Annotated in this window: 56 protein-coding genes (2 of these 56 running past the window's edge); 34 read left to right on the forward strand and 22 right to left on the reverse strand. The window is 66.7% G+C overall.

Annotated features, from left to right (window positions below; genetic code table 11):
* Positions 1 to 748, forward strand: the 3' portion of a protein-coding gene (locus ACSFBC_RS07125) for an AraC family transcriptional regulator (protein WP_435509609.1). Its footprint begins 233 nt before the window's first position; the window shows 748 of its 981 coding nt (coding positions 234-981); the start codon falls outside the window, past its left edge; its stop codon occupies positions 746 to 748.
* Positions 749 to 751: 3 nt separating this feature from the next.
* On the opposite strand, the gene ACSFBC_RS07130 is transcribed toward ACSFBC_RS07125, so the two are convergent.
* A complete protein-coding gene (locus tag ACSFBC_RS07130) occupies positions 752 to 1,078 on the reverse strand; it encodes a DUF3579 domain-containing protein (RefSeq protein ID WP_435509610.1) in 327 nt (108 codons plus the stop codon).
* A 158-nt stretch (positions 1,079 to 1,236) separates the two neighbouring features.
* Here ACSFBC_RS07130 and ACSFBC_RS07135 point away from each other — a divergent pair, with 158 nt between their 5' ends.
* Both ACSFBC_RS07135 and argF read left to right on the forward strand, forming a co-directional pair.
* Positions 1,237 to 2,442, forward strand: coding sequence for an aspartate aminotransferase family protein (locus ACSFBC_RS07135; RefSeq protein WP_435509611.1), 1,206 nt, complete (start codon positions 1,237 to 1,239; stop codon positions 2,440 to 2,442).
* Entirely contained in the window at positions 2,439 to 3,383 is a 945-nt protein-coding gene (gene argF, locus ACSFBC_RS07140) for an ornithine carbamoyltransferase (RefSeq protein ID WP_435509612.1), read from the forward strand. Before ACSFBC_RS07135 ends, argF begins: the two co-directional genes overlap by 4 nt.
* 21 nt (positions 3,384 to 3,404) lie before the next feature.
* Here argF and ACSFBC_RS07145 read toward each other — a convergent pair whose 3' ends face one another.
* The 11 genes from ACSFBC_RS07145 to ACSFBC_RS07195 form a co-directional block, all read right to left on the reverse strand.
* Positions 3,405 to 4,148, reverse strand: a complete 744-nt coding sequence (locus ACSFBC_RS07145; RefSeq protein WP_435509613.1) for an aspartate/glutamate racemase family protein — start codon at positions 4,146 to 4,148, stop codon at positions 3,405 to 3,407.
* A gap of 4 nt (positions 4,149 to 4,152) precedes the next feature.
* A complete protein-coding gene (gene hydA / locus ACSFBC_RS07150; protein WP_435509614.1) occupies positions 4,153 to 5,574 on the reverse strand; it encodes a dihydropyrimidinase in 1,422 nt (473 codons plus the stop codon).
* Between the two features lie 150 nt (positions 5,575 to 5,724).
* On the reverse strand, positions 5,725 to 6,516 hold the full coding sequence (locus ACSFBC_RS07155) for an SDR family NAD(P)-dependent oxidoreductase (protein ID WP_435509615.1): 792 nt from the start codon (positions 6,514 to 6,516) through the stop codon (positions 5,725 to 5,727).
* On the reverse strand, positions 6,509 to 7,525 hold the full coding sequence (locus ACSFBC_RS07160; protein WP_435509616.1) for an NAD-dependent epimerase/dehydratase family protein: 1,017 nt from the start codon (positions 7,523 to 7,525) through the stop codon (positions 6,509 to 6,511). The genes ACSFBC_RS07155 and ACSFBC_RS07160 overlap by 8 nt, the downstream gene beginning before the upstream one ends.
* Position 7,526: 1 nt before the next feature.
* Positions 7,527 to 8,297 carry an ABC transporter ATP-binding protein gene (locus ACSFBC_RS07165; RefSeq protein ID WP_435509617.1) on the reverse strand — a complete coding sequence of 257 codons (771 nt, stop codon included), beginning with the start codon at positions 8,295 to 8,297 and terminating at the stop codon, positions 7,527 to 7,529.
* Position 8,298: 1 nt separating this feature from the next.
* Positions 8,299 to 9,156 (reverse strand): ABC transporter permease, encoded by an 858-nt coding sequence (locus tag ACSFBC_RS07170; RefSeq protein ID WP_435509618.1) that lies wholly within the window; start codon positions 9,154 to 9,156, stop codon positions 8,299 to 8,301.
* 357 nt (positions 9,157 to 9,513) lie between these two features.
* Positions 9,514 to 10,509: an ABC transporter substrate-binding protein gene (locus ACSFBC_RS07175; protein ID WP_435509619.1), complete on the reverse strand. Its 996-nt coding sequence runs from the start codon at positions 10,507 to 10,509 to the stop codon at positions 9,514 to 9,516.
* Between the two features lie 208 nt (positions 10,510 to 10,717).
* Entirely contained in the window at positions 10,718 to 12,085 is a 1,368-nt protein-coding gene (locus tag ACSFBC_RS07180) for an amidohydrolase family protein (protein WP_435509620.1), read from the reverse strand.
* 67 nt (positions 12,086 to 12,152) lie between these two features.
* Complete coding sequence (locus tag ACSFBC_RS07185) at positions 12,153 to 12,875, reverse strand: GntR family transcriptional regulator (protein WP_435509621.1); 723 nt, start codon at positions 12,873 to 12,875, stop codon at positions 12,153 to 12,155.
* Positions 12,876 to 12,951: 76 nt separating this feature from the next.
* A complete protein-coding gene (locus ACSFBC_RS07190) occupies positions 12,952 to 13,686 on the reverse strand; it encodes a maleate cis-trans isomerase family protein (protein WP_435509622.1) in 735 nt (244 codons plus the stop codon).
* A 138-nt stretch (positions 13,687 to 13,824) separates the two neighbouring features.
* Positions 13,825 to 14,889 carry an ABC transporter substrate-binding protein gene (locus ACSFBC_RS07195; protein WP_435509623.1) on the reverse strand — a complete coding sequence of 355 codons (1,065 nt, stop codon included), beginning with the start codon at positions 14,887 to 14,889 and terminating at the stop codon, positions 13,825 to 13,827.
* Between the two features lie 318 nt (positions 14,890 to 15,207).
* On the opposite strand from ACSFBC_RS07195, the gene ACSFBC_RS07200 reads away from it, so the two are divergent.
* Genes ACSFBC_RS07200 through ACSFBC_RS07210 form a run of 3 tightly spaced genes read left to right on the forward strand, consistent with a single transcriptional unit; the run spans position 15,208 to position 18,032 of the window.
* The gene (locus ACSFBC_RS07200) at positions 15,208 to 16,299 is read left to right on the forward strand and encodes an ABC transporter ATP-binding protein (RefSeq protein ID WP_435509624.1); all 1,092 of its coding nucleotides are present in this window, start codon (positions 15,208 to 15,210) and stop codon (positions 16,297 to 16,299) included.
* 4 nt (positions 16,300 to 16,303) lie between these two features.
* Positions 16,304 to 17,167 carry an ABC transporter permease gene (locus ACSFBC_RS07205; RefSeq protein WP_435509625.1) on the forward strand — a complete coding sequence of 288 codons (864 nt, stop codon included), beginning with the start codon at positions 16,304 to 16,306 and terminating at the stop codon, positions 17,165 to 17,167.
* Positions 17,160 to 18,032 (forward strand): ABC transporter permease, encoded by an 873-nt coding sequence (locus ACSFBC_RS07210; protein ID WP_435509626.1) that lies wholly within the window; start codon positions 17,160 to 17,162, stop codon positions 18,030 to 18,032. Before ACSFBC_RS07205 ends, ACSFBC_RS07210 begins: the two co-directional genes overlap by 8 nt.
* Positions 18,033 to 18,043: 11 nt before the next feature.
* On the opposite strand, the gene ACSFBC_RS07215 is transcribed toward ACSFBC_RS07210, so the two are convergent.
* Positions 18,044 to 18,520 (reverse strand): nucleoside deaminase, encoded by a 477-nt coding sequence (locus ACSFBC_RS07215; RefSeq protein WP_435509627.1) that lies wholly within the window; start codon positions 18,518 to 18,520, stop codon positions 18,044 to 18,046.
* A 38-nt stretch (positions 18,521 to 18,558) separates the two neighbouring features.
* Here ACSFBC_RS07215 and ACSFBC_RS07220 point away from each other — a divergent pair, with 38 nt between their 5' ends.
* The 7 genes from ACSFBC_RS07220 (at position 18,559) to kynA (ending at position 26,092) form a co-directional block, all read left to right on the forward strand.
* Positions 18,559 to 20,067: an amidohydrolase family protein gene (locus ACSFBC_RS07220; RefSeq protein ID WP_435509628.1), complete on the forward strand. Its 1,509-nt coding sequence runs from the start codon at positions 18,559 to 18,561 to the stop codon at positions 20,065 to 20,067.
* On the forward strand, positions 20,064 to 20,969 hold the full coding sequence (locus tag ACSFBC_RS07225) for a polysaccharide deacetylase family protein (protein ID WP_435509629.1): 906 nt from the start codon (positions 20,064 to 20,066) through the stop codon (positions 20,967 to 20,969). Before ACSFBC_RS07220 ends, ACSFBC_RS07225 begins: the two co-directional genes overlap by 4 nt.
* Complete coding sequence (locus tag ACSFBC_RS07230; RefSeq protein ID WP_435509630.1) at positions 20,966 to 22,360, forward strand: amidase; 1,395 nt, start codon at positions 20,966 to 20,968, stop codon at positions 22,358 to 22,360. Before ACSFBC_RS07225 ends, ACSFBC_RS07230 begins: the two co-directional genes overlap by 4 nt.
* Positions 22,361 to 22,433: 73 nt before the next feature.
* The gene (locus tag ACSFBC_RS07235; protein ID WP_435509631.1) at positions 22,434 to 23,114 is read left to right on the forward strand and encodes a DUF899 domain-containing protein; all 681 of its coding nucleotides are present in this window, start codon (positions 22,434 to 22,436) and stop codon (positions 23,112 to 23,114) included.
* A 71-nt stretch (positions 23,115 to 23,185) separates the two neighbouring features.
* The gene (kynB, locus tag ACSFBC_RS07240) at positions 23,186 to 23,821 is read left to right on the forward strand and encodes an arylformamidase (protein ID WP_435509632.1); all 636 of its coding nucleotides are present in this window, start codon (positions 23,186 to 23,188) and stop codon (positions 23,819 to 23,821) included.
* A gap of 136 nt (positions 23,822 to 23,957) precedes the next feature.
* Positions 23,958 to 25,253: a kynureninase gene (kynU, locus tag ACSFBC_RS07245; RefSeq protein ID WP_435509633.1), complete on the forward strand. Its 1,296-nt coding sequence runs from the start codon at positions 23,958 to 23,960 to the stop codon at positions 25,251 to 25,253.
* A complete protein-coding gene (gene kynA, locus ACSFBC_RS07250) occupies positions 25,250 to 26,092 on the forward strand; it encodes a tryptophan 2,3-dioxygenase (protein ID WP_435509634.1) in 843 nt (280 codons plus the stop codon). The genes kynU and kynA overlap by 4 nt, the downstream gene beginning before the upstream one ends.
* 22 nt (positions 26,093 to 26,114) lie before the next feature.
* Here the strand turns inward: kynA and ACSFBC_RS07255 are convergent, their stop codons facing one another.
* Positions 26,115 to 27,173 carry a PDDEXK nuclease domain-containing protein gene (locus ACSFBC_RS07255; RefSeq protein ID WP_435509635.1) on the reverse strand — a complete coding sequence of 353 codons (1,059 nt, stop codon included), beginning with the start codon at positions 27,171 to 27,173 and terminating at the stop codon, positions 26,115 to 26,117.
* A gap of 226 nt (positions 27,174 to 27,399) precedes the next feature.
* On the opposite strand from ACSFBC_RS07255, the gene ACSFBC_RS07260 reads away from it, so the two are divergent.
* The gene (locus tag ACSFBC_RS07260; RefSeq protein ID WP_435509636.1) at positions 27,400 to 28,650 is read left to right on the forward strand and encodes an SMI1/KNR4 family protein; all 1,251 of its coding nucleotides are present in this window, start codon (positions 27,400 to 27,402) and stop codon (positions 28,648 to 28,650) included.
* A gap of 34 nt (positions 28,651 to 28,684) precedes the next feature.
* Here ACSFBC_RS07260 and ACSFBC_RS07265 read toward each other — a convergent pair whose 3' ends face one another.
* The 8 genes from ACSFBC_RS07265 to efeU all read right to left on the reverse strand — a co-directional run bounded on the left by ACSFBC_RS07265 (position 28,685) and on the right by efeU (position 36,917).
* Positions 28,685 to 29,863, reverse strand: coding sequence for an FAD-dependent monooxygenase (locus tag ACSFBC_RS07265; protein ID WP_435509637.1), 1,179 nt, complete (start codon positions 29,861 to 29,863; stop codon positions 28,685 to 28,687).
* 4 nt (positions 29,864 to 29,867) lie between these two features.
* Entirely contained in the window at positions 29,868 to 30,131 is a 264-nt protein-coding gene (locus ACSFBC_RS07270; RefSeq protein ID WP_435509638.1) for a DUF6587 family protein, read from the reverse strand.
* Positions 30,132 to 30,138: 7 nt separating this feature from the next.
* A complete protein-coding gene (gene feoB, locus ACSFBC_RS07275; RefSeq protein WP_435509639.1) occupies positions 30,139 to 32,043 on the reverse strand; it encodes a ferrous iron transporter B in 1,905 nt (634 codons plus the stop codon).
* Entirely contained in the window at positions 32,036 to 32,335 is a 300-nt protein-coding gene (locus ACSFBC_RS07280; protein WP_435509640.1) for a FeoA family protein, read from the reverse strand. Before ACSFBC_RS07280 ends, feoB begins: the two co-directional genes overlap by 8 nt.
* A gap of 305 nt (positions 32,336 to 32,640) precedes the next feature.
* The gene (gene efeO, locus ACSFBC_RS07285; RefSeq protein WP_435509641.1) at positions 32,641 to 33,471 is read right to left on the reverse strand and encodes an iron uptake system protein EfeO; all 831 of its coding nucleotides are present in this window, start codon (positions 33,469 to 33,471) and stop codon (positions 32,641 to 32,643) included.
* A gap of 58 nt (positions 33,472 to 33,529) precedes the next feature.
* Positions 33,530 to 34,870, reverse strand: a complete 1,341-nt coding sequence (gene efeB / locus ACSFBC_RS07290) for an iron uptake transporter deferrochelatase/peroxidase subunit (RefSeq protein ID WP_435509642.1) — start codon at positions 34,868 to 34,870, stop codon at positions 33,530 to 33,532.
* Between the two features lie 12 nt (positions 34,871 to 34,882).
* Positions 34,883 to 36,076, reverse strand: coding sequence for an iron uptake system protein EfeO (gene efeO, locus ACSFBC_RS07295; protein ID WP_435509643.1), 1,194 nt, complete (start codon positions 36,074 to 36,076; stop codon positions 34,883 to 34,885).
* 7 nt (positions 36,077 to 36,083) lie between these two features.
* The gene (efeU, locus tag ACSFBC_RS07300) at positions 36,084 to 36,917 is read right to left on the reverse strand and encodes an iron uptake transporter permease EfeU (RefSeq protein ID WP_435509644.1); all 834 of its coding nucleotides are present in this window, start codon (positions 36,915 to 36,917) and stop codon (positions 36,084 to 36,086) included.
* Between the two features lie 845 nt (positions 36,918 to 37,762).
* Between efeU and ACSFBC_RS07305 the strand changes: the two genes are divergently transcribed.
* From ACSFBC_RS07305 to ACSFBC_RS07400, 20 genes are all read left to right on the forward strand, one after another.
* Entirely contained in the window at positions 37,763 to 38,239 is a 477-nt protein-coding gene (locus ACSFBC_RS07305; RefSeq protein ID WP_435510045.1) for a TcpQ domain-containing protein, read from the forward strand.
* Positions 38,239 to 39,195: a VirB8 family type IV secretion system protein gene (locus tag ACSFBC_RS07310; RefSeq protein WP_435509645.1), complete on the forward strand. Its 957-nt coding sequence runs from the start codon at positions 38,239 to 38,241 to the stop codon at positions 39,193 to 39,195. Before ACSFBC_RS07305 ends, ACSFBC_RS07310 begins: the two co-directional genes overlap by 1 nt.
* Positions 39,192 to 39,965: a TrbG/VirB9 family P-type conjugative transfer protein gene (locus ACSFBC_RS07315; RefSeq protein WP_435509646.1), complete on the forward strand. Its 774-nt coding sequence runs from the start codon at positions 39,192 to 39,194 to the stop codon at positions 39,963 to 39,965. Before ACSFBC_RS07310 ends, ACSFBC_RS07315 begins: the two co-directional genes overlap by 4 nt.
* A gap of 32 nt (positions 39,966 to 39,997) precedes the next feature.
* Positions 39,998 to 41,215: a TraB/TrbI/VirB10 family type IV secretion system protein gene (locus tag ACSFBC_RS07320; protein ID WP_435509647.1), complete on the forward strand. Its 1,218-nt coding sequence runs from the start codon at positions 39,998 to 40,000 to the stop codon at positions 41,213 to 41,215.
* 14 nt (positions 41,216 to 41,229) lie between these two features.
* Positions 41,230 to 42,270, forward strand: a complete 1,041-nt coding sequence (virB11, locus tag ACSFBC_RS07325) for a P-type DNA transfer ATPase VirB11 (protein WP_435509648.1) — start codon at positions 41,230 to 41,232, stop codon at positions 42,268 to 42,270.
* Positions 42,271 to 42,327: 57 nt separating this feature from the next.
* Positions 42,328 to 43,119 (forward strand): lytic transglycosylase domain-containing protein, encoded by a 792-nt coding sequence (locus ACSFBC_RS07330; RefSeq protein WP_435509649.1) that lies wholly within the window; start codon positions 42,328 to 42,330, stop codon positions 43,117 to 43,119.
* A gap of 42 nt (positions 43,120 to 43,161) precedes the next feature.
* On the forward strand, positions 43,162 to 43,602 hold the full coding sequence (locus ACSFBC_RS07335; protein WP_435509650.1) for a TrbC/VirB2 family protein: 441 nt from the start codon (positions 43,162 to 43,164) through the stop codon (positions 43,600 to 43,602).
* 7 nt (positions 43,603 to 43,609) lie between these two features.
* Positions 43,610 to 43,903 (forward strand): VirB3 family type IV secretion system protein, encoded by a 294-nt coding sequence (locus ACSFBC_RS07340; RefSeq protein ID WP_435509651.1) that lies wholly within the window; start codon positions 43,610 to 43,612, stop codon positions 43,901 to 43,903.
* A gap of 17 nt (positions 43,904 to 43,920) precedes the next feature.
* Complete coding sequence (locus ACSFBC_RS07345) at positions 43,921 to 46,404, forward strand: VirB4 family type IV secretion/conjugal transfer ATPase (protein ID WP_435509652.1); 2,484 nt, start codon at positions 43,921 to 43,923, stop codon at positions 46,402 to 46,404.
* A 48-nt stretch (positions 46,405 to 46,452) separates the two neighbouring features.
* Positions 46,453 to 46,794 carry a hypothetical protein gene (locus tag ACSFBC_RS07350; protein WP_435509653.1) on the forward strand — a complete coding sequence of 114 codons (342 nt, stop codon included), beginning with the start codon at positions 46,453 to 46,455 and terminating at the stop codon, positions 46,792 to 46,794.
* Positions 46,795 to 46,829: 35 nt separating this feature from the next.
* The gene (locus ACSFBC_RS07355; protein ID WP_435509654.1) at positions 46,830 to 47,654 is read left to right on the forward strand and encodes a hypothetical protein; all 825 of its coding nucleotides are present in this window, start codon (positions 46,830 to 46,832) and stop codon (positions 47,652 to 47,654) included.
* 50 nt (positions 47,655 to 47,704) lie between these two features.
* The gene (locus tag ACSFBC_RS07360; RefSeq protein WP_435509655.1) at positions 47,705 to 48,787 is read left to right on the forward strand and encodes a TrbL/VirB6 family protein; all 1,083 of its coding nucleotides are present in this window, start codon (positions 47,705 to 47,707) and stop codon (positions 48,785 to 48,787) included.
* Between the two features lie 12 nt (positions 48,788 to 48,799).
* Complete coding sequence (locus ACSFBC_RS07365; RefSeq protein ID WP_435509656.1) at positions 48,800 to 49,300, forward strand: DUF4189 domain-containing protein; 501 nt, start codon at positions 48,800 to 48,802, stop codon at positions 49,298 to 49,300.
* A 200-nt stretch (positions 49,301 to 49,500) separates the two neighbouring features.
* Complete coding sequence (locus ACSFBC_RS07370) at positions 49,501 to 49,980, forward strand: hypothetical protein (RefSeq protein WP_435509657.1); 480 nt, start codon at positions 49,501 to 49,503, stop codon at positions 49,978 to 49,980.
* Positions 49,977 to 51,407, forward strand: coding sequence for an XVIPCD domain-containing protein (locus tag ACSFBC_RS07375; protein ID WP_435509658.1), 1,431 nt, complete (start codon positions 49,977 to 49,979; stop codon positions 51,405 to 51,407). Before ACSFBC_RS07370 ends, ACSFBC_RS07375 begins: the two co-directional genes overlap by 4 nt.
* 55 nt (positions 51,408 to 51,462) lie before the next feature.
* On the forward strand, positions 51,463 to 52,431 hold the full coding sequence (locus ACSFBC_RS07380) for a TrbL/VirB6 family protein (RefSeq protein WP_435509659.1): 969 nt from the start codon (positions 51,463 to 51,465) through the stop codon (positions 52,429 to 52,431).
* Between the two features lie 98 nt (positions 52,432 to 52,529).
* Entirely contained in the window at positions 52,530 to 52,946 is a 417-nt protein-coding gene (locus ACSFBC_RS07385) for a DUF4189 domain-containing protein (protein WP_435510046.1), read from the forward strand.
* 169 nt (positions 52,947 to 53,115) lie between these two features.
* Positions 53,116 to 53,658, forward strand: coding sequence for a hypothetical protein (locus ACSFBC_RS07390; RefSeq protein ID WP_435509660.1), 543 nt, complete (start codon positions 53,116 to 53,118; stop codon positions 53,656 to 53,658).
* A 36-nt stretch (positions 53,659 to 53,694) separates the two neighbouring features.
* Entirely contained in the window at positions 53,695 to 54,717 is a 1,023-nt protein-coding gene (locus ACSFBC_RS07395; protein WP_435509661.1) for an XVIPCD domain-containing protein, read from the forward strand.
* Between the two features lie 28 nt (positions 54,718 to 54,745).
* Positions 54,746 to 55,732, forward strand: partial view of a TrbL/VirB6 family protein gene (locus tag ACSFBC_RS07400; protein WP_435509662.1) — the 5' portion only. The gene runs 84 nt beyond the window's last position; the window shows 987 of its 1,071 coding nt (coding positions 1-987); the start codon lies at positions 54,746 to 54,748; the stop codon falls past the right edge of the window.

Genomic DNA, 55,732 nt, shown 5'->3' on the forward strand with positions numbered 1-55,732 from the left:
CGCCGCGGGCACGGTGAGCTTCGTGCTGCCCTTTCTGGTGCACTACATCCCGAACGCGGCCGACGGCGTGTTTCATGTGATCAACATCAGCAAGGACTACCTGCTGCCTGCGCTGGACCTCGATGTGCTGGAGCTGTCGGAGGTGCCGCTGTCGCGCGCGCCCGAGCTCGCGCCCTTCCGCTTCCAGCATTGCCTGGACTTCCGCTTCGACGCGGCCGAAACCCAGCAATTGCAAGATCTGTGCGAGCGCATGGCGCAGGAAGCGCAGCGGCCGCCGGGCGAGGACACCGCCAGCCACCTGCTGATCCGCAGCCATCTGCTGCACCTGATCGGCATGGTGTGGCGGCGCTACGGCGAGGATTTCCGCCACTGCGAGGCGCAGGGCATGGCGCTGCAGTCGTACCGCCCGGCCGTGCTGCGCTGCATCCGCTACATCAGCCAGAACCTCGCACAGGAACTCACGCTGGGTGACGCGGCGCAGGCCAGCCATGTGTCGGCCACGCACCTGGCCCACCTGCTCAAGAGCGAAACCGGCAAGACCTTCCTGGAACTGGTGACCGAGCGCCGCATCGAGCGCGCCAAGACGCTGCTGGTGTTCACGGCCGCCTCTGCCGCGGAGATCGGCGAGAGCACGGGCTTCGGCGAGCCCGCGCACTTCGCGCGCCGTTTCCGGCAGATGGTGGGATCGACGCCCTCGGCCTACCGGCGCAGCTTCCAGCAGGGCGGGACGCGCACCTGGGAGGAATAGGGCTTATTTGGCCGGCGGCGGCGGCGTGTCAGGCACGAGGCAGGCCTCGGCGATCTGCAGGCCGTTGTCGCGGGCGAAATTCATCACGAAGTCCCAGGCCATCACATCGTGGGCGCGCAGGTCGGTGTGGACGATCACGCACTTGACGCCGCCGATCGAGGTCGGCACGCACCAGGGCGAATAGCTCAGGTGGCTGCCCGGGGTCGCGCCGCCCGGTCGGAAGGGGCTCATCACCCCGGCCAGGCGCTCGGCCCAGTCGCTGGGGCGGAACGTCCGGCCATCGGCCGTGATGCCCTGGATGAAAACTTCTTTGGCGTTGGGAGAAATCATCTTGGGAGGAAAGCGCCTGACACGGTGCTGCAGCGCACAACGATTCTATCCGGCGGCCCGACCGGGGGGATGCCGGACGACATTGCTGCGATGCGGAATCAGCAACAACCCCGTCAACACCGCGGCCTAGAATCCCCTTCCCTTTCCCGGAGAACCGCATGAGCGCCCTTGCCGAACCCACCTCGCCCCACGTCATGAACACCTACGGCCGCCTGCCGATCGCGTTGTCGCACGGCCAGGGCTGCCGAGTCTGGGACACGAACGGCCGCGTCTACCTCGACGGGCTGGGCGGCATCGCCGTGAACACGCTGGGCCACAACCACCCCGAGCTGGTGCCCGCGCTGCAGGACCAGATCGCCAAGCTGATCCACAGCTCCAACTACTACCACGTGCCCGGCCAGGAGCAGCTCGCGGCCAAGCTGACCGAGCTGTCGGGCCTGACCAACGCCTTCTTCTGTTCCACCGGCCTGGAGGCCAACGAAGCGGCGCTCAAGCTGGCGCGCAAGTTCGGCCACGACAAGGGCATCGAACGCCCCGAGATCGTGGTCTACGAAGCGGCCTTCCACGGCCGCTCGATCGCCACGCTGTCGGCCACCGGCAATCCCAAGGTCCAGAAGGGCTTCGGCCCGCTGGTCGAGGGCTTCATCCGCGTGCCGCTCAACGACATCGAGGCGCTGAAGAAGGCCACCGAAGGCAACCCCAACGTGGTCGCCGTGTTCTTCGAGACCATCCAGGGCGAAGGCGGCATCCACCCGATGCGGGTCGAGTACCTGAAGCAGGTGCGCGCGCTGTGCGACGAGCGCGACTGGCTCATGATGGTCGACGAGGTGCAGTGCGGCATGGGCCGCACCGGCAAGTGGTTCGCGCACCAGTGGGCCGGCATCAAGCCCGACGTCATGCCGCTGGCCAAGGGCCTGGGCTCGGGCGTCCCGATCGGCGCGGTCGTGGCCGGCCCCAAGGCGGCCCACATCTTCGGCCCGGGCAACCACGGCACCACCTTCGGCGGCAACCCGCTGGCGATGCGCGCCGGTGTCGAGACCATCCGCATCATGGAAGAGCACAAGCTGCTCGAGAACGCGGCCACCGTCGGCAACCACCTCAAGGCCGCGCTGGAGCGCGAGTTCGAGGGCCTGGCCGGCGTAAAGGAAGTGCGCGGCCAGGGCCTGATGCTGGGCATCGAGCTCGACCGTCCCTGCGGCGTGATCCTGAACCGCGCCTGCGACGCGGGCCTGCTGCTCTCGGTCACGGCCGACAGCGTGATCCGCCTGGTGCCGCCGCTGATCCTGAGCATCGCCGAGGCCGACGAGATCGTCGCCATCCTGGCGCCGCTGGTGAAGGCCTTCCTTGCGGAGCCCAAGCCATGAGCATCTCGACCGTCGCCGCGCCGGCGATCCGGCACTACCTGCAGTTCTCCGACCTCTCGGCCGACGAGTACGGCTACCTGTTCGAGCGCGCCGCGCTGATCAAGAAGAAGTTCAAGGCCTACGAGCGGCACCAGCCGCTGGTCGACCGCACGCTGGCGATGATCTTCGAGAAGGCCTCGACGCGCACGCGCGTGAGCTTCGAGGCCGGCATGTACCAGCTGGGCGGCAGCGTGGTGAACCTCACCACCGGCGACAGCCAGCTGGGCCGCGCCGAGCCGATCGAGGACAGCGCCAGGGTCATCAGCCGCATGGTCGACATCGTGATGATCCGCACCTTCGGCCAGGACAAGATCGATGCCTTCGCCGCCCACTCGCGCGTGCCGGTCATCAACGGCCTGACCAACGAGTTCCATCCCTGCCAGATCCTGGCCGACATCTTCACCTTCATCGAGCACCGCGGCTCGATCCAGGGCAAGACCGTGGCCTGGGTGGGCGACGGCAACAACATGGCCAACAGCTGGCTGCAGGCCAGCGAGATCCTGGGCTTCAAGGTGCACCTGAGCACGCCCAGCGGCTACGAGGTCGACCAGTCGATCGCGGGCATCCGCTCGGCCGAAAGCTACAAGGTCTTCAAGGACCCGATGGAAGCCTGCCGCGGCGCCGACCTGGTGACCACCGACGTCTGGACCAGCATGGGCTACGAGGCCGAGAACGACGCGCGCCGCACCGCCTTCGCCGACTGGTGCGTCGACGCCGAGATGATGCGCGTGGCCCAGCCCGATGCGCTGTTCATGCACTGCCTGCCCGCGCACCGCGGCGAGGAAGTCGAGGCGGAAGTGATCGACGGCCCGCAGTCGGTGGTCTGGGACGAGGCCGAGAACCGGCTGCACATGCAGAAGGCGCTGATGGAGTTCCTGCTGCTGGGCCGATTGACTGCCTGATCGGATCGCCGCGGCGCCCGTTCAGCGGCGCTGCAGCAGACGCTCGATCGCCGGCGGCAGTCCGGCGTTGGGCTTGACCGGCGGCGGCGCGAAGCTGCCACGGGTCGCCTTGCCGGGCGCCAGCGCCACCAGCGACTCGGCATGGCGCACCGCGCTCGACACGCCGTCCACCACCGGGACCGGCATCTCGCCGCGCAGCGTGCGCGCCAGGCCCGCGAGCGGCGCACCGGCCAGCACGATGACCTCGGCGCCGTCCTCCTCCACCGCCCTCAGGCACAACGCGCGCAGCGCCTGCGCATGGTCGGTCTGCACGCTGCCGATGCCGGGCAGCGGCTGGTCGAGCGCGCGGATGCTCGCGAGCCGGCCGATCAGGCCGTTGGCCTCGACCACCTCGCGGTACCAGGCGCTGATGCGCTGCGAGATCGCGACGATCGAGAAGCGATGGCCCAGCAGGCAGGCGCTGGCCAGGGCCGATTCGGTGAGGCCGAGCACGGGCATGGGCAGCACCTCGCGCAGGCCCCCCAGGCCCGGGTCGCCGAAGGCTGCGACGATCACCGCGTCGTGGCCCTCGGCATGCTCCGCCGCCACCTGCGCGACTGCGTAGGCGCCGATCAACGCCTCGAATCGGGTCTCGATGTAGGCCACGCCGAAGGGCGCGGTCTTCATCGTGAGCTGCGTGCCGCTCGCCATGCTGCGGCGCGCCTCGGCCTCGATCAGCGCGGTGACGCTCTCGGAGATGTTGGGGTTGATGACGAGCAGGCGCATCGCGTTACCCCGCGCGCCGCGCCGGCAGCAGCGAAGGCCTGCCGCAGGCCAGCAGTTCGCCACGTCCGCGCCGCGGATGGAAATCCTGCCCGTCCCACACCACCTCGCCGCGGCTGATCGTCAGCCCGGGCCAGGCCTTGAGGCGCATGCCCTCGTAGGGCGTGTAGTCGACCGCGTGGTGCAGCCTGGCGTTCTCGATCACGACCTCGCGCTCGTCCCAGACCACCAGGTCGGCATCGGCGCCGATCGCGATCGTGCCCTTGCGCGGATGGAGCCCGTAGGCCTTGGCCGGGCCGGTCGCGGTGAGGTCGACGAAGCGGTTGGCCGTCATGCGGCCGGCCAGCACGCCTTCGGACCACAGCAGCGCCATGCGCGTCTCCAGGCCCGGGATGCCGTTGGGGATGTGGCGGAAGGCCACCTCCTCGCCGTCGGGCTTCTTGCCTTCGGGCGCGTCGTACTTGAAGGGCGCGTGGTCGGACGAGAACACGGTGAACAGCCCGTCGTTGAGCGCGTCCCAGATCACCTGCTGGTTGGCCTTGTCGCGCGGCGGTGGGCTGCAGACGCATTTCGCGCCCTTGTAGCTGTCGTCGATGCCGAGGTCCTCGGCCGTGAGGAACAGATACTGCGGGCAGGTCTCGGCGAACACGTTCAAGCCGTGCGCGCGGGCCCAGCGGATCTGCTCGACCGCCTCGCGGCCCGACACGTGGACGATAAGGATAGGCACGTCGACCAGTTCGGCCAGCGCGATCGCGCGGTGCGTGGCTTCGCGCTCGACCAGCATCGGCCGCGAATGCGCATGGAAGCGCGGCGCGGTGCGGCCCGCGGCCTCGAGCCGGCGCGTGAGCCACTCGATGCAGTCCGAATTCTCGGCATGCAGCATCGCCATCGCGCCCTCCTGACGCGCGACGTCGAGCACGTCGAGGATCTGGCCGTCGTCGAGCTTCATGTCGTCGTAGGTCATGTAGATCTTGAAGGAGGTGAAGCCCTCGCGGATCAGCGCGGGCAGCTCCACCTTCAGCACCTCGGGCGTGGGGTCGCTCACGATCAGGTGGAAGGCGTAGTCGACATGCGCCTTGCCTTCGGCGCGCGCGCGGTAGTCCTCGACCGCGGCGCGCAGCGACTGTCCCTTGTGCTGCGCCGCGAAGGGGATCACGGTGGTGGTGCCGCCGCAGGCCGCCGAGCGCGTGCCGGTGTCGAAGTCGTCGGCCATGCGCTGCGGTGGCGGCATCGGCTGATCGAGGTGGCAGTGCGCATCGACACCGCCGGGCGTCACGGTGCGGCCGGCCGCATCGATCTCGCGCGCCCCGGACCCGAGGCCGGCGCCCAGTTGCACGATGCGGCCGGCACGGATGCCGATGTCGCAGTCGAAGGTGTCGGAAGCGGTCACGGCGCGCGCGTTGCGGATGACGAGGTCGAAGTCGGGCATGGGAGGTGTGCGGGGTGAAGAATCAAAGGGGATCGAAGGGCAGTCCGTGCCAGGGCACCCGCGGAACCGGCTTGGCCGGGCCGCCGGGTGCGCCCCCTTGAGGGGGGATGGGGCGGCCACACGCAGTGAGGCCGGCCAAACGGGGGTAGGTCATGAGGCCATCCAGCCGCCATCGACCATCAACTCGGTGCCCGTGATGAAGCGGGCTTCGCTGCTGGCCAGGAAGAGCACCGCACGCGCCACGTCGTCGGGCCGCCCCAGCCGGGGCCAGGGCGTGCGGCGCTCGGCGCGTTCCATCACCGCGGGGTCGATGGCGCGGCCGCCGGCACCGGTCTGGATCTTTCCGGGCGCGACCGCGTTGCAGACGATCTGCTGCGCCGCATAGTCGGCCGCGATCTGGCGCGTGAGGTAGGCGGTGCCGGCCTTGCTGGTGCCGTAGGCCAGGTCGCCGGGTGCCGCGATGATGCCGTGCTGCGACGACAGGTTCACGATGCGGCCGCGCACCTCGTCGACCGGCGCCTGCAGCACCATCTGGCGCACCGCCGCGCGGCAGCAGCGGTAGACGCCGCCCAGGTTCACGTCGAGCACCCGCAACCAGTCGGCCTCCTCGAGGTCGAGCAGCGGCCGTGCATGGCGGATGCAGGCGTTGTTGACCAGCACGTCGAGCCGGCCGAAGCGTGCGACGGTCTGCGCCACCAGCGCGTCGACCTGCTCGCTGCGCGCCACGTCGGTGGCGATGAAAGCCGCATGACCGCCTTCCGATGCGATCAAGGCCGCGGTCGGCGCGCCACCTTCGATGACCTCGGTGGTCACGTCGGCCACCACCACCGTCGCGCCCTGCGCGGCCAGCGTGCGCGCGATCGCGCGGCCGATGCCCGAGGCGGCGCCGGTCACGATGCAGACCTGGCCGGCCATGCGGGCGGAGGATGAGGAATCAGACATGGGCAGGATGCGACGGGCGCCGGGTGCGAGGTGAAAGGCCCTGGCTGACTCGCCAGCCGAAGAAGTCCCTGGCCGCGGCCGCGAGATCGAAGCGCGGCGAGAAGCCGGTGTCGGCGCGCAGGTGCGCGATGGCCATGGGTGCGCGGTCGTAGGGCGCGTAGTAGTCGACGTTGGCCGGCTCGCCCTCGCCCGCCAGGCGCCACGCGAAGTGCGGCTGCTGCGCGGCCACCCCGGCGCACCAATCGGTCATCGCGCCGCTGAAGCCCGCGGCCACGTTGTAGACCGCGCGCGGCAGGCACGGCCGGTCGAGCAGCGCGCTGATCGCGGCCGCCACGTCGCGCACGTAGAGCCAGTCGCGCTGGCCCGCACGCGGCAGCACCACCGGCTCGCCGCGCTCGGCCAGGCGCAGGATCTGCAGCGGTGCGCTGAGCGTGTCGCGCACGCCGGTGTCGGCCTCCCAGGGGCCGAAGCAGGTGCCGAGCCGGCCCACGACCAGGTCGAGTCCGTGCAGCGCCGCGAGCCGCAGCGCCGCACCCTCGGCCGCCTGCTTGGAGATGCCGTAGAGCCCTTCGGGCCGCAGCGGCGTCGTGTCCTCGCACAGCGCCTCGGCACCCTCGCCGCTCGCGCCGTAGACCGAGCCCGAGCTCGCATGCAGCACGCGCGTCACACCGCAGGCCGCGGCCGCGCCGAGCGCCGCGATCACGCCGCCCACGTTGACGTCGAAGATCGCGCCCGGCGTGGCGCGCTCGCGCTGTGCATCGGCGGTGATCGCGGCCAGCGTCACCAGCCGCTGCGGCCGGTGCGCGGCCATGGCCTGCTGCAGCGCGTCGGCATCGCGCACGTCGCCCAGGACCATCGCGAAGCGCCCGGGCAGGCCCTCGAAGGCCCGCAGCGCGGCGGGCGGCGGCGCGGCGCGGTCGAAGCCGACCACGTCCTCGCCGCGCCACAGCAGATGCTCGGTCAGCGCCAGGCCGACGAAGCCGCAGGCGCCGGTGACGAAGGTCGGCACCTCAGGCCTCCGCGGCCACGGGCTCGGGGCGCAGCAGCGACAGGATGTGGCGCTTGGCGTCGTTGAACTCGGGGCTGGTCGGGTCGCGCGGGCGCGGCAGGTCGACCGTGATCATCTCGCGGATGCGGCCCGGCCGCGCCGACATCACGGCCACGTGCGTGCCCAGCGCCAGCGATTCGTCGATGCCGTGCGTCACGAAGACGATGGTGCTCTGGCTGTCGCGCCAGATGCGCACCAGCTCGGCATGCATCTCCATCTTGGTCTGCTCGTCGAGCGCGCCGAAAGGCTCGTCCATCAGGATCACCTCGGGATTCATGAGCAGCGCGCGCGCGATGCCCACGCGCTGGTTCATGCCGCCCGAGAGTTCGCTCGGGAAGTGGTTCTCGAAGCCCTTGAGGTTGACCATCTCGATGAAGTGCTGCGCCTTCTTGCGCCGCAGTTCCTTGCCCATCCCCTGCATGGTGAGATGGAAGGCGACGTTCTCCCACACGCTGAGCCAGGGCATCAGCGTGGGCTGCTGGAACACCACGCCGCGGTCGGCACCGGGTGCGCTCACGATCTGCCCGCCCACGCGCACCGTGCCCGAACTGGGCTTGTCGAAGCCCGCGATCAGGTTCAACAGCGTCGACTTGCCGCAGCCGCTCGGGCCCAGCAGGCACAGGAACTCGTTGCGTGCCACGTGCAGGCTCACGTTGTCGAGCGCCTTGACCGAGCCCTTGCGCTTGGGGTCGTCGAACAGCCGCGTGGCGTCGTTGATTTCGATCAGGCTCATCTCATGCCTCCTTGGTGGTGCCGCGCTGCCAACGCAGCACGCGGGCGGCGATCAGCTTGATCGCCAGGTCGCTCAGGAAGCCGAGCAGGCCGATGCTGACCATCGCGGCGATCACGATGTCGTAGCGCAGGAAGTAGTACGAATCCCAGAGCACGTAGCCGACGCCGCTCTTCACCGCGACCATCTCGGCGGTGACGGTCAGCATCCACGCCGAACCGATCGCGATGCGCAGGCCCGAGAAGATGCTCGGCAGCGCGGCCGGGAACACGATGTAGCGCAGCAGCTTGCCCGGCGAGCCGCCGGTCATGGCGCCGGCGCGCAGCAGGTTGCGGTCGCAGCTCTTCACGCCGTGGATGGTGCTCAGCAGCACCGGGAAGAAGGAGCCGAGGAAGACCAGGAAGATCGCCGGCTTGTCGGCGATGCCGAACCAGATGATGGCCAGCGGAATCCACGACACCGGCGGCACCGGCCGCAGGATCTGCAGCACCGGCTCGATCAGCCGTTCGACCGTGCGCGACCAGCCGATCGCCATGCCGATGCCCACACCCAGCACGGTCGAGATCGCGAAGCCCGCGAACACCCGCAGCGCGCTCGAGGCGACGTCCTGGATCCAGTGGCCGCTGTAGGTCTGCGTGTTGCCGTCGGTCGCGAACACCCAGTCGGCCCAGGCCACCATCACCTGCGAGGGCGCGGGCAGCAGCGCCGGCGGCAGCACCCCCGAGCGCGAAAAGATCTCCCAGCCCGCCAGCAGCAGGATCGGCACGATCGCGCGCTCGATGCGGCTGTAGAACCGCTTCCAGAGCGGAACGGCGGCCACCGGGGCTTGCGCTGCCGGTAGTGAAGTGGATAGCTGTGTCATCTGCAAAACCTTTTCTCTTTCATTGCGCAGCGCACACCGCGCTGCGTCCCTTCCCCGCCCCTTCGCGGGCACCCGCGGAACCGGCTTTGCCGGGCCGCCGGGTGCGCCCCCTTGAGGGGGGCGGCTACACGCAGTGAGCCGTTCGGGGATGGTCCCCTCCCCTTCGTGGGCACCCGCGGAACCGGCTTTGCCGGGCCGCTGGGTGCGCCCCCTTGAGGGGGAGCGGCTACACGCAGTGAGCCGTTCGGGGGTGGTCCCCTCCCCTTCGCGGGCACCCGCGGAACCGGCTTTGCCGGGCCGCTGGGTGCGCCCCCTTGAGGGGGAGCGGCTACACGCAGTGAGCCGTTCGGGGGTGGGTCAATACCCCAGCGCAGACTTGGGCTTGCCCGTGACCGCCTCGAGGAAGCGGTAGTCCATGTTCTTCTCCACCGCAGCGCTCACGTCGGTGTTGATGTACTTGAGGTCGCGCATCATCCTGGCGATGGCCACGGCCGAGGTGCGGTGCATCTGGTAGTCGGGGTACAGGTTCGCGACCGCGCCGGTGGCGACGGCCTTGTCCAACCCCGTGACCTTCTGGATCGTGTCGACGAACAGCGTCTTGTTGCCGGCCATCAGGTCGTTGACTTTCACGATCGAGCGCACGGTTTCCTCCACGCCCTTGGGACGCGAGGCGATCACGTCGGAGCGCGTCACGATCAGGTTGGTGAGCTTGCCCGCGGCCTGGTCGTAGGGGTAGGCGAACAGCTTGGCGGCCTTCACTTCGCGGATCTGGGTGGCGAAGGGGTCGACCGAGCAGATCAGTTCGACCTCGCCGCGGCGCAGCGCCTGCACGTGGTCCGACGGGTTCGGGATGTTGATGAACTGCACGTCCTTGTTGATGTCGATGCCCTGCTTGGCGAAGGCGCCGCGCATGTGGATGTCCTGCGCATTGCCGCGCGAAGCGGCCACGCGGAAGGGCTTGCCCTGGGCCTTGTAGTCGGCGATCAGCTTCTTCAGGCCGGCCCAGTCGTTTTCGGCCAGCGGCAGGTCGTTGCCCACCAGGATCTGCGAGCCGCCGTTGATCTGGCCCGAGATCGCCACCACGTCGAAGCCCTTGTCGAGCGCGGTCGCGTAGTGCAGGTAGGTGACCTGGGCCACGTCGATGCTCTTGGACAGCAGCGCGGTCAGCACGTCGTTGCCGGTGTTGAAGGCGATGGCCTCCAGCTTCACGCCGGTGGCGTTCTCGGGCGTGAGCGCCAGCGGCGTGCAATGCGCGCACTTGGCATAGCCGAGCTTGATCGCGTCCTGGGCCTGGCTGGCCATCGGCAGCACCGCGGCCGCCAGGAAGAAGAGTTGGGCAATGAACTTGAACATGGGTTCCCCGGGATGGTGGATGGCACCGCGATGTCGGTGCCTGCCTCTGTTCAGCAAATGACGTGCCAGCTTTGTATCCAATCCTCTAAACGGATCTTCTCCAATGGAAGAGCATGAAAGAGAGACATCTTCTCTCGTCGTTGCCAGCGATTTAACGCACAGATTGGATACAAAGTTCCCGACGATGGTGCGCGATGCACGCTGGCCGTCACTCCCAGTAGCGCCGCCCCTCGCCGCCCCACAGCGCGCGCGAAGCCGCCTCGGCCTCGGCGCAGACGGCCTCCATGTCGACCTTCGTCGGGCGACCGTCCTCGACCAGCACCTCGCCCGCCACCACCACCATGCGCACGTCGCGGCCCTGGCCCGTGTGGACCAGGTTGCCCAGCGGGTTCACGTGCGGACGCAGGTGCGGCCGGTTGGCGTCGAACACCACCAGGTCGGCCGCCTTGCCCACGGCCAGGCTGCCCAGCGTGTCGGCCATGCCCAGCGCCTTGGCGCCGCCCATGGTGGCCATGTGGAACACGTGGTGCGGCTGCCAGCTGTCGTCGACCTTGCCTTCCTGCACCCGCGCCGTGACCAGCGCCCAGCGCATCAGTTCCACCATGTCGCCGTGCTGCGTGTCGGTGGCCAGCGCCATGTTCACGCCCGCGCGCTGCAGCATCGGCGTCGGCGCGAGCCGGCCCGAGGTCGCGTTGCACTTCGGGATGTGCACCGCATGCGCGCCGGCCGCGGCCATCTTCCGTGCATCGGACGGCGTGACGTAGATGCAATGACCGCCCATCAGCCGCTCGTTGAGCAGGCCCACCTCTTCCAGCACCTCCGTCGAGGTGCGCCCGCTGCGCTCGCGCACCCGGTCGACCTCGACCTGGCTCTGGCCCAGATGGGTGCTGACCGTGAGCCCGTGCAGCGCGGCGGCCGCCGCCACCTCCTTCAGGAAGCCGTCGGAGCAGGTGTCGACCGCATGCGCCGCCAGGTTGACCCGCACGCGCGGGTGGCCCGCCCAGCGAGCGTGCAACGCCAGGCCGGCCTCGAGTGTCCTGCTGCCGATGGCCGGGTCGTGGTGCCAGTCGCCGTGCGCCACGCGCGCGAAGTCCACGTCGTGGATGCGCCAGCTCGGGCACAGCCGCACGCCGAGTTCGACCACGGCCTCGGTGCTGACGTCGGCATGCACGAAGTTGTCGCCGATCACGGTCGAGCCGAACAAGAGCGCCTCCAGCGCACCCAGCCGCGCGAGCGCGCGCGCCTGCGCGGGATCGACGCGCGTGCCCTTGGGAATGCCCGGCGTGTACGAAGGCGCGAAACCCAGGTCGGCCGCCACGCCCCGGACCATGGTGAGGATGCCGTGCGTGTGGACGTTGACGAAGCCGGGCGTGACGAAGTGCCCTGGCAGGCGCAGCGTGCGCCCAGCCTGGTAGTGCGCGGGCGGCTGCGCATCGAGCCAGGTGATGCAGCCGTCGCGGATGCCGATGGCGCTGCCCCGGATCTCGGGGCGGGCGGGGTCCGCCGTCAGCGCGATGGCATCGAGCAGCAGCAGGTCGAAAATGGGGGGCGTGAGGGGTGGTGCGGCGTGTTCCATGCCGTTGCCGAAGCAATGGGCATGCCGTGTCGTGTATCCAATCCTTGCGAAGGATCCGACAGGTGCCTCACCCCAGCAGCGCCTCCGCCAGATCGATCTCCGGCTCCTCCCGCTCGTGCAGGTTGAGCGAGCGCTCGATGTGGTGCAGGTGCTCGGTCATGAGCGCGACCGCGGCCTTCTTCTGGCCGGCCTCGATGGCGTCGATCAGCAGCGCGTGCTCGTCGTTGGGACAGGCAGCCACGGTGGGGGCCTCGAAGGTCAGGATCGCGAGGCAGGTCAGCGGCGTGAGCTCGCGCATCATGCGCGCCATGATGCTGCTGCCCGAGAGCTGCGCGAGCTGCACGTGGAACTCGCCCGACAGCCGCACCGCGGCGCGCCGGTCGCCGCTGGCGTGGGCCTGCTGCTCGCGCTTGAGCAGCGCGCGCAGCTGCTTGACGGCGGTCGGCGCCTTGCCCTGGGCGATGCGGTCGATGAGCCGCAGCACGATCGCGGGCTCGAGCGTGCGGCGCACCTCGAGCACGTCGTGCGCCTCGTCGACGCTGGGCGTGGTGACGAAGGCGCCGCGATTGGGGATCAGCGTGACCAGCTGTTCCACCGCGAGCCGCTGCAGCACGCCGCGCACCTGCGTGCGACTGACCGCGAACAGCTCGGCCACGCGCTCCTCCGACAGCTTGGTACCGGGCAGCAGCCGGTGCTCGACCACGGCCTCGTAGATGCGTTCGTAGATGTCGGCCTTGGACGCGGTCTTCGCGGCCGGCTTGGCCGCGCGCCGGGGAGTGGAAGAGGCCATGGTGTGAGCTTGCGTGCGAAAGGATGAGCGAGGAACGATCGGATGGTACCCAGAGACGACCCGTCCCGTGCAGGCTTCAGTGCAGGCCATGCAGTTCGGTGAACAGGCTGCCCCAGCCCTCGACGCGGCGCGTGTCGACGCCGCACAGGCGCAGCGACTTCCACACCGCGGTGCCGACCGTGTCGTAGACCGGCATGCCGAGCTCGGCTTCGAGCGCCGGCACCAGCCTTGCCGCGCGCAGGTTGGTACAGAAGGTGGAGATGCATTGCGGCGACGCGGCCGCGAGTTCGCGCACCATGGCGCGGATCTCGTCGGCCGTGACCTCGGCGAACTCGAAGTTCACATGGCGGCCCAGGTGGCGCTCGGCCACGCAGTCGTAGCCGCTGGCGCGGTAGTTGGCGACGATGCATTCCTGCACGTCGGCCAGGTAGGGCGTGGCGAGCGCGAAGCGCCGGCGGCCCGACATCGCCATCGCCTCGTTGAAGGCCAGCACCGAGGTGCAGGCCGGGATGCCCGTCTCGGCGGTGATGCGCGCGCACAGCGCCTCGTCGGTCTCGAAGCCGAGCCAGCCCGACGAAGTGCCGTTCCAGGCGATCACGTCGACGCGCGCATCGGCCAGCAGCCGCGCGGCCTCGAGGATCGGCTCGATGTCGAACTGCCCCAGCGCCTGGCTGCGCAGCGAGATCTCGGTCACGCGGAAGCGCGCGAAATGCGCCGACACCTCGGGCAGGCCCGCCACCATGGCCGAGGTCAGCGGCTCCAGCGCGGTGTTGGACGAGGGCGTCAACATGCCCAGCAATACACGTTTCATTTCAGCCTTCCATCACGCGGAGCGCCGCACGCGCGGTCCATGCCAGGGCACCCGCGGAACCGGCTTTGCCGGGCCGCCGGGTGCGCCCCTCGAGGGGATGGGACGGCCACACGCAGTGAGGCCGTCCCAACGGGGTGGTCATACTTTCACTTCGCGGTTGAAGCGGTCGATGTACTCGGCGCGGCGCGGGTTCAGCTTGGCCCAGTCGACGCCGTTCATGGCCTCGATGTCGGCGGTGTTCTTCGCATAGGCCTGCAGGCCTTCGCTGAACACAGCCTTGGAACTCACCGGCGCGACGAAGTACGGCGCGGCGGCCATGCGGGTCTGCACCTCGGGGCTCAGCGCGGCATTGATGTAGGCTGCAGCCAGGTCGGGGTTCCTGGTGTTCTTCACGATGTGCATCACGCTCTTGATGTGGATCCAGCCGGTGTCCGGCTTGGCCAGCGCGACGGGCACGCCCTTGCTCTGCAGATCGCCCACGTTGTTGTTGTAGTGGACCGAGATGTCGATCTGGCCCTGCCGGAACAGCGTGGCGAGCGAGCCCGGGTTGCTGGCCACCGCGCTGACGTTCGGCATCAGCTTCTTGACGAAGGCGAAGGCCGGCTCGAGGTTTTCCTCGCTGCCGCCGTTCAGGCGCGCGATCTCGACCATCCAGGCCGACATCAGCGTCGAGCCCATGCCCGCGAGGCCCACGCGGCCCTTGTACTCGGGCTTGAGCAGGTCGTTCCACGAGCGCGGCGGATTCTTGATCTTCTCGGTGTTGTAGGCGATGCCGATGACCTGGCCCGACACGAACACGCCCAGGCCGCGCGGATCGACCAGCTTCGACGGCACGTCTTTCAGGTAGGGCATCTTGTCGACCGGCACCTTCTCGAAGATGTCCTGCGACAGCGCGGCCAGGTAGGGGCCCTCGTCCAGAATGATCACGTCGTAGGGCGGGTTGGCCTTGGAGGCCACGAGCTTGGACACCGTGTCGACCGCCAGCGAAGACACCAGGTTGGTCGAGGCGCCCGTGGCCTTGGCGAACGCCGGCAGCAGGATCGCGCGGTGCGCCGACTCCCAGGCGCCGGGGTAGGTGGTGGCCGAGATCGAACGCGACTGCGCGTGCACGAGGCCGGCATGGGTCGCCAGGTGGGCGGCGCCGAGGCCGGCCGCGCCTTGCAGCAGCTGGCGGCGGGACAAGTGGGTGCTGGAGGTGCTCATGGTGCGATTTCCTTGGGTGGTGCGGCAACGCCTGCGATCCAGGCTCGGCCATGGAGCGCAATCTTTGTGCCACGCGGCGCCCTCTCCGGCCCGCTCGCTTCGCCAGGTGCGAAACCCCCATGGCGGTGCAGCCGCATGCGCCAACATGGAACGAGGCGCACCATCTGTGCACAAACTTCTCGATCATTGGCGCCAATCCATGGAAGTTTTGTAACCAGCATCCCGACCCTGCCTCGCACCCATCGCATGGCACGTTTCTTGAGACGTGAAAGACATGGCGATGTCATTCCGACGTCGCACCAGCTGGTCTTCACACGCATGCAAAGTCCCGTTCGCGCGCCCGGCGTCGACGTCGTCCTCGACCAGATCCATCACCGCTATGCCGGTGCCACCGCGGTCGAGTCGGTGTCGCTGGCCATCCCCGCGGGCGAGCTGGTGGCCCTGCTCGGCCCCAGCGGCTGCGGCAAGACCACGCTGCTGCGCGTGGTGGCGGGGTTGCTTCGCCAGACCGGCGGCACGGTGCGCATCGGCACCGAGATCGTCGATGCGCTGCCGACCAACGAACGCGGCGCGGGCATCGTGTTCCAGAACTACGCGCTGTTCCCTCACATGACGGTCGAGGCCAATGTGGCCTACGGCCTGCGCGCACGCGGTGTCGACGCCGCGGCCGCGCACGCCACGGCGCTCGAGATGCTGGCGATGGTGCGCATGGCCGACTACGGCAAGCGCTACCCGCGCGAACTCTCGGGCGGCCAGCAGCAGCGCGTGGCATTGGCCCGCACGCTGGCCGTGCGGCCGCGCGTGCTGCTGCTCGACGAGCCCTTCGCCGCGCTCGACAAGAACCTGCGGCTCGACATGCAGATCGAGATCAAGCGCATCCAGCGCGAACTCGGCATCACCACGCTGCTGGTCACGCACGACCAGGACGAGGCGATGTCGATGGCCGACCGCATCGCGGTGATGCACGCCGGGCGCGTCGAGCAGTTCGACACGCCCGAGGCCATCTACGACCGGCCCGCCACGTTGTTCGTCGCGACCTTCATCGGCACGGCCAACCTGCTGGCGGGCCGGCTGGCCGCGGGCGAACAGGGTGGCTTCTCGGTGGCCTGCGAAGGCGGCGGCGCGCTGGCGCTCGAACGCGCCGCGCCGTGCTCGCGCAGCGGCACCGTGGTGGTCGCGGCGCGGCCCGAGCACCTTGCGCTGGCCGCACCGTCGGACGGCAGCCTGCCCGCCACGGTCGAGATGGTGCTGCCGCTCGGCCCTTCGCTGGTCTACGAGCTGCTGCTGGGCAACGGCCGCACCGTCAAGGTGACGCAGCCGCGCAATGCCGAGCTGCACCGCTACGCGGCCGGCGACCGCGTGGGCCTGAGCCTGCGCCCGGGCTCGCCGGCCGGCGTCTTCGCGGGCTGACGCGATGGCCGCCCACACCTCCTCCTCCGCACGCGCCGCGTCGGCACTGCCGTTGAGCCTGCCGCTCGGCCTGTTCTTCGTCGCCTTCGTGCTCGCACCGATGCTGCTGCTGGCCTGGGTCAGCCTGCACAACGACCCCGGGATGACGCAGGCCGGCTTCGGCCAGTACGCCAAGTTCCTGACCGACGGCTTCAACCTCGCGGTGCTGGGCAACACGCTGTGGCTGGGCCTCGAGGTCACGGTGCTGACGATCCTGATCGGCTTCCCGCTGGCCTACCTCTACACCCAGGCACCGGGCCGCTGGCAAGGCCCGCTGATGCTGCTGATCATCCTGCCGTTGCTGACCAGCTCGGTGGTGCGCACCTTCGCCTGGGTCGTGATCCTCGGGCGCCAGGGCATCCTCAACACCGCGCTGCTCGACCTGGGCCTGATCGCCGAACCGATCAAGCTGCTCTACACGCCCGGCGCGGTGGCCGTCGCGCTGGCGCAGATCGAGCTGCCGCTGATGGTGCTGCCGCTGATCACAGCGCTGATGAACGTCGACGCCAACCTGCGGCAGGCCTCGCTCGCGCTGGGCGCGGGCCACTGGCGCACCTTCTGGCAGGTGACGCTGCCGCTGTCGATGCCGGGCCTGCTCGCGGGCTCGCTGCTGGTGTTCGCCTCCAGCGTGAGCGCCTTCGTCACACAGACGCTGGTGGGCGGCGGGCAGCAGATGTTCATGCCCTACTACATGTACCAGCAGGCCATCCAGGCCAACAACTATCCGTTCGCGGCCGCCATCGCCATGCTGCTGCTGGTGTGCGTGCTGGCCGTGGTGGTCGCCATCAACGCGCTCGGTCGGCGCAGCAAAGGATTCGTCCATGCCTGAAGCCTTCGTCTCGGGCACGCCGCGCGCGCGCCCCTCCGCCCTACGCGCCACCGAATCGCTGCGCGGCCTGATCGAGCGGCGCTCCTTCTGGGCGGTGTTCGGCCTCTTGGGCCTGTTCGCCGGTGTGCTGCTGATGGCGCCCACGGTGGTGGTGCTGATCACCTCCTTCACCAGCGGCTACTCGCTCAAGTTTCCGCCGCCCGGCTACTCGGGCCGCTGGTACGCGGCGCTGTGGAACGAATCGCCCGAACTGATCGACGCCTTCGTGCTGTCGCTCAAGCTCGCGGGCATCGCCACCAGCGTGTCGATCGTGCTCGCCGTGGCCGCCGCGCTGGCGCTGGCCCGTCGGCGCGAGGCCTGGGCGCGCGTCGCCGAGTCGGTGCTGCTGTCGCCGCTGATGCTGCCCGCGCTGGCCATCGGCCTGGCGTTGCTGATGCTGTTCAACCTGGCCGGCACCGGCCTGTCGTTCTGGACGCTGGTGATCGGGCACGTGGCGATCACCACGCCCTACATCCTGCGCACCACCTCGGCGAGCCTGCTGCAGATGGACGGCAGCCTGCTCGAGAGCGCCCATTCGCTGGGCGCCTCGCCGCTGTACGTGTTCCGCACCGTGACGCTGCCGCTGATCGCGCGCGGCATCGCGGCCGGCGCCTTCATCGGCTTCATGTACTCCTTCGACAACGTGGCGGTGTCGCTGTTCCTGTCGGACGCGCGCAGCGAGGTGCTGCCGATCCGCATGTGGCACATCATCGAATCGAACCTCGACGTGCGGGCCGCTGCGGTGTCGGGTGTGCTGATCGCGGCCACGCTGGTGCTGATGGTGGTGATGGAGCGTGTGGCGGGCATCTCGCGCCACTTCCGGTGATGCGTGCTGCCTCAACGTCGTACGCGGTCGCCGCCCCAGCGCAGCCGCAGCGCCAGGTACTCGTCCTCGCAGACGCCGTCGCGCAGCGCGAGTTCGAAGCCGGTCAGGCGGCAGAAGGCCTCGATGCCGTAGTCGCCCAGGTCCGCGCGCCGCAGCCGCGCATGGCGCAGGCCCAGCACCAGCGTGCCCACGCCGCCGAGCTGGAGCGCGCCCGCGCACATCGGGCAGGGCTCCATCGTGCAGTAGAGCGTGGCGCCCTGGGCCGCCTCGGGGCCGTGCTGCGCGAAGGCATCGCGCAGGGCCTCGGGCTCGGCATGCGCCGTGACGTCGCCGCGCGTGACCTGCCGGTTCTGGCCGCGCCCGAGCAGGCGGCCGTCCTTCACCAGCACCGCACCCGTGGGCCAGTCGCCGCGCGCGTAAGCCTCGCGCGCCTCGGCCAGCGCCAGCTGCATCCAGCGCCCATCGTCTTCGCTCGTCGTGTCGTTCATGGTGGTCGTCCGTTCACAGCAAATTCAGGAGCTTGTCGATGAGCAAGAAACGCACCCTCCTGCGCAACGCGCGCGCCCTGCTGGGCGATGCGCTGGCTTTCGACGGCCAGCCGCGCGACGTGCTGATCGAGGGCGACCGCATCGCCGCGATCGAGGCCGCCGGCACGCTGGCCGATGCCGACGACACGATCGACCTGCGCGATCGGCTGCTGGTGCCCGGCCTGGTCAACGGCCATCAGCATTCGCACGAGCACTTCCAGCGCGGACGCACCGAGAACCTGCCGCTCGAACTCTGGATGCACCTGGTGCGCACCCGCACGCCCGTCACGCTGACGCCGCGCCAGGTCTACCTGCGCACCATGATCGGCGCGATCGAGTCGCTGCGCACCGGCTGCACCACGCTGGTCGACGACACCGCCCTGGGCGGTGCGATCGACCGCACGCGCATCGAGGCCGCGCTGCAGGCCTACGACGACGCCGGCATCCGCGCGCTGGTCGGCTTCGCGATGATGGACAAGCCCATCGTCGACAACTTCCCCTTCGTCGAGAAACACTTCTCCGCCGCGCTCGCGGCCGAGCTGCGCGCGGCCTCGCGCCCCGCGCCCGAGGACCAGCTGGGCCTGGTGCGCGAGCTCGCCCGCACGCGGCATCCGCAATCGAACCGGGTGGGCGTGCTGGTGTCCGCCTCGGCACCGCAGCGCTGCACCGAAGGCTTCCTGCAGGCCGTGCGCGGCCTTGCCGACGACCTTGCCTTGCCGGTGATCACGCACGTGCAGGAGACGCGGCTGCAGGTGGTCACGGGGCAGCTCTTCTTCGGTTGCCCGATCGTCGAGTACCTCGACCGCATCGGTTTCCTGAAGCCGGCCACCAGCCTGATCCACGCGGTATGGCTCAACCCGCGCGAGATCGATGCGCTGGCGCGCAGCGGCGCCACCGCGCAGCACAACCCCTGGAGCAACCTGCTGCTGGGCTCCGGCGTGCAACCGGTGCACGAACTGCTCGACGCGGGCGTCAACGTGAGCCTGGGCTCCGACGGCAGCTGCTCGACCGTGACGGTGAACATGCTCAACGTGCTGGGCAGTGCGGCCGCGGTGTCGAAGCTGCGCGGCGACGACCACCGGCGCTGGCTGTCGGCGCACGAGGCCCTGCATGCCGGCACGCTCGCGGGCGGCCGCGCGCTGGGCTTCGGCGAGGCGCTGGGCTCGCTGCGCGTGGGCGCCATCGCCGACCTGGTGGCCTACCGCACCGACAGCGTGACCTTCACGCCCTTCAACGATCCCGTGCGCCAGCTGGTCTATGCCGAACGCGGCGCGGGGCTCGACTTCTCGATGGTCGCGGGCGAGGTCGCGATCGAGGGCGGCCGGCTCGCGCGGGTCGACGAGGCCGCGCTGCTGCGCGAGATCGAACGCGAGTTCCAGGACCTGGCGCCGCGCTATGCGCAGGCCGAGGCGCAGATGGCGCCGGTGCTCGAAGCGGTCGAGCGCATCCACCGCGAGGGGCTGGCCACGGCCATCGCGCCCGACACTTACGCGGCGAGGCTCGCATGAACACCACGCCACGCGACTTCGCGGGCTACCGCGGGAACTACCCAGCGCTGCGCTGGCCCGGCGATGCCGGCCTGGCCGTGTCCTTCGTGCTCAACGTCGAGGAAGGCGCGGAACTCGCCCTGAGCGCGGGCGATGCGCGCAACGAGAGCCGCCACGAGGTCAACCACGAGGTGGTGGGTGCGCCCGACCTCTGCATGGAGAGCCAGTTCGAATACGGCGCGCGCGTCGGCTACTGGCGCATCACGCGCATGCTGAGGGAAGCCGGCGTGCCGCTCACGCTCAACGCCTGCGCGCGTGCGCTCGAGGCCACGCCCTGGATCGCGACCGATGCGGCACGACAGGGCTTCGAGGTCTGCTGCCACGGCTGGCGCTGGGAATCGCACGCGGGCATGGCCGAGGCCGACGAGCGCGCGCTGATCGCGCGCTGCGTCGAGACCATCCGCCGGCTGCACGGCCGCGCACCCGTCGGCTGGCACACCAAGTCCTCGGCCTCGGTGAACACGCGCCGGCTGCTGGCCGAGCACGGCGGCTTTCTCTACGACAGCGACGCCTACAACGACGACCTGCCCTATTACGTCACCGCCGCCGGCCGGCCGCACCTGGTGCTGCCCTATGCCTTCGACACCAACGACATGCGCTTCTTCGACAACTTCGCCTATGTGCGCGGCAGCGATTTCGCCGACTACGCGATCGATGCCTTCGACTGCCTGTTGGCCGAGTCGCGGCACGCGCCACGCATGATGTCGATCGGCCTGCACACGCGCATCATCGGCCGGCCCGGACGCATCAACGGCCTGGCGACGCTGCTGGCGCACATCGCGCAGCGCGGCGGCGCCTGGTGCGCGACGCGCGAGCAGATCGCGCGCCACTGGCTGGCCAATGTGCCGGCGGCGTCCGCATGAGCGACAAGGCACTGCACGAGACGAGCGCACGCGAACTCGCGGCCCGCGTCGCTTCGGGTGCGTTGCGCGCGACCGAGGTGGCACGCCACTTCATCGCACGCGTCGAACGGCTCAACCCCGCGCTCAACGCCATCGTGCAGTTCGATCCGCAGCAGGTCCTGGACGACGCGGCGGCGGTCGACCGCCGCCTCGCGGCCGGCGAGACGCTGCCGATGGCGGGCGTGCCCTTCACCGTCAAGGACAACCTCTGGGTCGAGGGCCGGCGCATCGCGCAGGGCTCGCGGCTGTTCGAGGATTTCGTCGCACCGCGCGATGCCTGGGCCGTGGCGCGGCTGCGCGAACGCGGCGCGGTGGTGCTGGGCATCACCAACTGCTCGGAGTTCGCCTGCAAGGGCGTGACGTCCAACCTGCTCTACGGCGCCACGCGGCACCCGATCGACCCGGCGCTCACGCCCGGCGGCTCCTCGGGCGGGGCCGTGTCGGCGCTGGCCGCGGGGCTGGGCCTGCTCGCGCTCGGCACCGATGCGGGCGGCTCCACGCGCCGGCCCGCGGCCCATTGCGGGCTCGTGGGCTTCAAGCCCAGCCCCGGCCTGATCCCGCATCCGTGGGGATTTGCCGAGCCGAACTACGGCCTGTCGGTGATCGGCGTGATGGCGCACGACGTGGCCGACGGCGCCTGGCTCTACGACCAGTTGCTGGCCTACGACGCGGGCGACCCGGCGGGCGTGCCGATCGGCGTCGGGCTCGATGCCTTGCCTTCGCTCGAAGCACTGCCGCCGAGCGATCTGCGCATCGCCTGGAGCCCGCAGCTGGGCTGCGACTTCGCGATCGACGACGACGTGCTGACGGCACTTCAGTCGCGCATCGATGCCTTGCGCGCCGCCGGCTGGCGGATCGCCGATGCCGATCCGCCCTGGCCCGCCGAGGCGCGCGAGTACCCCTTGCTCGCGCTGCAGCAGGCTGGCCTGCATGCGCTTTACGGCCACCGATTGATGAAAGAACGCGAGCGCATCGACCCGGTGCTGGTGCAGCAGATCGAGGCCGGCGCCCTCGTCACGCCGGCCGACGTGGCGCGCGCCCTGCGCCTGCGGCAGCGCATCGGCGCCAGCCTCGCGCGCTTCTTCGAATCCTTCGATGTGCTGCTGTGCCCGACCACGCCGGTCACGGCCTGGCCGCTCGACCAACTGGGCCCGGCCACGATCGGCGGCCGGCCTGCCGGTCCGCGCGGGCATGCGGCCTTCACGCCGCTGTTCAACTACTGCGGCGTGCCGGCCTGCTCGGTGCCAGCGGGGTTGGTGCGTGGCTTGCCGGTCGGGCTGCAGGTGGTGGCGCCCTGCTACGAGGACGTACGCGTACTGCAGTGCGCGCGGCGCATCGAGACGCTCTTCTGAGCAGGGTTTTTCGCCTCGCCTTTACCTGCCGCCTCTATATGTGTACTCTGTCCACAACTCTGGAGGCACGACCATGGGATACCCGGACATCGTCCCGCGCCCGACCTGGCAGGCGGCGCGCGACGAACTGCTCAAGGCGGAGAAGGAACTGACCCGCGCGCACGATGCGCTCAACGCGCGACGACGGCAGTTGCCAATGACCGAGATCACGCACGACTACGTCTTCGCATCGACGACGCGCGCCGACCTGCGGCTGGTCGACCTGTTCGAGGGCCGCGACCAGCTGATCGTCTATCACAACATGCTCACCGAGAGCCACATCTGCCCGGGATGCTCCTTCGTCAGCGACAACCTGATGAACGACTTCTCGCACCTGCATGCGCGCGATACGAACTTCGTCATGGTGGCGCGCGCGAGCGTGGCGCGCATCGAGGCGGTGAAGGCGCGGCTGGGATGGACCTTCCCCTGGGTGTCGTGCGAGGGCACGACATTCCACGAGGACTTCGTCACCGCGCAGAACAACGCGGCCTTCGGCCTGTCGGTGTTCATGCGCCAGGGCGCGCGCGTGTTCCAGACCTGGTTCACCTCGGGCCGCGGCGTCGAGCAGGCCAGCAACACCTTCAACCTGCTCGACCTCACACCCTGGGGCCGGCAGGAGAGCTGGGAGTTGTCGCCGCCCGGCTGGCCCCAGGACCCGACCTACAGCTGGCAGCGGCTGCACGACGAGTACCCGGCGCCGACGGCAACGCCCTGACACGGCGCTTTTCACGCGGCGTTGGAAATAACCGACACCACGACCCATCGCGCGGCGCTAACTTTGGCGCCATGAGTCAAGCCAAGAGAATCTGGGACATCTCCCCGCCCGTGTACGAAGGCGCGCCGGTCTTCCCCGGCGACACGCCCTACCGGCAGCGCTGGGCCGCGCGCATCGGCCCGGGCTGCCCGGTCAACGTGAGCGAGATCGGCCTGTCGCCGCACGTCGGTGCGCATGCCGACGCGCCTCTGCACTACGACCCCGACGGCGCGACCATCGGCGATGTCGGCCTCGCGCCCTACCTCGGCCGCTGCCGTGTGATCCATGCGATCGCCAAGGGCCCGCTGATCGAATGGGCCCACATCGAACACGCGCTAGCCGACCTGCCACCGCGCGTGCTGGTGCGCACCTATGCGCGCGCCCCGGTCGAGCGCTGGGACGATGCCCTTGCCGCCTACGCGCCCGCCACCATCGAGCGCCTGGCCGCGCTGGGCGTGACGCTGGTGGGCATCGACACCGCCAGCATCGACCCCGCCGACAGCAAGACCCTCGACAGCCATCAGGTGATCCGCCGGCTCGACCTGCGCGTGCTGGAGAACCTCGTGCTCGACGAGGTGCCCGAGGGCGACTACGAACTCATCGCACTGCCGCTCAAGCTGGTGAGCGCCGATGCCTCTCCCGTGCGCGCCGTGCTGCGAAGTCTATGAACCTCCCCCAGTCTTCGCGCACTTCGTGTCGCTTCGCCACCCCCCTCGCCGGGGGCAACACCAGTGGCCCGGCAAAGCCGGCTCCACGGTGTTCCCCGATCGATACGCCACGTTTCCAGACCCAATGAGATCTTCCATGACCCTCGACGACTGCCGCGCCCTCGACCGCGCCGATCCGCTGCGCGACCTGCGCGCCCAATTCACGCTGCCCGCCGACGTGATCTACCTCGACGGCAACTCGCTGGGCGTGCTGCCCGCGGCCGCGCCCGCGCGCATCGCGGCGGTGGTGGCCGAGGAATGGGGCCAGGGCCTGATCCGCTCGTGGAACAGCGCCAGCTGGTTTGACCTGCCGCAGCGCCTGGGCGACAAGCTGGCCCGGCTGATCGGCGCCGCGCCCGGCGAAGTGGTCTGCACCGACAGCACTTCGATCAACCTCTACAAGGTGCTGTTCGCCGCCATGAGCCAGGTGCTCGAATACGGCGACGAAGCGCGCCGGACCGTGGTCAGCGAACGCAGCAACTTCCCGACCGACCTCTACATCGCCGAGTCGCTGTGCCGCGAGCGCGGCTTCACGCTGCGGCTGATCGACAGCGTCGACGCGCTGCCCGCCGCGCTCACGTCCGAAGTCGCGGTGCTGATGCTCACCCACGTGAACTACCGCACCGGCGCCATGCACGACATGAAGGCCGTCACGGCCGCCGCGCATGCGGTGGGCGCGCTCACCGTCTGGGACCTCGCGCACAGCGCAGGCGCGGTGCCGGTGACGCTCAACGACAGCGACGCCGATTACGCGATCGGCTGCGGCTACAAGTACCTGAACGGCGGCCCGGGCGCGCCGGCCTTCGTGTGGGTGAACACGCGGCATGCGGGCCGCTTCGAGCAGCCGCTGTCGGGTTGGTGGGGCCATGCCGCGCCCTTCGAATTCACGCCGCACTACCGGCCCGCTCCGGGCGTCGGCCGCTACCTGTGCGGCACGCAGCCCATCGTCAGCCTGTCGGCGCTCGAATGCGGGCTCGACACGGTGCTGGCCGCCGAAGCGTTCGACAGCGACTTCGGCGCGATGTCGGCACTGCGCACCAAGTCGCTGGCGCTGACCGATGCCTTCATCGCGCTGGTCGAGGCGCGCTGCCCCGGCCGCTTCACGCTGGTCACGCCGCGCGACCATGCGCAGCGCGGCTCGCAGGTCTGCCTCGCATTGCAGGACCCGAACAGCGCCAGCGCCTATGCGATCGTGCAGGCGCTGATCGCGCGCGGCGTGATCGGCGACTTCCGCGCCGGCGACGCGCAGGTGCCCGACATCCTGCGTTTCGGCTTCACGCCGCTGTACCTGCGCTTCGAGGACGTGTGGCAGTCGGTCGAGCACCTGGTGCAGGTGCTCGAACAGGACGAATGGAAGCGTGCCGAGTTCAACCAGAAGAATGCAGTCACATGACCAGCGGCACCGAAAAGATCGTCCACGACGAGAAGGCGCAGCTCGACTTCAGCGCCTCGATGAGCTACGGCGACTACCTGCATCTCGACGAGATCCTGGGCGCGCAGCACCCGCTCTCGCCGGCGCACGACGAGATGCTGTTCATCGTGCAGCACCAGACCAGCGAACTCTGGATGAAGCTGATGCTGCACGAGCTCAGCGCCGCCACGCGCTGCATCGCCACCGAGCAGCTCGCCGACGCCTTCAAGATGCTGGCGCGCGTGAGCCGGATCATGGAACAGCTGGTCAGCGCCTGGACCGTGCTCTCGACCATGACGCCGCCCGAGTACACCGCGATGCGGCCCTACCTCGCGAACTCGAGCGGCTTCCAGAGCGCACAGTACCGCTGCATCGAGTTCGCGCTGGGCAACAAGAACGCCGCCATGCTCAAGCCGCACGCGCACCGGGCCGACCTGCTGGCCCAGGTCGACGCGGCCTACCGCGCCCCCTCGCTCTACGACGAGTCGCTGCGCCTGCTCGCGCGGCGCGGCCTGCCGGTGCCGGCCGACCGGCTCGACCGCGACTGGACGCAACCCTACGAAGCCAGCGACGGCGTCGAGGCCGCCTGGCTCACCGTCTACCGCACGCCGCACGACCACTGGGAGCTGTACCAGCTGGGCGAGAAGCTCACCGACCTCGAGGACGCCTTCAGGCTCTGGCGCTTCCGCCACGTGACCACGGTCGAGCGCGTGATCGGCTTCAAGCGCGGCACCGGCGGCACCGGCGGCGTGAGCTACCTGCGCAAGATGCTCGATGTGGTGCTGTTTCCGGAGATCTGGCGGTTGCGCACCGAGTTGTGATCGGAGACAGCGCAGTCGGGGCTCAGGCGCCCAGCTCGTCGTCCTGGTAACGCCCCAGTTCCTGCTCGATCTGTTCGATGGTCGGCAGGTTCGTCTGCAGCTCCTTCGGCAGAGATTCGACCAGCTGGTATTCGGCGATACCGATGGGCTTGTTGGAATCACGCAGCGCATATTCGGCGACCACGCGATTCTTCGTTTTGCACAAGAGCAAGCCGATGGTCGAGGCATCCTGCTTCGACTTGAGCTGCGCGTCGACTGCCGTCAGGTAGAAGCCGAGCTGGCCGGCATGCTCGGGTTTGAAGGCACCCGCTTTCAGTTCGATGACCACGTAGCAGTGCAGCTTCAGATGATAGAAAAGCAGGTCGATGAAGAAATCGTCGCCACCGACTTCGATGGGTACCTGCCGTCCAACGTACGCGAAGCCAGCCCCGAGCTCCAGCAGGAAGCGCGAGATATGCTCGACCAACGCGGCCTCGATCTCGCGCTCCCCGGCTTCCTGGCCAACGCCCAGGAAATCGAACACATAGGGATCCTTGAGTGCCTGCAGTGCGATGTCGGATCTTGGCGCAGGAAGGCGCGCGGAAAAATTGGTGACGGCCTTCCCCTCGCGTTCCAGCAGACGCGTTTCAATGTGGATATTGAGCGCATTGCGCGACCAGCCCAGCTCGATCGCTCTCTGCGCATAGGCGAGTCGCAGTTGTGTTGTCTTGAGCTTGCTCAGCAGGACCAGGTTATGGCCCCAGGGCAAATGTCCAACAGCCTGTTGGACAATTTCCTCCTCAGGCCATGCCTCGGCAAAAGCACGCATATACATGAGGTTGGCGCGAGAGAACCCTTTCATCTCCGGAAAGGCGGTGCGCAGATCATGGGCCAGTCGCTCGATCACCTTTGCGCCCCACCCTTGCCTGGCCTGTTGCGCCAGGATGTCCCGGCCGATCTGCCAGTACAGCGTGACCAATTCGCGGTTGACGACCACAGCCGCGCGCTGCCGAGCCCCATGGACACGAAATTTCAGCTCACTGAGCCATTCGGCATAACCGTCGGGCACATCAGTGAGCGACGGAGGTCTTGCGCTGTTCATTTGCACCGGATCCTGTTGCAGACAAGGACTAAAAAATGTTGGAGCGCCGCGGCGGATTATTGCGGTCGATGTCGGTCGATCATCTCTGGTGTGCCGCAGGCCCCTACATTCTCCTGAATCCAAGCCTTTCGGCACGCCGCACAACCGCTCTCATGAAATAGGGCTGACATGGATTGCCCCCTCCGTACAAAACGCTACAGTTTTGCAACACACGGAGGTGCTTGCCATGAACGACATCCGGTTCACATCCGACGAGCGCGACGCGCTGCGCGCCCACGGCATCGTGCTGTTCGCAGAGCGCGTGATCTTCGACGCGCAGCCGCCGATGCCGGCGTCGCAGATCGCGGCCGTGCAGGCCCTGTGCGCCGGGCCGCTGCCGGAGGCGCTGCTCACGCTGTGGCAGCAGACGGCCGGCGGCCGGCTCGACTACGACCTGACGCTGGAGATGAACGGCAACATCGAGGCCGTGAGCTGGTCTGAGCTGTTCTGGCACGGCAGCGACGGCTACCGCGACCTGCAGGGCTGGATCGTTCACGAGCAGGAACTGGCCGAGGAAGCCGCCGAGGACGGTGGCCCGCCGTGGCACGGCACACTCGCGCTGCTGCCCTTCGGCGGCTTCGAGTACTGTGACCGCGTCTACGCGGTGGTCGAGCCCGGCGCCGAGCACGGCCAGATCGTGGCGTGGAAGCAGGGTCTGCCGCCGGCCTGGACGCATGCGCTGCACGAGGACGGCCTGAGCGTGGTCGCGCCCGACCTGCACGGTGCCTTCGCGGCGCTGCACCTCGACGACGACCCGCTGGCGCCCACGAGCGACTACTTCTCGGGCCAGACGCTGCTGGCCTACCTCGACGACCGGCACCAGGACCACGGGCTGGACCTCGACCTGCTGGACAAGCTGGTCGCCTTCTACCGCCTGGCCATGCACGACTGGCGCACGCCGCTGGCCGAAGGCACGCTGCGCCACCAGCCGGCGCTCGCGCGCGCGGCGCTGCGCCATGCGATCGCCACCGACGACGCCGCGCTGATCGGGGAACTGGCTGCGGCGGGCGTGCGCTTCGAAGGACCGCTGCAGGGCAGCGCGCTGGCGACCGATGTCGCGCTGGCGCACGGCACCTTCGTGGCCGCGGCGGCGCTGGTGCGTGCGGGTGCCCCGGTGGCGGCCGATGCGCTGCGCAACATCGACGGCCAGATCGGGCCCGAACTCACGGCGGCCCTGCTGGCCAACGGCGCCGAGCCCGACGTCGAGGCGATCGTCAAGTGCGCGGCCTGTGGCGCGCCCGCCAGCGCCCACCTGATCGCCGAGGCCTGCTCCAGGGCCGGCATCGATGTGTCCATGGCGTTCGCGGCCGACCGCGACGCGATGCTGGGCGAACTGGAAAGCGCGCTCGCGCAACTGGCCGACGGCCACCATGGCCATTACCTGGGCCGCGAAGGGCTGGCCGAACGCATCGAACGGTTGCAGAGCTTCAGGCTCTGAAGCCCCGCGGGTTCAACCGCCGCTCAACTGCCGCTTACCCCCCGTACAGCCACGGCTGATCGAGCAGCCGCGCCCCGAGCACCCGCATCGCCATGTCGCGGCCAAAGCGCACCGCGCCGGTCGCATGGAAGACCTCGCCGTTGCGGCGCGCCTTGGCCTGCACCTGCGCATTGCGCTGCCAGCGGGCATCGGCATAGCGGGCAAAGGCGACCGGCACCTGTGCAGTCTGCGCGCCGGCCAGGGCCTCGGCCAGCGCCACGGCGTCCTCGATCGCCATGCCCGCGCCCTGCGCCATGTACGGCAGCATCGGATGCGCGGCGTCGCCCAGCAATGCGATGCGCTCGCCGGCCATCTGCTGCGGGCCACTCATCGGCGATCGGTCGCTGAGCGTCCAGCCGCGCCAGGCGGGCGCGGCCTCGAGCAAGGCCTGCAGCGCCGGGCCGCAGCGGCCCGTGGCCTGCTGCAATGCGGCGAGGCTGGTGGCCTGGTCCCAGTCGCGGGCATCGCCGGCGGGTGCGGACTCGGCCAGCACCACCAGGTTGAGCGCCTCGCCGCGACGCACCGGGTAGGCCACCGCATGCAGGCGCGCACCCAGCCACACACGCACCTGCGTGCTGCGCAGCGCGGCGGGCAACGCGGACTGAACGAGCATCGCGCGCCAGGCCGTATGGCCGGTGACATGCGGCGGCTCCGAGGCCTCCACCACCTTCGGTCGCACCGTGCTCCAGAGGCCGTCGGCACCGACCAGCGCATCGCCTTCCCAGGCGCGCGCGTCGGCCGTGCCGACCGCCACGGCGTCGTCGCAGACCTCGACCTGGAGGATGCGGGCGTCGGTGTTGAGCACCACGGCGTCGTGCGCGCCCGCGGCCGCCTGCAGCAGCGCATGCAGGTCGGCGCGGTGCACGCAACAGTACGGGGCGCCGTAGCGCCGCTGCATCGCCTCGCCCAGCGGCAGGCGCGCGAGCTCGGCATCGTCGTCGGCCGCGCGCACGACCAGCGCCTCGGGCCGGGCGGCGATGCCGTCGAGCGCGTCGGTCAGGCCCAGGGCCTGCAAGCGGCGCGTGGCGTTGGGGCCGAGCTGGATGCCGGCACCGACTTCGCCGAAGGCCGGCGCCTGTTCGAGCAGCTCGATGCGATGGCCGGCGCGCGCCAACGCGAGTGCGCCCGCCAGTCCGCCGATGCCGCCGCCCGCGACCAGGAGCTGCAGGGGCATGCCGTCAGGGTGCCGACCGTGGGGTGGTCGAGGCCTTGTCGCCGGGCGTGGCGCAACTGCCGCAGCTGTCGCACGAACCGCAGCCAGAACGCTTGGCCAGCGAAGCGGCGAGCGCCTCGGCCCGCTGCGCATCGACCAGCCCGGCCTTGTGCGAGCCGGCCGCCACGCGCGTGGCCGCGGCGCGGCGCCAGGCGGCGGGCATCCAGCGCCAGACCGCATAGACGGCGGCCAATGCGACGATCAATCCGACGATCAGGTTCTGTGTCATGTTGTGCTCAACCCCAGCCCAGTGCGAGCGCGATGCGGTACGTGATGAAGCAGGCCCCGTAGGCCAGCGCGAACAGGTAGCCGGCCATGATCCAGACGTACTTCCAGGCATTGGTCTCGCGTTTCACCGCAGCCAGCGTGGAGATGCATTGCGGCGCGAACACGTACCAGACCAGCAGCGACAGCGCGGTGGCCAGCGACCAGCTGCCCGCGATCAGCGGTTCGAGCGCCGTGGCCGTGGCATCGCCGGTGGCCGACAGCGCGTACACCGTGCCGAGCGCGCCCACCGCGACCTCGCGCGCCGCCATGCCGGGCACCAGCGCGATCGAGATCTGCCAGTTGAAGCCGATGGGCGCAAAGATGGTTTCGAGCCCGCGGCCGATGATGCCGGCCAGGCTGTACTGGATGGCCGGACCGGTCGCACCTTCGGGCGGCGACGGGAAGGTCGACAGGAACCACAACAGGATGGTCAGCGTGAGGATGATCGTGCCCACGCGCTGAAGGAAGATCCAGGCGCGCTCGTACAGGCCCAGCGCCAGGTTGCGCAGGTTGGGCCAGCGGTAGGCCGGCAGTTCCATCAGCAGCGGCGAATGCGAGGTGTTGTCGCGAAAGCGCTTCATCACCCAGGCCACGGCCATCGCCGAGACGATGCCGAACACGTACAGCGCGAACAGCACGATGCCCTGCAGGTTGAACACGCCCGCCACCGTGCGCGCCGGGATGAAGGCCGCGATCAAGAGCGCATACACCGGCAGCCGCGCCGAGCAGGTCATGAGCGGCGCGATCATGATGGTGGTGAGCCGGTCGCGCCAGTTGCTGATGGTGCGCGTGGCCATCACGCCCGGAATGGCGCAGGCGAAGCTCGACAGCAGCGGGATGAAGGAGCGGCCCGACAGGCCGACCGTGCCCATCACGCGGTCGAGCAGGAAGGCGGCGCGCGGCAGGTAGCCGGAATCTTCCAGCGCGAGGATGAACAGGAACAGGATCAGGATCTGCGGCAGGAACACGATCACGCCGCCCACACCGGCCACGATGCCGTCGACCAGCAGGCTCTGCAGCAAGCCCTCGGGCACCACCGTCTTGACCGCCTCGCCCACCCATTCGGTGGCCGCCTTGATCGCGTCCATCGGCACGTTGGCCCAGCTGAACACCGCCTGGAACATCAGGAACAGCGTGACGGCCAGCACCGCCATGCCCCACAGCGGGTGCAGCACCACGCGGTCGATGCGGTCGCTGGTGGCGAGGCTGCCGACCGGCTCGGTCACGGCCAGGCCGAGGATGCGGCGCACCTCGCGCTGCGTGGCGAGCACGTCGTCGAGCTCGGGCGCGACCCAGGGTGCGGCGACGGCCGCGGCGACCACGGGCGCGTCGAGCGCGGCCAGCAGGTCCTTGGCGCCACCGGTGTGCACGCCCACGGTCTCGATCACCGGCATGCCGAGTTCGCGCGACAGCACGGCCACGTCGACCACGATGCCCTGCTTCCTGGCCATGTCGGTCATGTTGAGCGCCATCACCATCGGCAGGCCCAGCTTCTTGGCCTCCAGCACCAGCCGCAGGTTGAGCCGCAGGTTGGTGGCGTCGGTCACGCTCACCAGCAGGTCGGGCGGCAGCTCCTTGCTGCGGCCGGTGACGACGTCGCGCGTCACGGCCTCGTCGGCCGACAGCGCATTGAGGCTGTAGGCGCCCGGCAGGTCGAGCACGAAGACGCGGCGGCCGGCGGCGGTGAGCAGCACGCCCTCCTTGCGTTCGACCGTGACACCGGCGTAGTTGGCCACCTTCTGCCGGCTGCCGGTCAGCAGGTTGAACAGCGCGGTCTTGCCGCAGTTGGGGTTGCCCAGCAGCGCGACGCGTTCGGGCGGCGCCGTCGAAGGCCTGGCCGCGCCGGGGCGGAAATCGATGGTGGCTTCAACCATGGTGTGCCGCGCCCCGGGTCACGTGGATGAAGGCCGCCTCGTGGCGGCGCAGTGCGAAGGTGGTGTGGCCCAGCCGCACCGCGATCGGCTCGCGGCCCGGCACGCCGGACGCGACGATGCGCACGACCTCGCCGGGCACGAAGCCGATTTCGGTCAGGCGCAGCACAAGCTCGCGGTCTTCCGCGCTGTCGGGCCGGGACACGTCGAGCACCGTGGCCCACTGGTTGTCGGGAAGCTGGTCGAGACGCAGCGCGGCCGGGGCCGGCGCGGCGTCGAGGGGGTTGGTTTGCACGGTGAGAGGCGCCCGAAACGCGGGCGTGCCAGTAAGCGAAGCCTGGATGCTATCAATTCTCACTCGCAGAAGACAGCCCGCGATCAAACAACAACCCGAGCGAGAACCAGGGACACCGAGGAACAGGCTTTGCCGGGCCGATGGTGTCGCCCCCGGAAGGGGGAAGGCGAAGCGACACGCAGTGCGCGAAGCCCTCGGGGGAGAGCCCAGTGCTACCGCGGAACCGGCTTCGCCGGGCCGCTGGTGTCGCCCCCTTGAGGGGGAAGGCAAAGCGACACGCAGTGCGCTTTGCCCTCGGGGGTGGGCTAGTTCAAGCCGAGCATGCCGCGTAACTTCGACAGGTCTTCGGCCAGCGTATTGACACGCCCGGCCAGCAGCTTGCGGTCGCGTTCGGTGAGCTTCGAGTAGGTCTCGAAGCCGCCATCCGCGCTGCGGTACTTGGTGAGCGTGTCGAACACCGTCTTGAAGTTGGCGTCGGTCTTGTCCGAGAAGGCCTTGTTGTCCTTGGCGATCAGCGGGCGCAGCAGTTCGACGATCTTGTAGGCCCCTTCGAAGTTGGCCTGGAAATCCCACAGATCGGTGTGGCTGTAGCGGTTTTCCTCGCCCGAGATCTTGGTCGCGGCCACCTCCTCCATCAGCACCGCGGCGCCGCCCACCACCTTCTCGGGCGGGAAGGTCAGGGCCACCAGGCGCTTCTGCAGGTCGAGCACATCGGCCAGCAGCTTGTCGGCGGTCTTGTTCACGTCCTTGGTGCTCTTCTGCACCCACAGCGCGTACTCGATGCGGTGGAAGCCGCCGAAGGCCGGGTCCTTCTCGGCCTTCTCGTGGTCGTCGGCGCGCGAGTCGATGGCGCCGTCGAGGTCGCTGAAGAGTTCGGCGATGGGCTCGATCCTCTCGTAGCTGGTGCGCGTCGGCGCATAGAGCTTCCTGGCCTTCTCGATGTCACCCGCCTTCACCGCGGCCGTGAAGGCGCGCGTGTCGGTCGCCAGCTTGCGCACGTTCTCGGCCACGTAGATCTTGTAGTCGGCGAGGGGCGCGACCAGTTCGAGCGGTGACACGGCGGCCAGCGAACCGGCGGCGTACAGGCCGGCGGCACCGGCAACGAGAGTGGCGAGGAAGCGGCGACGGAAGTGCACGGACAGGGGTCTCCTTGAAGAATGGATGCGTGAAGAAAGGGGTGAAATCGGGCGGCGCTCAGGCTTGCAGAAGCGTCCGGCCGAGCCAGTCGCGCGTGTCGCGCACGCCGGGCAGCGTGAAGAAGAAGCCGCCGCCGATCGGCTTGATGTATTCCTCCAGCGGCTCGCCGTCGAGGCGCTTCTGCACCGCGATGAAGCCCTTTTCCAGATCGGCCTGGTAGCAGATGAACAGCAGGCCCATCTCGAGCTGGCCCGACTTGGTGACGCCGTTGGAATAGTTGAAGGGGCGGCGCAGCATCAGGTTGGCGTCCGACGAGCGCGTGCGCGGGTTGGCCAGACGGATGTGCGCGTCCATCGGCGTGACCTTGCCCTCGGGGTCCTTCGTGTAGTCGGGCACGTCGTGCTCGGTGCGGCCGCCGTCGAGCGGCGCGCCGCTGGGCTTGACGCGGCCCATGATCAGTTCCTGCTCCTGCAGCGGCGTGCGATCCCAGCGCTCGACGAAGTTGCGGATGATGCGCACCGCCTGGTAGCTGCCGTCCACGGCCCAGGCCGGTTCGCCCTTGTCGTCGGGGCCGATCCACACCAGCTTGTCCATCAGCGCCGCATCGCCGCCGTCGGGGTTGGCCGAACCGTCGCGGAAGCCCAGGAAGTTGCGCGCGCTTTCGGCCGGCTGGCCGGCCACGGCGGGAATCGGCGGCACCGAACCTTCCTGCTTCCAATGCAGCACCAGCAGGTCGGGCGTGTTCTTGATGATGTCGCGCAGCGCGTGGATGTTGGTGTCGGGCGTGTTGGCGCAGAACTGCAGCGACAGGTCGCCATGGCACAGCGCCGCGTCGAGCGCGTCGTTGGGATGGCGCTGCATCGGGGTCAGCCGCAGCGGCTTGTGCCTGGCCAGGCCGAAGCGCTCGTCGAACAGCGAGTGGCCGACCGACACGGTGACGGTCAGCGCATCGGGCTGCACCACCGGACCCAGGATGCCCGAGCCCGCGGGCGGCAGCTTGGGGTCGAGGTCGGGCTGCGTGCCGCCCTGGGTCAGGAAGGCGATGCGCGCGGTCAAGGTGCGGAACAGGCGCTCGAGGTCGGCGCGGTTCTCGGCCAGCACGAAAAAGGACGCGACCATGCCCGCGGTCGGCCGCGGCGTGACGACGCCGGCCTGGTGGCGGCCGGTGAAGGGCACGCGGTCCTGCGTGTGCAGGCTCTGCGGCGCATCGGTCACCTGCGCGCCGGCGCCCGGGCCCTCGGGCGGCCCGGACGGGGCCGCTGCGGTCGGGGTGGCGGCGCGCGCGGCCGACAGGCCGGCCAGCGCGGCACCGGCCGCGCCCAGGCCACCGAGCATGCGTCGACGCTCGGGCGAGCGGGGTTGAACGGCATCGAGGGAGAGAGGGGTCTTGTCTGTCATGTCGTCGGGCGCTTATTCCAATCCGAGGGCGGCGTTGACCTGGCCGAAGGCATCGGCCAGTGCGCGCACCGGTTCGGCCAGTGCCTTGCGCTGAGCCTCGTCGAGGGGCGCGGGCTTGAAGCCCTCGCCGTCGCGGTAAGGCGCGAGCGCGGCATCGAAGGCCGCGAAACGCTGGTCCAGGGTCTTCTGCAGCGCGGGCGCCGCCTTGGTCAGCAGGGGGGACAGCAGGTCGGCGATCTTGTGGGTGCCGTCGAAGCTGCCTTGCAGGTTCCCCAGTTCGCCGTGCCCGTAGGGGTCCTCGCCGCCGGCCGGCAGGTTGTCGGCCACGCGCCGCAGCAACTTGGCGGCCGAGGCGGCCATGCGCTCGGGCGGGATGGCCAGCGCGCGCAGCCGGGTCTTCAGCGCCTCGATGTCGGTCTGCAGTTGCGCGGCCACGGGCAGCGCGGCCTTGGCGTCGCCCTTCGCGAACAGCAGGTACTCGATCCGGTGGAAGCCGGTGAAGCCCGGATCGGCCTCGCGCTGCTCGAAGTAGTCGGCGCGCGCGTTGAGGCGCGTGTCGAGGTCGGAGAACAGTTCGGCCATGGGCTCGATCCGCTTGTAGGCCTGGTGCGCGGGCGCATAGAGCGTTCGCGCCTGGGTCAGGTCACCGGCCTTGAGCGCGTCCACCAGCGCCTGCGTGGCGTCTTCGAGCGTGCCGGTTTCGAGCGCCAGGAACACGCGGTACTCGGCGAGCGCGCCCACGTAGTGGACCAGCGAAGGCCGCGCCGCCTCGGCATCGGACTCGGCCGAGGGCGTGACATGCAGCTTGCCGCGCGGATTGCTCAGCAGGCCGCAGGTGATGTCGTAGGTGCCGGGATGCAGCTTGACCGTCATGGTCTGCGAGAAGCCGGGCGCGATGTTCTCGCGCTCCTCGACCACCATCACGCCATCGAGAATTTCCCACTCGAGCGCGCGCTTGGACTGGTTGACGATGGTGAAGGTGGTGCGGCCCGCGGGCACCGTGATGTCGTTGGGCTCGCAGGCGTTGCCCTGGATGGTCACCGTGACCGCATGGTCCGAGGCCTTGGGCGGCGCCTTGCGGGCCACGCCCGAGGCGTACCAGAAGGCCGCGAGGCCGGCGACCACCAGCAACGCCGAGGCGCCGACGGCCAGACGCATCAGCGTGGAAGAAGAAAAGGAGGAATCTTTGGGGGAGGCGGAAGACATCGTGATCTCAACGGGCCGCGACCGGGCCCGACACCGGCACGGCCGGTCGGAAGAAGAGGAAGAGCGAGGCGGCCAGGAAGACCAGGTAGGCAATCACCTCGCCCACCACCGGCGCGGCCTGGTAGCCGAGCAGGCCCGATAGCACGGCACCGACGGGGCTGTCCATCGGCAGCGCTTCGCTCGTGTCGAAGACCACCGTCTGCAGGTGGTTCCAGACGCCGCCTTCGTGCAGCTTGCGCAGCACGCCGGCCAGCAGCCCGGCCGCGACCAGCAGGATGAACACGCCGGTGTAGCGGAAGAAGCGCCGCAGATCGAGCCGCACGCCGCCGGCGTAGAGCCCGTAGCCCAGCACCACCGAGACCGCGATGCCGGCCAGCGCGCCCACCGGCGCTTCCCAGCCGCTGCTCTGCTGGAAGATCGCGAGCAGGAAGAACACCGACTCCAGCCCCTCGCGCGCCACGGCCAGAAAGACCATGCCGATCAATGCCCAGGCCTGGCCACCGTTCTCCTGTCCCAGCGCCCGGTCGATCGACGCATGCAGTTGGCCCTTGATCGAGCGCGCCGCCTTGCGCATCCAGAACACCATCGAGGTCAGCATGACCACGGCGATCAGGCCGACCACGCCTTCGAACAGCTCCTGCTGCTTCTGCGGAAATTCGGCGGCCAGCAGTTGCAGGCCAGCGCCCACGAACAGCGACAGGGCCGCCGCGAGCAGCACGCCCACCCAGACGGCCGGCATCAGCTTGCCGCGGCCGCTGTGCTGGAGATAACTGGCAACGATGCCGACGATGAGCGCGGCTTCTATGCCTTCGCGCAGCATGATGAGAAAGGGGATGAGCATCGGGGTCGGGAAAAGGTCTGGAGCGTCCTGCTCTGCACCGGAAAGGTGCGTGGCAGGAAGAAGACCCCGAGCTTAGTCGATCAAATAAGAAAGATTCTCATTTGATCGAAATGACCTCATGAGAGCGACCATGTCGCCGCAGGTCAGCCGGTGCTCAGCCGGACTGTGCTGGCGTCTGAACATGTCTTCAAGCCTCCAAGCGCTAGCGGAACACAACGTCCGACGTAGCAGGTCGACACACGCAAGACGCCGGCGCCTCGCTCGCTGAGAAAGTTGGGCCCGGTTCGCACTCAGGCGTCGTCGACATCGCAGACGCCCACTCGCTCTCGATGGCAAACCTGCGCATTGCCGGTTGCCATGTGTCGTGCTGCAGCTTGATTGCCGGTTGCGTTCGACGCTGCACCACCGCCTTTGGCGGCGCGCCGCCGACGGTTCGCACAACGTAATTCCTCCAATTGGCAATGCTTGGCGTCGAATGTCAGATCCAAATAACAATTCCGCGAACCCCTTTCGGCGAACGAAATCCAAATAGTTTTCCGGCTGGATCAACTACGCACGGCGGCTCATTTGTCACCCAAATGCCAATCAGTCCGAAGGGCTGAACAAGGAATTATTAACCCCCGCTTCATAGAGTCGAGGCCTCCGCAAAATGGGCACCGCCTCCTGTCGATTTACACAAAACCCATGCAAACGTGTCGCTTTTTTCGCATTGCCATTGCAATGATGCCGACCCTAAAATAAAGAAAATATTAGAAGACCTCAGGGGGTTCTCAATGTCAGCTTCTTTCGGGGCGATTGCGATTGCAGTTGGCGATCGCGTGTCCATTGCGTCGCATTGTCGTGCGATGGGCGATGGGCGCCAGCAACCAAGTCGCGCATCCTTCGCGGCTTCGTGCAGAACGCGTTCGAAATGCCTGGCAACGGGGGTGTCGCTGGCTGTACTGGTCACCCTCGTCGGTTGTGGCGCGCCAGCACCCAAGGATTACGGTGGTTCCTGGTCAGCGGTGAACCGCTTTCAGAGTACGCCGACTGAGATCCCACTCTCTCCTGCCTACACCTTTTACGCGTCGCCCATGGACGCAACGCTTCGGACCATGCTCACCCGCTGGGCGTCCGACAACGGGCTGCAGTTGTCCTATCAATCGGGTTCGGACTTCACGCTCCATCAACCCGTGGCAAAGGTTCGCACCAACGACATCCAATCCGCCATGCGTGAACTGAGCGCCATCTACGCGCCACAGGGCCTATCCATTGCGGCAAACAGCAAGCAAATCCTGGTTCAGGCCGCCGACACGGCACCCGTCGCATCCGGAGCGCGCTGATGTTCAAGAAGAACACCGCGACCTCGAAGATCGACGAAGCCATCGCCCAATCGGTCAATTTCGAACTCACGATCACGGACGTTGTGCGGCGCAGCGAACGGCGCGCTTGGTGGGTTGCAGGCAGTTCCGTGGCCATGTCGCTCGTGCTGTTGACGGGCTATTTCTACGTGCTGCCACTCAAGGAGAAAGTGCCTTATCTGGTCATCGCCGATGCATATACCGGCACCAGCACCGCCGCACGCCTGACCGACGACGCGAGTTTGCAACGCATCACCACCAGCGAAGCGATCAATCGCAGCAACGTCGCCCATTTCGTGGTGGCCCGCGAGGCCTATGACCTCGCACTCACCAATCTGCGCGACTGGACCACGGTGCTGACCATGTCGTCCCCACAGGTTGCCGGGGGCTACACCAACCTCTATTCATCGCAAAACCCGATCAACCCGTACAAGCTCTATGGAAAGGAGCGTTCCGTCCGGGTCCGCATCCTGAGCATCACCTTGATCGGAGGCGGGGGCGGCAACGAAACCCCCAAAGGCGCCACGGTGCGCTTCCAACGCAGCGTCTACGACAAGCAAAGCGGAGCCACCCAGCCGCTGGACAGCAAGATCGTGACGCTGGCGTTCACCTACAAGGCCAATCTGAAGATGGACGAGCAGCAGCGGATTGAAAATCCGCTCGGCTTCCACGTGACCGATTACCGCGTGGACACCGACTACGCGTCATCTCCTCCTGAGGAAGTCGCCGCCGGCGCCAGGCCGCCCGACGGTGTGTCGGCAACGCCCGGGGCGGAATTGCCGTCGAGCACCAACGTGTCCCCCGGCACTGCGGGCCCGTCTCAGCAGCCGGTGATGCCCCCCACGCCACCTCCACCCAACCTCGGGATACCCGGCGCTACGGCGTCCACCACCCCAGCCGCGCCGACTGGCGGCAATCAGGGAGCGCGCCGCCGATGAAACCACATTCCAACCACCGCCGATGGGCGTTGACCGCTGCTTGCGCGTTGGTCATGGGCGCCGTGCCCGAAGCCTTTGCACAGCCCGTTCAGTCCTACGACTATCAGCCTGAGCGGATCTATCCGGTGCGCGCTGGCCTGGGCATCACCACCCAGATCGAACTGAGTCCCGAGGAAAAGATCCTCGACTACAGCACGGGCTTCAGCAGCGGCTGGGATCTGAGTCGGCGCGACAACATCTTCTACCTGAAGCCAAAGAACGTCGATGTGGACACCAACATGATGATCCGCACCACGACCCACTCCTACATCTTCGAACTCAAGGTGGTCGCCACCGACTGGCGGACCCTGGAGCAGGCGCGCAATGCGGGCGTCCAGTACCGGATCAAGTTCAGCTATCCGGCCGATACCAGTTTCTCCAGAGAAGCCCGGAAAGCGGCGGAGGCCCCCGCGCTCAACACCACGCTGCTCAAGGACCGAAGCTACAACTTCGAATACGACTATGCCACTCGCAGTGCCAATGCGCCGTGGTTGGTTCCAGTCAACGTCTATGACGACGGACGCTTCACCTACATCAGGATGAGCGACCTCACCAGGTTTCCGACGGGCAACTTTCCGACCGTCTACATGCGCCAGAACGAGCGCGAAGAAGACTCGGTGGTGAACACCACTGTTGAGGGCACCACCCTCGTCGTTCACGGGACCTATCCCTACCTTGTCATCCGCCATGGCGACAACGTCGTGGGACTTCGAAGGAACACCGTCAAGTGAACCCACAGCCTCCTTCCCCCTCAGTCGACTTCATGCAGGACCGTGACCGGCAAGACCCCATGGAGGACAACGGCCACCCAGCTTCGCAGTCCAACCCCTATGCCACCCAGTTCGAGCGGCCGGCCACGCCCCCAGCCCCCAACCTCGATGCGGCGGCGCCAGAACTCAGATCGAGCGACATGCAACGCATGAACCGCCGAGCCCTCGGGTTCGTGGCAGCGCTTGTGCTGCTGCTCGGCCTCGCCGCCATCTGGATGGTCGGCAACCTGACGCGCTCGGACAAGACGCAGAAACCCAAGGAAGAGGTGGTCACGATTCCCGCGGCGCCCCAGTTGCCCCCGCCATTGCCACGCGCCCCCACGCCGCCGCCGGTCGCGCCGATTCCTCTTGCCCAGTCCGCGCTGCCGCCACTGCCCCCCGGGCCCCAAGCGCCCCAGATTCCGCAGGGGCCCACGCTCCTCGAGCGTCGCATCGCATCCAGCGCGAGCACCGTGACAGTCAGCGGCGCAGAGGAAACGCAGCCTGCTCAAAGCCCCTATCCGGGCATGGCCCCTGGCATGGGAATGGGCGTGCAAGGCGGAGCCGATCAGGGCGTTGCGCCCAACAATGCCTACCGCGCCAAGCCGCTGTCGCCCGTTTCGAACGCCCAGCCGCTGATCCATGCCAACGTCCTCATGCTCCGTGGCACCTACATCCGCTGCGTGCTGGAGACTCATATCGTGAGCGACATCCCGGGCTTCACATCCTGCGTCGTGACCGAGCCGGTCTACTCCGTCAATGGCCGACGCCTGCTGTTGCCCAAAGGCTCCAAGGTGCTGGGCAAATACGATACCGAACCCAACGGACCACGCATCGCCGTCATCTGGGACCGCATCGTCACCCCGACCGGGATCGACGTGAGCATGGCCAGCCCCGGTGTCGACAACCTCGGCGGCGCCGGTCACCCCGGCTACCTCGACGAGCACTGGGGCCAACGCATCACCTCGGCTTTGATGGTCAGCCTGTTCGCCGACGCCTTCAAGTACGCGGCCGCGCAGAACGGCCCCGGCACGACCACCGTCTCAAATGGCGGGCTCGCGGTCCAGTCGCCCTATGAGAGCTACACGGCCCAGACCTTGCAGAACCTGGCCGGCCAGGCCGTTCGCCGCGGCGCGAACCGCCCGGACACGGTGACGATCAACCAGGGCACCGTCGTCAATGTCTACGTCGCCAAGGACGTGGATTTCAGCGCCGTGGTCGCGGGCTCCTGACGCAGCTTTCTCTCATGACCGAAGAACTCGTCGCCGCCGTCTCGAACGATTTTCTGGATTACCAGTACCAAGTGCTGGGCATCCGCGAGCTCATGCTTTCGCCGGACGTCACCGAGATCTGCATCAATCGCCCGGGCGAGATCTATCTCGAGAATCGCTCGGGCTGGCAACGTGTCGAGGTGCCGTCCCTCACGTCGGCGCGCGCCCTGCAGTTCTGCACCACCGTGGTCAACGAGAGCAACACCGGCCAACGCATCACCGACGCCAACCCGGTCGTCTCGCTGACTTTCCCCACGGGCCAGCGCGCCCAGTTCGTCATCCCTCCTGCGGTCGAAGCGAGCCAGGTCTCGATCACCATCCGCCTCCCGGCCAAGCAGACCCGTACTTTGGCTGCGTACCAGCAGGAAGGCTTCTTCGACGAATTGCTCGACGAGGCGCAGGGCCTCAGCACGCAGGACAAAGAACTGCTGGCATTGCGTGCCGCACACCGCTATGCGGATTTCTTCAGGCAAGCGGTCATCCACAAGAAGAACATCGTGGTCTCGGGCGCGACCGGCAGCGGCAAGACCACCTTCATGAAGTCGCTCGTCCATCACATTCCACCCGACGAACGCCTGGTCACCATCGAGGATGCGCGCGAGCTCTTCATCGACCAGCCCAACGCCGTGCACCTGCTCTATTCCAAAGGCGGCCAGAGCACCGCCAACATCACTGCCAAGAGCTGCATGGAAGCATGCCTGCGCATGAAGCCCGACCGGATCATCCTGGCGGAGCTGCGCGGCGACGAATCGTTCTACTTCATCCGCAACTGCGCCTCGGGCCACCCGGGCTCCATCACGAGTTGCCACGCGGGCAGCATCGCGCAAACCTGGGACCAGCTGGCCCTCATGGTCAAGGCGTCGAGCGAAGGAGCCGGACTCGAATTCGCCACCATCAAGCGACTGCTCATGATGACCATCGACATCGTCGTGCACATCAAGTCCCATTCGGGCCGGCGGTACATCACGGGCATCGACTACGACCCGGCCCGCCACGCACCAGCCGAGGCCTCCTGAGGCCTGGCCGCACACCCAACGACAAAGAGTCACACCGTGTTCCCAGGATTGGAAGCCTTGGCCTGCCCCAACCTCGCTGTCCCGGCGCAGGTCATGCGGCATGTCGTTCATGTCGAATCCAGCGCCAATCCGCTTGCCATCGGCGTCGTTGGCGCGCGGCTCGTGCGGCAACCCAAGACGCTGGCGGAAGCGGTCGCCACAGCGGCAATGCTGGAATCCGGCGGCTACAACTATTCGCTGGGCGCGGCGCAAGTCAATCGGGTCAACTTTCGCAAGTACGGGCTCGACAGCCACAAGAAGGCGTTCGACTTCTGCACCAACCTGGCGGCCGGAGCCAGCATTCTGGCCAATTGTTATGCCGGCGCAGGCGGCGACTGGGGCAAGGCCTTCAGCTGCTACTACTCCGGGAACTTCGTGACCGGTTTTCGCAGCGGCTATGTGCAGAAGGTCTTCGACTCGATCAACCGCGAACAGACCGTGGCGGAGGCCCGACTGGCAGCCAGCCCCATTCCGCTGCGCACCGTCGGCACGCTGCTGCCCGCCTCCGCCCCTGTCGCAGCAGCCTCCGCAACCAAGCATGTAGAGGGCGAACAGCCCACGACCGCAGCCTCTCGGATCTCGATGCGTGCAACCCCACTTGGCGCCTCCGCACCGATGGCCCCAGCGGGGACGGTGCCGGGCCTGACCCCGCCTTCGGTTCCTACGCCATCAGCGCCGCCCGCCGCAATCGCAAGGCCCGATGTCTTCGTGCCGCAAGTCCGTCACCCCGCCGCGGGCAATGTGCCGGCCCCACCTGCACCAACCAGTTCCCCGGACAAACATGCCGGCGATGGGGCCTTCGTTTTCTGACCGTCGATTCGCTTGATTCATTCACCAGAGAGGAAATCCACCATGCAACGTCACTCCCACCCCTCCGCATCGCTCGCCGCCAATGCTTTGGCGCACCGTCAAGCGCTTCGCAGCGCCGCCATCGCGACCCTGGTCATCGTCCCCTGCCTGGCCATGGCCCAAGCCGGCGGCGGCGACCTCACCAGCGCCACTTGCGGCGTGCTGGGCAAGGTCAAGACCCTGCTGAATGCGGTATCGATCATCGTCGTCACCATCGCCGTCATCTTCTCGGGCTACCAGATCGCCTTCGCGCACAAACGCATCGGCGACGTGGCGCCGGTCTTCATCGGTGGCCTGCTGATCGGTGCGGCCGGCCAGATCGCCAACATGCTCATTGCCACCAACACCAGCGACGCGAGCTCGGGATGCACCAGCGCCAGCCTCACGATCGACCCGCTGACCCGCCTCGCCGGCCTGGTGCAAGCACTCGGCCACTATGCATAAGAACCCCATGTTCCGCGGCTGCACCCGCCCGCCCATGTTCATGGGGGTGCCCTATGTGCCCTTCTTCATGGGCGCGGGCGGATGCATGTTGCTGGCCATGTACTTCGACTTGCTGTTCCTGGCGCTGATCCCTGTGGTGATCTTCATCATGCGAATGATGGCCAAGCGCGACGAGTTGATCTTCCGGCTGCTCGGCCTGCGCCTGCAGTTCCGTACCCGCGTGCGCAACCTCCAGCAGCATGAAGGCATGTGGGTGTTCACGCCCAACGTGTATCGCGGGCAGTCCAAGGACAACGTTTAGAACCCGGGAGTCAAACCATGTCCACGCGCCCATTCAGCCCCGACACGCCCATCAGCGAGTTCATCCCCTTCTCCACGCACGTCTCACCCACGGTACTCAAGACCACGGGAGGCGACTTTCTTCTGACTTGGCGGCTGGACGGGTTGCCCTTTGTCGGGCGCGAAGAATGGGACATCGAACACAAGCACAACGCTTTCAACCGCATGCTGCAGACGCTGCGCGCGCCAGACTTCACCAACGTGGCCTTCTGGGTGCACGACGTGCGCCGCCGCCGCCGCGTGAAGGACACCAGCCGCTTCCAGGACACGTTCAACCAGACGCTGTCCGATGCGTACTTCAAGGCGCTCTCGGCGCAAAAGCTCATGCAGAACGAGCTTTACCTGACGATGATCTATCGCCCGGTGGTGACGGGCAAACGCTTCGTCGAAAGATCCGCCGATACGTCGCGCCTTGCGTCCGAGCAGCAACAGGCCATCGACAAGCTGCTGGAACTCGCCGGCAACATCGAAGCCGTGCTCAAGGAATACGCACCAGTTCGCCTGCGCATGTACGAGGCGCCCAACGGCATTGTCTTTTCCGAAACGCTTGAATTCTTCGGCTACCTGCTCAATCGCGTCGAGGAGCCGGTACCGGTGCTGAAGGCGCCGGTGTATCGCTATTTGCCGATCAGCCGACAGCGCTTCTCGGCCAAGAGCGGCGATTACGTGCTCACCGCGCCCGACGGCACCAACCACTTCGGCGCGCTGCTCAATATCAAGGAGTATCCCGACGGCACGCACCCGGGAATCCTGAATGGGCTGAAGTACCTCGACTTCGAGTACGTCATCACGCACTCGTTCACCCCCATGGGCCGGCACGACGCGCTCAAGGCGCTGGAGCGCACCAAAGGAATGATGATCTCTTCGGGCGACAAGGCCGTGAGCCAGATCATCGAGCTCGATCAGGCGATGGATCACCTCACGTCCGGCAACTTCGTGCTTGGCGAGTACCAGTTCACCATTGCCCTCTACGCTTCCGATCAGGCCACGCTGGCCCAGCACATCGCGACCACGCGTGCCGAACTGTCCAACGCCGGCTTCGTCTCGGTCAAGGAAGATCTCGCCATCACTGCCGCGTTCTATGCGCAATTTCCCGGCAACTGGAAATACCGCACGCGGCTCGCCAACGTCAGTTCACTCAATTTTCTGGGCCTGTCGCCGCTGCACAACTTCGCGAGCGGCAAGCGCGACAACAACCCGTGGGGCGCCTGCGTCACCACGCTGCAGACCGTCAACGGGCAGCCCTACTACTTCAACTTCCACGCCACGCTGCCAGGCGAAAACTCGTTCGGTGAGAAGGCCATAGCCAACACCATGGTGATCGGAAAGTCCGGCACCGGCAAGACCGCGCTCATCAACTTCCTGCTCAGCCAGATCCAGAAGCTGGACCCGGCGCCCACCATCTTCTTCTTCGACAAAGACCGCGGTGCGGAGATCTTCGTGCGGGCGTGCGGGGGCAACTATCTCTCGCTCGAAAACGGGCAACCCACCGGCTTCAACCCTTTCCACTGCGAGCACACCGAAGCCAACCTCCACTTTCTGAGCGACCTCGTCAAGGTGCTCGCCGGCAAGGCGGTCTACACCTCGCGCGAAGAAGACGAGATCTTCCGCGCCGTCGAAGCCATGCTCGACACGCCGATGCACCTGCGCAACATGACGAACTTCCAGAAGAGCCTGCCCAACATGGGCGACGACGGTCTTTTCATCCGCCTGCGCAAATGGACCGCCGGCAACTCACTGGGCTGGGTGTTCGACAACCCCAAAGACACCATCGACCTGCACAAGGCCAACATCATCGGCTTCGACTACACCGACGTTCTCGACAACCCGGAAGTGCGCGTACCGGTGGTCAACTACCTGCTGCACCGCCTCGATGCGCTGATCGACGGGCGCCGCCTGATCTACGTGATGGACGAGTTCTGGAAGATCCTCGATGGCGGCGGCGCCCTCAAGGACTTCGCCAAGAACAAGCAGAAGACCATCCGCAAGCAGAACGGCATGGGCATCTTCGCCACGCAAAGCCCCGAAGACGCGCTGGGCAGTGACATATCCGCCGCGCTCATCGAGCAGACGGCCACCATGATCCTGCTGCCCAACCCCAATGCCAGCCGCAAGGACTACATCGAAGGGCTCAAGCTCACCGAGTCCGAATACCAGGTGGTCATCAGCCTGGACGAGCGCTCACGCCGCTTCCTTGTCAAACAAGGCCACAGCTCCTCGGTATGCCAGCTTGACCTGCGCGGCATGGACGACGCGCTGGCCGTCATCTCGGCCTCCACTGACAACATCGAAATCATGCATCGCGTGCTGGACGCGTGCGCCCTGACCAAAGGCATCCCGGTCGCCGACCTGCAGCCTGAGCATTGGCTGCAGGACTTCTATGACAACCGCAAGGGCAGCGGCAAGCGCGCGCATGCACCCGACGCCGGACAGCGACCGACGCGACCGCGCCTGATTGCCTGACCGACCTCAGACCCCATCAACTATCAATTCAACACTTCGGAGGTTTTCATGAGACTGCGCACCTCATCCGCCGCCCTCTCCGTCGCGCTGGGGATCGCCAGCATGGTTACATCCGCACGGGCGCAGGCTCCGGACCCGTGCACGGTCTATCTGTGCATGGCCAGCAAGTCAGGTCAAGGCATCGCGCCCGCGAACTGCGCCCCCGCCGTCGCCTACTGGCACGCGCCCGCGCCCGCTGGCCTTGCGATTTATATCTATTGGAAGTTCAAGGCCCAGGCCTCTTACAACAACCGTAAGCAATATATGAACAGCTGTTCGGGCGCTACCAATACCCAAAACAACAGCAACATCTCCGAGACCATCATGAATCAGTGGGGCCGCGTCCCGTGAGCAGCGCAACGACCGCACACACCCAAGAAGCCACCATGATTCGCCGCCCTCCTCTCGCCTTCGCCCTCGCCCAGCCTGTTCACGTCCCGCTGCGCAAGACCTTGCCAAGTGCAGCACGTGCAGCTCGCGCGGCCTTCCTCGCCATCGCGGCCGCCGCGCTCGTCGGCGTCGCCCACGCTGACGTCGACGTCAGCGACTCGAAAGCGCAAGGCAAGCTGGATGACATCAAGAGCCGGATCGGGAGCGGAAATCTGAACAGGACGACCTCGGACGTCCTCAAGGAGATTCAGACCAGTGTCGCCAACTTGGGCTTTTCGGCCACGCTGACCCCCGGCAACCAGCTCCAGAAGATCTCGGACACCTCTGGCTACGTGCAACAGGCTTGTCCCAGCCAGGGCGGCGCGCTGGGTGGTACCGCAGGGGCCGGCAGGGCGAGCCAGAACGTCACCAGCCTTGCCACCATCAACGCAGGCAACTCTTCTTCAGTCAAGCAGCAAATCTGCCAGCAACTCATTCAGCTGCGTGTTCAGGCCTACAACGACAGCATCGAGATGACGAACCGCTTCCAGCAATACAGCGAGCAGCTCACGAGGATCGACAACAACCGCGGCTCAGCGGGGACCCAGGGCGACCTTTGGGCCAACACCAATGAATCACTGCGCACCATCGGCAAGCTCCAAGCCGAGATGGGCTTCTGGCGCACCCGTCTGGCGGCTTACGAGGCCGCCATCAAATTCCACGAGGGCCAGCAAAACGCCCTCACCCACGCCGCGATCAAAGGCGGCGGCAGCGGCGGCCTGCCTACGGCAGGCCAGCTCATTCAGACGGGCGCCCTGGCCGCCGCGCTGGCCATTCATTAATCCCGCGCGCCCCCTGCTGTCGATCACCCTATTACTGGCACCCATTCGTTATGGATTTCGTCTACTTTGCCCTGATTTACGCCTGGGTCGACAACAGGATCAACAGCTTCCGCGACCATCTCCTGGGCAACACCATGGCCTGGGCCAGCGCCATCGGCCTGACACTGCTCACGGTCTGGATCATCGTGCAGGGTTTTCGCATCCTCACCGGCCAGTCGCGCGAGCCGATGATGGCGATGGTGGTCCACATGAGCCGCACCGCTGTCATCGTGGTGGCCGCCATGACCATGGCCATGGGCGGCTCCAGCATCCAGACTTTCTTCACCGACGATCTGGCTCGGGGCATCAATGGCCTGGTCACGGGCGACAGCGGCTCGCCCGCTTCCGCCATCGACAAGAACCTGATTTACACGCAAGTGGCGATGGCCGCCATTGATGGCGCCCAGGGGCTCAACGGCGCCATCAGTGCCGACAACGTGAAGTCCGCGGGCAGCGCCTCGCTGATCGCCGCACTGGGCGTGGCGGGCCCGCCGATGACGGCCGGTGCGATGCTGCTGATGTACAAGGTGGCGATCGCGCTGTTCATTGGCCTGGGACCCATTTTCATCCTGTGCCTGATCTTCAAGGTGACGGAGTCGATGTTCTGGCGCTGGCTCAACTACGGGCTGGGCACCTTGTTCTCGATGGCGGTGCTCAGTTTCATGATCTCGATGGTGCTGGACCTGACGCTGCGGGTCGCCGCCGCGCTGTGGGCGGCCAACGCCATCAACGCCTTGTTCAAACTGGAAGGCGCCTCAGGCCTGACCGGCCAGGCGATGCAGCAAGGGGGCATCGGGCTCCTGATGACCACGCTGCTGATCACTGCGCCAGCGATGGCGGCTAGCTTCTTTGGAGGGACGTTGGGGCAGTTCTACTCCCAGTCGGCAGTCAATGGGGCTTCGAGTCATCAACAAAGCTACCAAGGGCCTGCTGGGCAGGCACCGGGAACGTATCCGCAGGTGACAAGTACGGGGAATACATCGCATCAAACAGGTGGTGGCCCCAATAACCCAAGCAGCAACCAACACGCCCGAGCCACAGGCGTTCCGGCTCCTCCTCCCAGTGATTCCGTCAAGGTGCCGCAATCGACTTAAGCAGACTTAATCATGTCTAAAATTTCCTTGCGCAGGTTGCTGGTGACGAGCTTGTGTTTCTTGTGGACTGGCATCGTGCATGCGCAGGCCGCATGTCCGCCCGGCCAGATTCCCTACGGTTCGGGCAATGGGCTCAACATGTGTGGACCGGACAACCGCCAGCAGTCAGCGCCGCAACCACCAGCACCGCAGTGGGAGTCTCGATGGGGTGCGATTGCGACGGACGGTAAGCAATGGGCTATGGGCGTAGCCGTCGGCAAACAAAGCAAGCTAGAAGCCTCGAAGACGGCGATGGCTGATTGCCATTCAAAAGGCGGCGCAAATTGCAAAGTTGACGTTGCATACGGCAATCAGTGCGCTGCGGTTGTTGCGGGTGATGGTGGCTACAACGTATCTCCCGCCTCCACAGTAGATGAAGCCGTTGCGATTGGCGTGAAGACCTGCACTGAAACAGGGGACACGAACTGCCGCACTTACTACACCACCTGCAGCCTGCCAGTACGGATTCGGTAAGTGCCATGCCCGTCATCAATCGCGACCAATTCAGCTACTCGCGCTCAGCCCATGCGCGATGCAAGGCGGACTGTCAATGAAACGCCTCGTTGCCGCCATCCTCTTCATTTTTTTGACCCTCGCTCTCCCCGCTTGCGGACCTTCCATGAAAAAACCCGACATCAAGCTCAACCCGCATCCCAAGATGCTATGAAATCACGTTGACCATTGAGGACGCACCAGGGCCGTTCGATGCCGTGGAGGGGTCCGCTGGCTATGAAGTAGCGAACGGTAGTTGCGTACCGCTAACCCCTTTCAGCGGCGCCACACTGACTCCCGAAAAAGATGTCCCGATGGCCCTGAGCCGGGTGGGCGATAAGGTCTACAAGGGTGAACTCTGTGTCGATCTGTTGACGGACGAGGACTACTTCGGACTGGGCCTTTGCCGCTGGTCCATGCCCTTTTCCAACTTCAGTCTGCGGGTTGGAAACTTGGTGTTCGGCCACTCCATCGCCCTGAATGACATCTTGGCGAACAAGTCCGCCACGCGTTATTTTTCCACGTTGTCGTACCGCGAAAGCACTCCTTTGAAGGACGGAGAGCGACCATGGGTCAACAGCGGCAATGCGCAGCGATCTGACTTCAAAGAGCCGAAGAGCACCTTCTCGATGACGCTCACTGCCAAGGAGAAATTCGAATGACGATCACGTCCACGGATTACGCACTGTTGGCACAGGATTCGTACAAGGATCGCAAGCTTCAAATAAAGGATGTCACCCTGGGCGATGTGGCTTATCAAGTCCTCGACCATGCCGACAACCCGAGCACGGGATTTCAGGCAACGGCCTACCGGCGGGTCGAAACTGGCGAGGTGGTCATTGCCTTTCGCGGTACCGAATTCGGCCGCGAGCCAGTGCAAGACGGTCTCGTCGACGCTGGTATGGCGTTGGCAGGCGTAAACGCCCAGGCGCGTGACGCGAATGCCTTCACGCAAAAGGTACTGGACAGGGCAAAGGCCGATGCAGAAAAGAGCAATCAGCCTTTCACCGTGACCGTCACCGGCCACTCGCTGGGCGGCACGCTAGCCCAACTGGAGGGCCACAGATTCGGCCTCAAGGGCGAGACCTTCAACGCCTACGGCGCCGCCGGGCTGGTGCATAGCGTTCCGAAAGGCGGCCACCAAGTCATCAACCACGTTCGCGCAGGCGATGCGGTGAGCGCAGCCAGTGCGCACTTTGGCAAGGTGCGGGTCTATGCGGTCCAGCAGGATATCGACACGCTGAGCAAAGCCGGATACCGCGACGATGACGGCGCTCTGAGCGCGCGCAATCCCGCCAAGGCAACCGACTTCAGCGCGCATTTCGTCGACAACTTCGTGCCCGACGGAAAGACGCTGGGTCGCTCGATCATCTCGCGGGAGAACCAGGCGCAGTATCACGCCCATCACGGCATGATCGATCGCTACCGCAACGACGTACACAACGCCCGTGCCATCGCATCCCTTCCGCTGCAAACCGGGATGCAGGCAGGGCAAACGGCCGGCCAGGGCGTGAGGGCCGTCGGCCATGCTGCAGGGCAGGCCTACGATGCAGTGCGCAACTCGGTGGAAACGGGCGCTCGGCAGGCAGGCGAGGCGTTGGAGCTAACCGGGGAAGCGGTGCGCGAAAGCGCTTCCCACGCCATCGACAAGCTCACCCGTCAAGGGTCTTGGTTCAGCAGCCAGACAGAGCCGATGCCGTTGTTGAACGATGGCCAGCATTCTGGCAACGGGCTCTACAAGCAGTCCTTGACGGGCCTGGAAAAGATCAACGCCGAGCGTGGCATTCCCTCCGATCAACGCACCTGCAATGCCGCGGGCACCTTGGCCGCAGCAGCTTGTCAGTCGGGGCTCAGGCAAATCGATCTTGTCGCCGTGAGCGACAACGGTGGCAAGCTCATCGCAGTGCAGGGTACGCCGGGCACGGCACATTCCAAGGTGATCGATGTAGACACGACGGTGGCACTGAACACGCCCCTTGCGCAAAGTTCGCAAGCCTTCGCCGATGCGCACAACCTGCAACGGAGCCAGCAGTCCCAGCAGCACGTGAGTCGGCCGATCCAAACGCAAACCGGGCCTGCTCTGGCTTAAGTTGAGTCAGCGTGTAGCACTTTGCGTTCATAAGCAGCACCGCCTGTCACAGTCCGTGAATACTTCGCCACAAGCCGTCCATTCAATCGTGCAGGGTTTTCGCATCCTCACGGGCCAGTCGCGCGAGCCGATGATGGCGATGGTGGTCCACATGAGCCGCACCGCTGTCATCGTGGTCGCAGCCATGACCATGGCCGTGGGCGGCGCCAGCATCCAGACTTTCTTCACCGACGATCTGGCTCGGGGCATCAATGGCCTGGTCACGGGCGACAGCGGCTCGCCCGCTTCCGCCATCGACAAGAACCTGATCTACACGCAAGTGGCGATGGCCGCCATTGATGGCGCCCAGGGGCTCAATGGCGCCATCAGTGCCGACAACGTGAAGTCCGCGGGCAGCGCCTCGCTGATCGCCGCGCTGGGCGTAGCGGGCCCGCCGATGACGGCCGGTGCGATGCTGCTGATGTACAAGGTGGCGATCGCGCTGTTCATTGGCCTGGGACCCATTTTCATCCTGTGCCTGATCTTCAAGGTGACGGAGTCGATGTTCTGGCGCTGGCTCAACTACGGGCTGGGCACCTTGTTCTCGATGGCGGTGCTCAGTTTCATGATCTCGATGGTGCTGGACCTGACGCTGCGGGTCGCCGCCGCGCTTTGGGCAGCCAACGCCATCAACGCCTTGTTCAAACTGGAAGGCGCCCCAGGCCTGACCAGCCAGGCGATGCAGCAAGGAGGCATCGGGCTCTTGATGACCACACTGCTGATCACTGCGCCAGCGATGGCGGCTAGCTTCTTTGGAGGGACGTTGGGCAACTTCAACCCCTATCCGGCGGTCAGCGGTGGCCACCAGAACGCGGGCAGTCCCGGGCCGGGAGGGCAGCCGGCTGGGGCTTATGCACCGCAGACTCCCCAAACGACGCAAACAACTACCCCCAACAATTCAACTGGTGGCGGACTTGGTGGTCGTACTACGGGCGCTCCGTCTTCTCCTCAAAGCGACACGGTCAAGTTGCAGCAATCGACTTAATTGGTTTGATTATGTTCAAGACTTTCTTACGTCGTTTCATATTACTCGGTGCAGGATTGCTATGGGCTGGTCTCGCAGAGGCGCAATGCCCCCCCGGGATGTACCCATTTCAGTTTTCCCCCAATCAGCCTTTCTCTTGCGCTCCTATTCCGGGGGAATTTAACCAGCAAGCACCGCAGCTACCAGCTGAGCAGTGGGAACGTCGGTGGGGAGCGCTAGCGACCTCTGTACCCGATGGAGTTCTCGGCGTGTCCACTGACCAATCGAGCAAACGAGAGGCCTCGCGAAGAGCAGTAAGCGATTGCGCAGCAAAAGGCGGGGCTAATTGCAAGATTGAAATTTCTTACGACAATCAGTGTGCTGTGGTTGTTGTAGGCGACGGCGGCTACAACGCGTCTAATGCCACCACAGTAGATAAAGCGGCCGAACTGAGCATGAAGACATGCCGCGATGCTGGGCGTACCAACTGCCACGTCTACTACTCCGCCTGCAGCCTTCCCATAAGGATTCGTTGATGCTCATGTTCCGCCGCTCGTCACGAGATTGCATGGGCAAAACGATCGCGACGGCGATTAATTCAAACCAGAGTGACATTTTATGAATGCTCCTTACCCTAACCAAAGCCGTCACGCTGCCCGCGCACCTCTTCCAACGAAACGTGGCGCCCTAAGATTAAATCTAATCGTGAAGTACTTGTCCGGCCTGCTGCTTGCCGTGCTCGCGCTAGCAGGTTTCAGTGCATCGGCGCGCACATGGCAAGCCCGCAGCCTGTGCGCAGCCAGCGAGGAAGTTGTTTTTTCTTGCGCCCTTGAAGGCAGCACGAAGACGGTGTCCCTATGTGCACCGATTCACGACGGGCTAGACAAGGGGAGTTTCCGCTATGTGTTTGGCAAGTCATCCAATATTGAGTTCTTGTTTCCCACTCAAAACTCGAAGGATCGAGTGTTCTCGCGGTCTCATTGGCTTTATGCCACCACCTTTGGACAAGCTTACTCATTCGTCAACAATGGCTACAAGTACATCATCTTGTCTGTTGAAGACTCTGTCGATCAGCGAGGGCGTTCGAGTCTCATCGTGCAACGTGCCGGAGAGCCACATGCTGCGCGTGAAATGAACTGCAAACCGTCGACCGTAATCAAAACCAAAGACGAAAGCGTTATTCATCGCATTAACGACTGGCCAATCGATACAGATATTGAAGGCAGTGGTCCGCCTTCTACGCGTTGACTCTATGCAATTCGATAGTACCCAGGGGACCCCGCCATGTCATCAATCACATCTCAAAAGAACGCTGAACTTCTTCTGCTGGCCGCCTACCGCGGCGGAGTCACCCATCCTAAAGAGCTAGCCAACTTTATGGGTCAGATGCAAGTAGAGTCGCAGGGCTTTACCAAAACGCACGAGAGCTTGAACTACTCCGCGGAGCGGTTGTTGAAGGTGTTCCCTGGGCGCAATGGTATGGACACCCTTGAAGAGGCCCAAGCGATTGTGGACGGGGGACACGAGAAGATCGCCGAGGCGATCTATGGGGGCAAATGGGGTGAAGGCTTAGGAAACAAACCCAACAGCAGTGACAGTCTCAACTTTCGTGGTCGCGGTTTCGTTCAGCTCACAGGTCGCAGCAACTACGAGCACTACGGCAAGGCGGTAAGCCTGGATCTCGTCAAGCATCCTGAACTTGCTACCGAGCCGAAGAATGCGGCGACTCTGGCAGTGCAGTACTGGAAAGAGAGAGTGGTCAGCAAGGGTTTTCAGCAAGACGTGACGAGTGCGACCGAAGGCATCAACGGCGGCCACAAAGGTCTGGCGGAACGCAAGGCGGCCGCGGCGGAGTGGGAGCGCAAACTCACGCCTCAGGTGATGGCGGGCTTGGTCAAAGGCGAGGTAGATCTAACGCCGTCGTTCGCTGACAAGAACCATCCGGGCCATATCTTGTACGCCGAAGCACTTGCAGGCCTGCAGAAATGGAACCGCGGTCACAACATCGAGTCTGATCAACGCACCGTTAACGCCGCAGCCGCTTTGGCCGTGGAGGCCCATCGCCACGGGCTTAAGCGGATTCACCATGTTGAGCCCAATGACACCGGCGAAAAGCTTCTCGCGGTACAAGGCAAACCAGGCAGCGCCCACTCAAAAGTGATCGATGTGCCGACTGTGAACGCGCTGAGCACTCCAGTTGAGCACAGCGCGAAAGCCTATCTTCAGCAGGTGCAGCAAGTCGTGCTCCAGCCGCATCAGCTACCGCCTCAGACGCAAGACCGGCCGCAGCAGGCCATGACGCACTGATGTACGACCGCAGGAACATTGCATCGTGATGAGGCTGATTCAGACGCTCGGTTTTTTGCAAGATGCGTCGGCGACGCCTGTTGTCTTGATAGCGGCTGTTCGTTCAATAGGAAGACAAGTTCTTGCCCTGACTCTCATCGCCCTATGGATCATCGTGCAGGGTTTTCGCATCCTCACCGGCCAGTCGCGCGAGCCGATGATGGCGATGGTGGTCCACATGAGCCGCACCGCTGTCATCGTGGTGGCCGCCATGACCATGGCCGTGGGCGGCGCCAGCATCCAGACTTTCTTCACCGACGATCTGGCTCGGGGCATCAATGGTCTGGTCACGCGCGACAGCGGCTCGCCCGCTTCCGCCATCGACAAGAACCTGATTTACACGCAAGTGGCGATGGCCGCCATTGATGGCGCCCAGGGGCTCAACGGCGCCATCAGTGCCGACAACGTGAAGTCCGCGGGCAGCGCCTCGCTGATCGCCGCACTGGGCGTGGCGGGCCCGCCGATGACGGCCGGTGCGATGCTGCTGATGTACAAGGTGGCGATCGCGCTGTTCATTGGCCTGGGACCCATTTTCATCCTGTGCCTGATCTTCAAGGTGACGGAGTCGATGTTCTGGCGCTGGCTCAATTACGGGCTGGGCACCTTGTTCTCGATGGCGATGCTCAGTTTCATGATCTCGATGGTGCTGGACCTGACGCTGCGGGTCGCCGCCGCGCTGTGGGCGGCCAACGCCATCAACGCCTTGTTCAAACTGGAAGGCGCCTCAGGCCTGACCAGCCAGGCGATGCAGCAAGGGGGCATCGGGCTCCTGATGACCACGCTGCTGATCACTGCGCCAGCGATGGCGGCGAGCTTCTTTGGGGGGACGTTGGGGCAGTTCATGACCTACTCCGGAGTCAATCCCGGTGGAGGTGCGAGTCAGCCGGGGCCTCAGGGGCAGCCGGCTGGGTCTTATGCCCCGCCGCCGACGAGTACTGGGAATACATCGCATCAGACAGGTGGCGGCCCCAACAAC

It is taken from the genome of Variovorax frigidus (assembly GCF_051216515.1).
GTDB lineage: Bacteria > Pseudomonadota > Gammaproteobacteria > Burkholderiales > Burkholderiaceae_C > Variovorax.

Coding starts and splice junctions, on each gene's coding strand:
- ACSFBC_RS07130 (WP_435509610.1), bottom strand. CDS start 1,078: ATGATTTCTCCCAACGCCAAAGAAGTTTTCATCCAGGGCATCACGGCC.
- ACSFBC_RS07135 (WP_435509611.1), top strand. CDS start 1,237: ATGAGCGCCCTTGCCGAACCCACCTCGCCCCACGTCATGAACACCTAC.
- argF (WP_435509612.1), top strand. CDS start 2,439: ATGAGCATCTCGACCGTCGCCGCGCCGGCGATCCGGCACTACCTGCAG.
- ACSFBC_RS07145 (WP_435509613.1), bottom strand. CDS start 4,148: ATGCGCCTGCTCGTCATCAACCCCAACATCTCCGAGAGCGTCACCGCG.
- hydA (WP_435509614.1), bottom strand. CDS start 5,574: ATGCCCGACTTCGACCTCGTCATCCGCAACGCGCGCGCCGTGACCGCT.
- ACSFBC_RS07155 (WP_435509615.1), bottom strand. CDS start 6,516: ATGTCTGATTCCTCATCCTCCGCCCGCATGGCCGGCCAGGTCTGCATC.
- ACSFBC_RS07165 (WP_435509617.1), bottom strand. CDS start 8,297: ATGAGCCTGATCGAAATCAACGACGCCACGCGGCTGTTCGACGACCCC.
- ACSFBC_RS07170 (WP_435509618.1), bottom strand. CDS start 9,156: ATGACACAGCTATCCACTTCACTACCGGCAGCGCAAGCCCCGGTGGCC.
- ACSFBC_RS07175 (WP_435509619.1), bottom strand. CDS start 10,509: ATGTTCAAGTTCATTGCCCAACTCTTCTTCCTGGCGGCCGCGGTGCTG.
- ACSFBC_RS07180 (WP_435509620.1), bottom strand. CDS start 12,085: ATGGAACACGCCGCACCACCCCTCACGCCCCCCATTTTCGACCTGCTG.
- ACSFBC_RS07185 (WP_435509621.1), bottom strand. CDS start 12,875: ATGGCCTCTTCCACTCCCCGGCGCGCGGCCAAGCCGGCCGCGAAGACC.
- ACSFBC_RS07190 (WP_435509622.1), bottom strand. CDS start 13,686: ATGAAACGTGTATTGCTGGGCATGTTGACGCCCTCGTCCAACACCGCG.
- ACSFBC_RS07195 (WP_435509623.1), bottom strand. CDS start 14,889: ATGAGCACCTCCAGCACCCACTTGTCCCGCCGCCAGCTGCTGCAAGGC.
- ACSFBC_RS07200 (WP_435509624.1), top strand. CDS start 15,208: ATGCAAAGTCCCGTTCGCGCGCCCGGCGTCGACGTCGTCCTCGACCAG.
- ACSFBC_RS07205 (WP_435509625.1), top strand. CDS start 16,304: ATGGCCGCCCACACCTCCTCCTCCGCACGCGCCGCGTCGGCACTGCCG.
- ACSFBC_RS07210 (WP_435509626.1), top strand. CDS start 17,160: ATGCCTGAAGCCTTCGTCTCGGGCACGCCGCGCGCGCGCCCCTCCGCC.
- ACSFBC_RS07215 (WP_435509627.1), bottom strand. CDS start 18,520: ATGAACGACACGACGAGCGAAGACGATGGGCGCTGGATGCAGCTGGCG.
- ACSFBC_RS07220 (WP_435509628.1), top strand. CDS start 18,559: ATGAGCAAGAAACGCACCCTCCTGCGCAACGCGCGCGCCCTGCTGGGC.
- ACSFBC_RS07225 (WP_435509629.1), top strand. CDS start 20,064: ATGAACACCACGCCACGCGACTTCGCGGGCTACCGCGGGAACTACCCA.
- ACSFBC_RS07230 (WP_435509630.1), top strand. CDS start 20,966: ATGAGCGACAAGGCACTGCACGAGACGAGCGCACGCGAACTCGCGGCC.
- ACSFBC_RS07235 (WP_435509631.1), top strand. CDS start 22,434: ATGGGATACCCGGACATCGTCCCGCGCCCGACCTGGCAGGCGGCGCGC.
- kynB (WP_435509632.1), top strand. CDS start 23,186: ATGAGTCAAGCCAAGAGAATCTGGGACATCTCCCCGCCCGTGTACGAA.
- kynU (WP_435509633.1), top strand. CDS start 23,958: ATGACCCTCGACGACTGCCGCGCCCTCGACCGCGCCGATCCGCTGCGC.
- kynA (WP_435509634.1), top strand. CDS start 25,250: ATGACCAGCGGCACCGAAAAGATCGTCCACGACGAGAAGGCGCAGCTC.
- ACSFBC_RS07255 (WP_435509635.1), bottom strand. CDS start 27,173: ATGAACAGCGCAAGACCTCCGTCGCTCACTGATGTGCCCGACGGTTAT.
- ACSFBC_RS07260 (WP_435509636.1), top strand. CDS start 27,400: ATGAACGACATCCGGTTCACATCCGACGAGCGCGACGCGCTGCGCGCC.
- ACSFBC_RS07265 (WP_435509637.1), bottom strand. CDS start 29,863: ATGCCCCTGCAGCTCCTGGTCGCGGGCGGCGGCATCGGCGGACTGGCG.
- ACSFBC_RS07270 (WP_435509638.1), bottom strand. CDS start 30,131: ATGACACAGAACCTGATCGTCGGATTGATCGTCGCATTGGCCGCCGTC.
- feoB (WP_435509639.1), bottom strand. CDS start 32,043: ATGGTTGAAGCCACCATCGATTTCCGCCCCGGCGCGGCCAGGCCTTCG.
- efeB (WP_435509642.1), bottom strand. CDS start 34,870: ATGACAGACAAGACCCCTCTCTCCCTCGATGCCGTTCAACCCCGCTCG.
- efeO (WP_435509643.1), bottom strand. CDS start 36,076: ATGTCTTCCGCCTCCCCCAAAGATTCCTCCTTTTCTTCTTCCACGCTG.
- efeU (WP_435509644.1), bottom strand. CDS start 36,917: ATGCTCATCCCCTTTCTCATCATGCTGCGCGAAGGCATAGAAGCCGCG.
- ACSFBC_RS07305 (WP_435510045.1), top strand. CDS start 37,763: ATGGGCGATGGGCGCCAGCAACCAAGTCGCGCATCCTTCGCGGCTTCG.
- ACSFBC_RS07310 (WP_435509645.1), top strand. CDS start 38,239: ATGTTCAAGAAGAACACCGCGACCTCGAAGATCGACGAAGCCATCGCC.
- ACSFBC_RS07315 (WP_435509646.1), top strand. CDS start 39,192: ATGAAACCACATTCCAACCACCGCCGATGGGCGTTGACCGCTGCTTGC.
- ACSFBC_RS07320 (WP_435509647.1), top strand. CDS start 39,998: ATGCAGGACCGTGACCGGCAAGACCCCATGGAGGACAACGGCCACCCA.
- virB11 (WP_435509648.1), top strand. CDS start 41,230: ATGACCGAAGAACTCGTCGCCGCCGTCTCGAACGATTTTCTGGATTAC.
- ACSFBC_RS07335 (WP_435509650.1), top strand. CDS start 43,162: ATGCAACGTCACTCCCACCCCTCCGCATCGCTCGCCGCCAATGCTTTG.
- ACSFBC_RS07340 (WP_435509651.1), top strand. CDS start 43,610: ATGTTCCGCGGCTGCACCCGCCCGCCCATGTTCATGGGGGTGCCCTAT.
- ACSFBC_RS07345 (WP_435509652.1), top strand. CDS start 43,921: ATGTCCACGCGCCCATTCAGCCCCGACACGCCCATCAGCGAGTTCATC.
- ACSFBC_RS07350 (WP_435509653.1), top strand. CDS start 46,453: ATGAGACTGCGCACCTCATCCGCCGCCCTCTCCGTCGCGCTGGGGATC.
- ACSFBC_RS07355 (WP_435509654.1), top strand. CDS start 46,830: ATGATTCGCCGCCCTCCTCTCGCCTTCGCCCTCGCCCAGCCTGTTCAC.
- ACSFBC_RS07360 (WP_435509655.1), top strand. CDS start 47,705: ATGGATTTCGTCTACTTTGCCCTGATTTACGCCTGGGTCGACAACAGG.
- ACSFBC_RS07365 (WP_435509656.1), top strand. CDS start 48,800: ATGTCTAAAATTTCCTTGCGCAGGTTGCTGGTGACGAGCTTGTGTTTC.
- ACSFBC_RS07375 (WP_435509658.1), top strand. CDS start 49,977: ATGACGATCACGTCCACGGATTACGCACTGTTGGCACAGGATTCGTAC.
- ACSFBC_RS07385 (WP_435510046.1), top strand. CDS start 52,530: ATGTACCCATTTCAGTTTTCCCCCAATCAGCCTTTCTCTTGCGCTCCT.
- ACSFBC_RS07395 (WP_435509661.1), top strand. CDS start 53,695: ATGTCATCAATCACATCTCAAAAGAACGCTGAACTTCTTCTGCTGGCC.